53 protein-coding genes and 2 pseudogenes are annotated in these 47,667 nt (G+C 66.7%); 32 read left to right on the top strand and 23 right to left on the bottom strand.

Annotated elements, in window-relative coordinates; translation table 11 throughout:
* From ACFE7D_RS03790 to glmU, 5 genes and pseudogenes are all read right to left on the bottom strand, one after another.
* Positions 1-699: pseudogene (locus ACFE7D_RS03790) on the bottom strand (chemotaxis protein); the annotation flags it as partial.
* A gap of 95 nt (positions 700-794) precedes the next feature.
* Positions 795-2,618 (bottom strand): glutamine--fructose-6-phosphate transaminase (isomerizing), encoded by a 1,824-nt coding sequence (gene glmS, locus ACFE7D_RS03785; RefSeq protein ID WP_375394098.1) that lies wholly within the window; start codon positions 2,616-2,618, stop codon positions 795-797.
* A gap of 15 nt (positions 2,619-2,633) precedes the next feature.
* Positions 2,634-3,014, bottom strand: a complete 381-nt coding sequence (locus ACFE7D_RS03780) for a PIN domain-containing protein (protein WP_375394097.1) — start codon at positions 3,012-3,014, stop codon at positions 2,634-2,636.
* Positions 3,011-3,373 carry a ribbon-helix-helix protein, CopG family gene (locus tag ACFE7D_RS03775; RefSeq protein WP_375394096.1) on the bottom strand — a complete coding sequence of 121 codons (363 nt, stop codon included), beginning with the start codon at positions 3,371-3,373 and terminating at the stop codon, positions 3,011-3,013. Before ACFE7D_RS03775 ends, ACFE7D_RS03780 begins: the two co-directional genes overlap by 4 nt.
* Before the next feature lie 30 nt (positions 3,374-3,403).
* Entirely contained in the window at positions 3,404-4,768 is a 1,365-nt protein-coding gene (gene glmU / locus ACFE7D_RS03770; RefSeq protein ID WP_375394095.1) for a bifunctional UDP-N-acetylglucosamine diphosphorylase/glucosamine-1-phosphate N-acetyltransferase GlmU, read from the bottom strand.
* A gap of 62 nt (positions 4,769-4,830) precedes the next feature.
* Between glmU and ACFE7D_RS03765 the strand changes: the two genes are divergently transcribed.
* Entirely contained in the window at positions 4,831-5,520 is a 690-nt protein-coding gene (locus tag ACFE7D_RS03765) for an HAD-IA family hydrolase (protein ID WP_375394094.1), read from the top strand.
* The gene (locus ACFE7D_RS03760) at positions 5,517-5,870 is read left to right on the top strand and encodes a hypothetical protein (RefSeq protein ID WP_375394093.1); all 354 of its coding nucleotides are present in this window, start codon (positions 5,517-5,519) and stop codon (positions 5,868-5,870) included. The genes ACFE7D_RS03765 and ACFE7D_RS03760 overlap by 4 nt, the downstream gene beginning before the upstream one ends.
* On the opposite strand, the gene ACFE7D_RS03755 is transcribed toward ACFE7D_RS03760, so the two are convergent.
* The 4 genes from ACFE7D_RS03755 to ACFE7D_RS03740 are packed head-to-tail and all read right to left on the bottom strand — an operon-like array spanning position 5,833 to position 8,381.
* Positions 5,833-6,861 (bottom strand): nucleotidyltransferase family protein, encoded by a 1,029-nt coding sequence (locus tag ACFE7D_RS03755; protein ID WP_375394092.1) that lies wholly within the window; start codon positions 6,859-6,861, stop codon positions 5,833-5,835. The genes ACFE7D_RS03760 and ACFE7D_RS03755 overlap by 38 nt on opposite strands.
* Positions 6,843-7,706, bottom strand: a complete 864-nt coding sequence (locus tag ACFE7D_RS03750) for an HprK-related kinase A (RefSeq protein ID WP_375394091.1) — start codon at positions 7,704-7,706, stop codon at positions 6,843-6,845. Before ACFE7D_RS03750 ends, ACFE7D_RS03755 begins: the two co-directional genes overlap by 19 nt.
* A complete protein-coding gene (locus tag ACFE7D_RS03745) occupies positions 7,703-7,972 on the bottom strand; it encodes an HPr-rel-A system PqqD family peptide chaperone (RefSeq protein ID WP_375394090.1) in 270 nt (89 codons plus the stop codon). The genes ACFE7D_RS03750 and ACFE7D_RS03745 overlap by 4 nt, the downstream gene beginning before the upstream one ends.
* A 4-nt stretch (positions 7,973-7,976) precedes the next feature.
* Positions 7,977-8,381, bottom strand: coding sequence for a hypothetical protein (locus ACFE7D_RS03740; protein WP_174287375.1), 405 nt, complete (start codon positions 8,379-8,381; stop codon positions 7,977-7,979).
* Positions 8,382-8,599: 218 nt separating this feature from the next.
* Between ACFE7D_RS03740 and ACFE7D_RS03735 the strand changes: the two genes are divergently transcribed.
* From ACFE7D_RS03735 to ACFE7D_RS03710, 6 genes are all read left to right on the top strand, one after another.
* On the top strand, positions 8,600-9,838 hold the full coding sequence (locus ACFE7D_RS03735; protein ID WP_375394089.1) for an ATP-binding protein: 1,239 nt from the start codon (positions 8,600-8,602) through the stop codon (positions 9,836-9,838).
* Positions 9,839-9,895: 57 nt separating this feature from the next.
* The gene (gene phoU, locus ACFE7D_RS03730) at positions 9,896-10,585 is read left to right on the top strand and encodes a phosphate signaling complex protein PhoU (protein ID WP_375394088.1); all 690 of its coding nucleotides are present in this window, start codon (positions 9,896-9,898) and stop codon (positions 10,583-10,585) included.
* 5 nt (positions 10,586-10,590) lie between these two features.
* Complete coding sequence (gene phoB / locus ACFE7D_RS03725) at positions 10,591-11,283, top strand: phosphate regulon transcriptional regulator PhoB (RefSeq protein WP_375394087.1); 693 nt, start codon at positions 10,591-10,593, stop codon at positions 11,281-11,283.
* Positions 11,284-11,388: 105 nt separating this feature from the next.
* Positions 11,389-11,802, top strand: a complete 414-nt coding sequence (locus ACFE7D_RS03720) for a hypothetical protein (RefSeq protein WP_375394086.1) — start codon at positions 11,389-11,391, stop codon at positions 11,800-11,802.
* A 73-nt stretch (positions 11,803-11,875) separates the two neighbouring features.
* Positions 11,876-12,775, top strand: coding sequence for an SDR family NAD(P)-dependent oxidoreductase (locus ACFE7D_RS03715; protein WP_375394085.1), 900 nt, complete (start codon positions 11,876-11,878; stop codon positions 12,773-12,775).
* 73 nt (positions 12,776-12,848) lie between these two features.
* Positions 12,849-13,979: a hypothetical protein gene (locus ACFE7D_RS03710; protein ID WP_375394084.1), complete on the top strand. Its 1,131-nt coding sequence runs from the start codon at positions 12,849-12,851 to the stop codon at positions 13,977-13,979.
* Here the strand turns inward: ACFE7D_RS03710 and ACFE7D_RS03705 are convergent.
* From ACFE7D_RS03705 to pspF, 4 genes are all read right to left on the bottom strand, one after another.
* Positions 13,957-14,301, bottom strand: a complete 345-nt coding sequence (locus ACFE7D_RS03705; RefSeq protein WP_375394083.1) for a DUF2794 domain-containing protein — start codon at positions 14,299-14,301, stop codon at positions 13,957-13,959. The two genes, ACFE7D_RS03710 and ACFE7D_RS03705, sit on opposite strands and share 23 nt — an antisense overlap.
* Positions 14,301-14,987, bottom strand: a complete 687-nt coding sequence (gene epsC / locus ACFE7D_RS03700; RefSeq protein ID WP_375394082.1) for a serine O-acetyltransferase EpsC — start codon at positions 14,985-14,987, stop codon at positions 14,301-14,303. The genes ACFE7D_RS03705 and epsC overlap by 1 nt, the downstream gene beginning before the upstream one ends.
* Before the next feature lie 74 nt (positions 14,988-15,061).
* Positions 15,062-15,673 (bottom strand): superoxide dismutase, encoded by a 612-nt coding sequence (locus ACFE7D_RS03695; RefSeq protein ID WP_375394081.1) that lies wholly within the window; start codon positions 15,671-15,673, stop codon positions 15,062-15,064.
* A 68-nt stretch (positions 15,674-15,741) separates the two neighbouring features.
* A complete protein-coding gene (pspF, locus tag ACFE7D_RS03690) occupies positions 15,742-16,770 on the bottom strand; it encodes a phage shock protein operon transcriptional activator (RefSeq protein WP_375394080.1) in 1,029 nt (342 codons plus the stop codon).
* Between the two features lie 170 nt (positions 16,771-16,940).
* On the opposite strand from pspF, the gene ACFE7D_RS03685 reads away from it, so the two are divergent.
* From ACFE7D_RS03685 to ACFE7D_RS03645, 9 genes are all read left to right on the top strand, one after another.
* Entirely contained in the window at positions 16,941-17,075 is a 135-nt protein-coding gene (locus tag ACFE7D_RS03685) for a hypothetical protein (RefSeq protein ID WP_375394079.1), read from the top strand.
* Between the two features lie 58 nt (positions 17,076-17,133).
* Positions 17,134-17,811, top strand: coding sequence for a phage shock protein PspA (gene pspA / locus ACFE7D_RS03680; RefSeq protein ID WP_375394078.1), 678 nt, complete (start codon positions 17,134-17,136; stop codon positions 17,809-17,811).
* Between the two features lies 1 nt (position 17,812).
* Positions 17,813-18,085 (top strand): envelope stress response membrane protein PspB, encoded by a 273-nt coding sequence (gene pspB / locus ACFE7D_RS03675; protein WP_375394077.1) that lies wholly within the window; start codon positions 17,813-17,815, stop codon positions 18,083-18,085.
* A 1-nt stretch (position 18,086) separates the two neighbouring features.
* The gene (gene pspC / locus ACFE7D_RS03670) at positions 18,087-18,473 is read left to right on the top strand and encodes an envelope stress response membrane protein PspC (protein ID WP_375394076.1); all 387 of its coding nucleotides are present in this window, start codon (positions 18,087-18,089) and stop codon (positions 18,471-18,473) included.
* 30 nt (positions 18,474-18,503) lie between these two features.
* Positions 18,504-18,809 carry a hypothetical protein gene (locus ACFE7D_RS03665; RefSeq protein ID WP_375394075.1) on the top strand — a complete coding sequence of 102 codons (306 nt, stop codon included), beginning with the start codon at positions 18,504-18,506 and terminating at the stop codon, positions 18,807-18,809.
* An 85-nt stretch (positions 18,810-18,894) separates the two neighbouring features.
* Positions 18,895-19,113, top strand: a complete 219-nt coding sequence (locus tag ACFE7D_RS03660; protein WP_375394100.1) for a hypothetical protein — start codon at positions 18,895-18,897, stop codon at positions 19,111-19,113.
* 3 nt (positions 19,114-19,116) lie between these two features.
* Positions 19,117-19,359 (top strand): hypothetical protein, encoded by a 243-nt coding sequence (locus ACFE7D_RS03655; RefSeq protein ID WP_375394074.1) that lies wholly within the window; start codon positions 19,117-19,119, stop codon positions 19,357-19,359.
* Between the two features lie 13 nt (positions 19,360-19,372).
* A complete protein-coding gene (locus ACFE7D_RS03650) occupies positions 19,373-19,606 on the top strand; it encodes a hypothetical protein (RefSeq protein WP_375394073.1) in 234 nt (77 codons plus the stop codon).
* A gap of 40 nt (positions 19,607-19,646) precedes the next feature.
* Positions 19,647-20,051, top strand: coding sequence for a SufE family protein (locus ACFE7D_RS03645; RefSeq protein ID WP_375394072.1), 405 nt, complete (start codon positions 19,647-19,649; stop codon positions 20,049-20,051).
* An 8-nt stretch (positions 20,052-20,059) separates the two neighbouring features.
* On the opposite strand, the gene ACFE7D_RS03640 is transcribed toward ACFE7D_RS03645, so the two are convergent.
* Positions 20,060-20,596, bottom strand: coding sequence for a J domain-containing protein (locus ACFE7D_RS03640; RefSeq protein ID WP_375394071.1), 537 nt, complete (start codon positions 20,594-20,596; stop codon positions 20,060-20,062).
* Between the two features lie 78 nt (positions 20,597-20,674).
* Here ACFE7D_RS03640 and ACFE7D_RS03635 point away from each other — a divergent pair, with 78 nt between their 5' ends.
* A complete protein-coding gene (locus tag ACFE7D_RS03635; RefSeq protein ID WP_375394070.1) occupies positions 20,675-22,072 on the top strand; it encodes a serine hydrolase domain-containing protein in 1,398 nt (465 codons plus the stop codon).
* Between the two features lie 180 nt (positions 22,073-22,252).
* Complete coding sequence (locus ACFE7D_RS03630) at positions 22,253-23,629, top strand: M17 family metallopeptidase (protein ID WP_375394069.1); 1,377 nt, start codon at positions 22,253-22,255, stop codon at positions 23,627-23,629.
* Positions 23,630-23,858: 229 nt separating this feature from the next.
* On the opposite strand, the gene ACFE7D_RS03625 is transcribed toward ACFE7D_RS03630, so the two are convergent.
* Both ACFE7D_RS03625 and tpiA read right to left on the bottom strand, forming a co-directional pair.
* The gene (locus ACFE7D_RS03625) at positions 23,859-24,605 is read right to left on the bottom strand and encodes a hypothetical protein (RefSeq protein WP_375394068.1); all 747 of its coding nucleotides are present in this window, start codon (positions 24,603-24,605) and stop codon (positions 23,859-23,861) included.
* A gap of 115 nt (positions 24,606-24,720) precedes the next feature.
* Positions 24,721-25,458: a triose-phosphate isomerase gene (gene tpiA / locus ACFE7D_RS03620; RefSeq protein WP_375394067.1), complete on the bottom strand. Its 738-nt coding sequence runs from the start codon at positions 25,456-25,458 to the stop codon at positions 24,721-24,723.
* Positions 25,459-25,563: 105 nt separating this feature from the next.
* On the opposite strand from tpiA, the gene ACFE7D_RS03615 reads away from it, so the two are divergent.
* The gene (locus tag ACFE7D_RS03615; protein WP_375394066.1) at positions 25,564-27,516 is read left to right on the top strand and encodes a peptidyl-prolyl cis-trans isomerase; all 1,953 of its coding nucleotides are present in this window, start codon (positions 25,564-25,566) and stop codon (positions 27,514-27,516) included.
* 10 nt (positions 27,517-27,526) lie between these two features.
* Positions 27,527-29,038 carry an anthranilate synthase component I family protein gene (locus ACFE7D_RS03610; protein WP_375394099.1) on the top strand — a complete coding sequence of 504 codons (1,512 nt, stop codon included), beginning with the start codon at positions 27,527-27,529 and terminating at the stop codon, positions 29,036-29,038.
* A 9-nt stretch (positions 29,039-29,047) separates the two neighbouring features.
* Here ACFE7D_RS03610 and ACFE7D_RS03605 read toward each other — a convergent pair whose 3' ends face one another.
* Positions 29,048-29,491 (bottom strand): hypothetical protein, encoded by a 444-nt coding sequence (locus ACFE7D_RS03605; protein ID WP_375394065.1) that lies wholly within the window; start codon positions 29,489-29,491, stop codon positions 29,048-29,050.
* A 121-nt stretch (positions 29,492-29,612) separates the two neighbouring features.
* Between ACFE7D_RS03605 and ACFE7D_RS03600 the strand changes: the two genes are divergently transcribed.
* From ACFE7D_RS03600 to moaC, 4 genes are read left to right on the top strand one after another with little or no spacing between them, the layout of a single operon-like run.
* Positions 29,613-30,197 carry an anthranilate synthase component II gene (locus ACFE7D_RS03600; RefSeq protein WP_375394064.1) on the top strand — a complete coding sequence of 195 codons (585 nt, stop codon included), beginning with the start codon at positions 29,613-29,615 and terminating at the stop codon, positions 30,195-30,197.
* A complete protein-coding gene (gene trpD, locus ACFE7D_RS03595; RefSeq protein WP_375394063.1) occupies positions 30,194-31,189 on the top strand; it encodes an anthranilate phosphoribosyltransferase in 996 nt (331 codons plus the stop codon). Before ACFE7D_RS03600 ends, trpD begins: the two co-directional genes overlap by 4 nt.
* Positions 31,186-31,962, top strand: a complete 777-nt coding sequence (gene trpC, locus ACFE7D_RS03590; protein WP_375394062.1) for an indole-3-glycerol phosphate synthase TrpC — start codon at positions 31,186-31,188, stop codon at positions 31,960-31,962. The genes trpD and trpC overlap by 4 nt, the downstream gene beginning before the upstream one ends.
* Entirely contained in the window at positions 31,959-32,429 is a 471-nt protein-coding gene (moaC, locus tag ACFE7D_RS03585) for a cyclic pyranopterin monophosphate synthase MoaC (RefSeq protein ID WP_375394061.1), read from the top strand. Before trpC ends, moaC begins: the two co-directional genes overlap by 4 nt.
* Before the next feature lie 20 nt (positions 32,430-32,449).
* Here the strand turns inward: moaC and ACFE7D_RS03580 are convergent, their stop codons facing one another.
* Positions 32,450-32,578 carry a hypothetical protein gene (locus ACFE7D_RS03580; RefSeq protein ID WP_375394060.1) on the bottom strand — a complete coding sequence of 43 codons (129 nt, stop codon included), beginning with the start codon at positions 32,576-32,578 and terminating at the stop codon, positions 32,450-32,452.
* A 151-nt stretch (positions 32,579-32,729) separates the two neighbouring features.
* Here ACFE7D_RS03580 and ACFE7D_RS03575 point away from each other — a divergent pair, with 151 nt between their 5' ends.
* Complete coding sequence (locus tag ACFE7D_RS03575) at positions 32,730-33,923, top strand: molybdopterin molybdotransferase MoeA (protein ID WP_375394059.1); 1,194 nt, start codon at positions 32,730-32,732, stop codon at positions 33,921-33,923.
* Between the two features lie 55 nt (positions 33,924-33,978).
* Complete coding sequence (gene lexA / locus ACFE7D_RS03570; protein ID WP_375394058.1) at positions 33,979-34,641, top strand: transcriptional repressor LexA; 663 nt, start codon at positions 33,979-33,981, stop codon at positions 34,639-34,641.
* Between the two features lie 13 nt (positions 34,642-34,654).
* On the opposite strand, the pseudogene ACFE7D_RS03565 reads toward lexA, so the two are convergent.
* A pseudogene (locus ACFE7D_RS03565) lies at positions 34,655-36,724 on the bottom strand (ComEC/Rec2 family competence protein); the annotation flags it as partial.
* Positions 36,725-36,820: 96 nt separating this feature from the next.
* On the opposite strand from ACFE7D_RS03565, the gene gltX reads away from it, so the two are divergent.
* The 3 genes from gltX to ACFE7D_RS03550 are packed head-to-tail and all read left to right on the top strand — an operon-like array spanning position 36,821 to position 39,810.
* Positions 36,821-38,302, top strand: coding sequence for a glutamate--tRNA ligase (gene gltX, locus ACFE7D_RS03560; protein WP_375394057.1), 1,482 nt, complete (start codon positions 36,821-36,823; stop codon positions 38,300-38,302).
* Positions 38,303-38,317: 15 nt separating this feature from the next.
* Positions 38,318-39,601: a citrate synthase gene (locus ACFE7D_RS03555; protein WP_375394056.1), complete on the top strand. Its 1,284-nt coding sequence runs from the start codon at positions 38,318-38,320 to the stop codon at positions 39,599-39,601.
* Positions 39,601-39,810, top strand: coding sequence for a hypothetical protein (locus ACFE7D_RS03550; RefSeq protein WP_375394055.1), 210 nt, complete (start codon positions 39,601-39,603; stop codon positions 39,808-39,810). The genes ACFE7D_RS03555 and ACFE7D_RS03550 overlap by 1 nt, the downstream gene beginning before the upstream one ends.
* Here ACFE7D_RS03550 and ACFE7D_RS03545 read toward each other — a convergent pair.
* Genes ACFE7D_RS03545 through ACFE7D_RS03530 form a run of 4 tightly spaced genes read right to left on the bottom strand, consistent with a single transcriptional unit; the run spans position 39,766 to position 43,800 of the window.
* Entirely contained in the window at positions 39,766-41,157 is a 1,392-nt protein-coding gene (locus ACFE7D_RS03545; protein WP_375394054.1) for an ATP-binding protein, read from the bottom strand. The two genes, ACFE7D_RS03550 and ACFE7D_RS03545, sit on opposite strands and share 45 nt — an antisense overlap.
* The gene (locus ACFE7D_RS03540) at positions 41,154-42,251 is read right to left on the bottom strand and encodes a DUF2336 domain-containing protein (RefSeq protein ID WP_375394053.1); all 1,098 of its coding nucleotides are present in this window, start codon (positions 42,249-42,251) and stop codon (positions 41,154-41,156) included. The genes ACFE7D_RS03545 and ACFE7D_RS03540 overlap by 4 nt, the downstream gene beginning before the upstream one ends.
* A 30-nt stretch (positions 42,252-42,281) precedes the next feature.
* A complete protein-coding gene (locus ACFE7D_RS03535; protein ID WP_375394052.1) occupies positions 42,282-43,469 on the bottom strand; it encodes a hypothetical protein in 1,188 nt (395 codons plus the stop codon).
* A gap of 37 nt (positions 43,470-43,506) precedes the next feature.
* The gene (locus ACFE7D_RS03530) at positions 43,507-43,800 is read right to left on the bottom strand and encodes an Hpt domain-containing protein (RefSeq protein WP_375394051.1); all 294 of its coding nucleotides are present in this window, start codon (positions 43,798-43,800) and stop codon (positions 43,507-43,509) included.
* A gap of 103 nt (positions 43,801-43,903) precedes the next feature.
* On the opposite strand from ACFE7D_RS03530, the gene ACFE7D_RS03525 reads away from it, so the two are divergent.
* Both ACFE7D_RS03525 and ACFE7D_RS03520 read left to right on the top strand, forming a co-directional pair.
* Complete coding sequence (locus tag ACFE7D_RS03525; protein ID WP_375394050.1) at positions 43,904-46,216, top strand: hypothetical protein; 2,313 nt, start codon at positions 43,904-43,906, stop codon at positions 46,214-46,216.
* A 638-nt stretch (positions 46,217-46,854) separates the two neighbouring features.
* Positions 46,855-47,475, top strand: a complete 621-nt coding sequence (locus ACFE7D_RS03520; RefSeq protein ID WP_375394049.1) for a hypothetical protein — start codon at positions 46,855-46,857, stop codon at positions 47,473-47,475.
* Positions 47,476-47,667: the final 192 nt, after the last annotated feature.

The following is a 47,667-nucleotide window of genomic DNA, read 5'->3' as shown; positions in this document are numbered from 1 at the left end:
CGCGGATTGCTCGGCCGCGGCGGCGACCTCGCTCGCCTTGCCGAGCACACCGCGGACCGACGCCGCGCTGCCCATAGCCTGACGGTGAAGCGCATCGCCCTCGCGAGTCGCGACCGCGATGGTGACGGCGATGCCGTCCTCGAAACTCTTCGCCAGCATGTCGCGCTGAGCCCGCGCGTCGAACGCCATGTAGGCGGCATAAAGCGTCGCGTAGACATCGCATTCGAACGCGCACATCCGCGTGAAGACATCGTGCAGACGTTGCCGCTCTTCCTTCGTGCAATCGTGCAGCCGCCCCATCACGTCCAGCGCAGCGGAGGCGCCGGCCGACGTCATCGACAGGATCGCGGTCAGTGGCACATCGTCCCGAAACGCGCCGGCAACCGTTCGCTCCGCCGACACGACCCAATCGACATCAGCTGGGGCGGTATATCGGAATTGCAGATAGGACACGCCCAGCTGCACCATCTTCTCGCGGTTATCGCCATTGAACACCACTGCGCCGCGACAACGATGCCATTGCATCCACAGCGCTTCGGAAATCTTCGTCGCCTCGGGCGCGATGATCGTCCACATCAACCGTCCGGTCGCGAGGTCGTCCTCGACGAACCCGAACAGACGCAACCGTTCGGCAAGGTCGATCGTCGGTGCAATGCTCCCCGGCGCGGGCAGCGTTCTCGTCTTGTGCAGGTTCGCCACGGCATACTTTCCAGGGGCGATGTCCGCCCGGTCCAGGAGCGTAGCCGAAAGACACGAAAAAATAGGTTAACCACCTGCGCCGAGATGCGGACGGTTCACTCCACCGTCACGCTCTTTGCCAGGTTTCGCGGCTGGTCGACATCGGTGCCCTTCTGCACCGCTACGTGATACGCGAGGAGCTGTACCGGCACCGCGTAGACCAGCGGCGCGATCAGCGGGTGGACCTTGGGCATGGTGATCGTCGCCATGCACCCTTCGCCTGCCGCCTGGACGCCGTCATAATCGCTGATCAGGACGACCTTGCCACCCCGCGCCTGTACCTCCTGCATGTTGCTGACCGTCTTGTCGAAGAGCGGGCCGGAGGGGGCAATCACGATGACCGGTACGTTCTCGTCGATCAGCGCGATCGGTCCGTGCTTCATCTCGCCCGCGGCATAGCCCTCGGCATGGATGTAGCTGATCTCCTTCAGCTTGAGCGCGCCCTCCAGCGCCAGCGGATAGTCGGTGCCGCGGCCCAGATACAGGACATCGCGCGCGCCGGCGATATTATGCGCCATCGCCTCGATCGACTCGTCGTACGCCAGCGCGCCGTTGATGGCCGCGGGAGCCCCCGCGAGATGCCGGACGAGCTGCCGCTCGGCTGCATCGTCCAGCTTGCCCTTCGCCTTGGCGAGGTTCGCCGCCAGCGCAGCGAGCACCGCGAGCTGGCACGTGAACGCCTTGGTCGATGCGACGCCGATCTCCGGCCCGGCATGCGTCGGCAGCAACAGGTCGGCCTCGCGCGCCATCGAACTTGTGGGTACGTTGACCACCGCGGCGATCGTCTGCCCCTCGGTCTTGGCATGGCGCAGCGCGGCGAGCGTGTCGGCGGTCTCGCCCGACTGGCTGATCACGATCATCAGCCCGCCTGGCTCCATCACCGGCGCGCGGTAACGGAATTCGGATGCGACATCGAGATCGACGGGAACGCGCGCGAACTGCTCGAACCAATATTTGGCGACCATACCGGCATAGAAGCTTGTGCCGCACGCGACGATCGTCACCCGCTTGATCCCCGACAGGTCGAATTCGGGGATAGGCAGCGCGACCTTTCCCTCGAGACGCTGGAGATAGGACCGCAAGGTCTGCGCGACGACGATCGGCTGTTCGTAGATTTCCTTCAACATGAAATGTCGGAAATTGCCCTTGTCGATCAACGCGCCGGTGACGCCCGATATCGTGACCGCACGTTCGACGGGATGATTGTCGCGATCATAAACCTGCACACCGTCACGCGTGCAGACGACCCAGTCACCCTCGTCGAGATACGCGATCCGCTGCGTCAGCGGAGCAAGCGCGAGCGCATCGGACCCGAGATAGGTCTCGCCATCGCCATGCCCGACGACCAATGGCGAGCCGAGCCGCGCGCCGATCAGGAGTTCGGGATGCTGGCGGAACAGGATCGCCAGCGCGAACGCACCGCGCAACCGCGGCAGGACCTCGCGCACCGCATCCGCCGGGGCCATCCCGGCCTCGACCTTCTCGCTGACCAGATGCGCGACGGCCTCGGTATCGGTTTCGCTGGTGAAGATGCGGCCCCGGGCGATCAGTTCGTCGCGCAGCGGCTTGAAATTCTCGATGATGCCGTTGTGGACCACCGCGACCTCTCCGGTCGTATGCGGATGCGCGTTGTTGGTGGTCGGACCACCATGCGTCGCCCAACGCGTGTGCGCGATGCCGGTCCTGCCGGGCAGCGGATCGGCGGCAAGTTCCTTCGCCAGGTTGACGAGCTTGCCCGACGCACGACGGCGTTCGATGACGCCGTCATGATCGGTGGCAATCCCCGCGGAGTCATAGCCGCGATATTCCAGGCGCTTCAGCCCGTCGAGCAGGCGATCCGCGACGTCATCGGTACCGACGATTCCAACGATTCCACACATAAGCTTGCTCTCGACCTAGATGGTGTAAGGGACCCGGATGCCCGGCATCGTGGCCGGAAAGTCCTTGGTGTTTCGGGTAACAAGCACGCGTCCACGCGTCTGCGCGGTGGCCAGGATGATCGCATCCGGTGACTTCAGCCCGGGACGCTGCCGCCGCAAAGCCGCGGCACGCCGCGCAATCTCCTCGTCGATTTCGTCTAGACCGAAGCGGTCGAGGAACCGGAGTGCATCTCGAACGAGCGGTTCATCCCCCTTCGACAACACCTCGATCCATGTCATACGACTGACCGATATGCGCGCACCGCTTTCGGCGATCCGCCCGAGCTCGATATGCGCTGGGGCGTGGCCGATCAGGGCATCGATCAGAATATTGGCATCCAGGCTGTAGCCGCTCATCCGTTTTCGGGACGGCGGGCGTCGGCCTTCTTCATCAAAGCGAGGTAATGCGCCCGTTCCTTATCGTCCTCAGGCGTGAAACAGTCCGGCAATTCCGCCCGAACCTCCTCGTAATCGTCGTCCCACGGCCGCGTCCATTCCGCACGCCGACGACGATCATAATCATGCGGATCGACGATGAGACCATGCCGCGCCCACAGACCAAAGCCGATATCGAGCCAGTCCGGCGGTGCCGATTGTGCCTTATAGCTCGCTACAGCGTCACGCAGCACCGACGCCCGCGACTTGCCTTGCTCGGCCGCATGCTGATCGAGCCATTTCAGATCGACATCGGGCAAATCTGCAAGAATGCGTGTCATGATGCACTGATATCACCGTGCGATATCATGTCAAGATTTCTTCGCCATCATCCGCTCGCGAAACCGCTTCGCCCAACCCGGTTTCGCCTCCTGCGGTGGTCGGACGAGGACCAGGGCGTCGACTTCGACGTCGCCGGTCACCACGCTTCCCGCCCCCACGATCGCACCGGCACCGATCGTCACCGGGGCGACCAGCGCGGAATTCGATCCGACGAAAGCGCCCGCGCCGATGACGGTCTTGTATTTGAAAAACCCGTCATAGTTGCACGTGATCGTGCCGGCACCGATATTCGCACCCGCGCCAACCTCCGTATCGCCGAGATAGGTCAGGTGGCTCGCCTTCGCGCCGTCGCCCAGCACCGCCTTCTTCATTTCGACGAAATTGCCGACCTTGGATTTCGAGCCCAGTACGGCACCGGGACGAAGCCGGGCATAGGGACCGACTTCCGCGCGTTCGCCGATCGCCGCACCCTCGATATGGCTGAACGCGTGGATCGTCGCGCCGTCCGCGACGCGGACGCCGGGGCCGAAGACGACGTTCGGCGCAATCGTCACGTCCCGGCCAAGCACGGTGTCGTGTGCAAACCACACCGTATCAGGCGCGACCAGGGTCGCGCCGTCCGCCATCGCCTGTCCGCGCCGCACCGCCTGCCATGACGCCTCGACCCCCGCCAGTTCCCCGCGACCGTTGACGCCCGCGACCTCGTCCGCGCCCGTTTCGATGACCGCGGACCTGCGCCCGTCGCTCGCGGCCAGCATCACGATGTCCGGCAGATAATATTCGCCTGCGGCATTGTCGTTGCCGACGCGCGCCAGCAGAGCGAACAAATCCTCGGATCCCACCGCCATCAACCCCGAATTGCACAGCGTCACGGCGCGCTCGGCGTCCGACGCGTCCTTATATTCGACCATCCGCTCGATCTTGCCGTCGGGTCCGGCGATGACCCGGCCATAGGCACCGGGATCGGCAGGCCGGAAGCCCAGCACGACCGCCGCCGGTGCGTCGCCGCCGTGCAATCGCTCGATCATGCGCCGCATCGTCGCGGTCGTCACCAGCGGCACGTCACCGTACAGGATCAGCACGTCGCCCACGAACCCTGCCAGCGCCGCTTCCGCCTGCGCGACGGCGTGCGCGGTGCCGAGCTGCTCCGCCTGCAACGCGGTCGCTATACCCAACGGCGCGACCGCCGTCTCGACCTGCTCGCGCCCTGCTCCCGTCACGACGACGGTATGTTCGGCCCCCAGCGCGGCGACCGCGGCGGCGAGGTGAAGCAGCATGGGCCGCCCGGCGATCGGGTGAAGGACCTTGTGCAGGTCCGACTTCATCCGGGTGCCCTTGCCGGCCGCCAGGATGATCGCGGCGATCGGGCGCCCGTCCCGCAAATGATCGGTCATGTGGCTTCGCTGCCACGAAAGCCTTGCCAATTCCAGTAGGTGACGGCAGGCGCGCGGACCACATGGCGGATTTTCCCTTCTCGATCGTCGGGTTCGATCTCGACGGAACGCTGCTGGACACCAGCGGCGATCTGGCCGCGGCGGTGAACCATGCGCTTGCGTCGGTCGGGCGCGCGGCGCTGCCGGTCTCGCGTATCCGCACGATGATCGGTGGCGGCGCGCGACACATGCTCGCGCAAGGCATGGCCGCGAGCGGCGGCTGCGACGATGCCGAACTGGACGTCCTGCAGACGCGGCTGCTCGATTTCTACGAGTCCAGCATCGCCGTCCATACGCAGCCCTTCCCCGGCATGATTGACGCGTTGAACCTGCTTGCGGCACGGGGCGTGCGAATGGGAATCATGACCAACAAGATCGAACGGCTCGCGCGGCTCGTCCTGGACCAGTTGGACCTGACGGACCGGTTCGCGGCGATCGTCGGGGGGGATACGATGGGGCCGGGCACCGCCAAGCCTTCGCCCGTCGCAATCGAGGCGATGGTCGAACGCTGCGGCGGCAGCCGAGACGCACAGCGCGCGGCGTTCGTCGGCGATTCGATCTACGATGTGCAGGGCGCACGGGCGGCCGGTCTGCCGGTCATCGCTTGTTCGTTCGGATTTCTTACCGGCCCCGTTGCCGATCTGGGCGCGGATGCGACGATCGATGGTTACGCCGAACTCATCCCGACCCTCGAACGTCTGGCGACCGCATGACTCGTGCCCTCCTGTTCTGGCGCGTCGCGCTGATCGCCGCGATCCTCGTCGCGGTGACCATGGCGCTGTTGCCGAAGCCGCCGCACCTTCCGATCGACCAGTTCGGCGACAAGTTCGAACATATGCTCGCCTTCGCGACGATGGCGATCCTTGCGTCGCTGGCGTATCCGACCGAGCCGCTGTTCCGGATCGGCGAGCGGTTGTCGTTCCTCGGCGCGCTCATCGAGGTATGCCAGTCGATCCCCGCGCTCCATCGTGATTGTGACATCCGCGATTGGGCGGCGGACACGGTCGCAATAATCGTCGTGCTGTTCATCGTCCGCCTAGGCCGCCGTCCCGCCGCCACTTGATCCACAGATGCCGCGCCAGCATTGCGGGCGGCATGCGCAGCCAGTGCGATCGGACGTAGAAAGCGAACCGGGTGACGGGTCGCGTCGCCCGCCCCCATCCGTCACGAGCGAGCAGTCGGCGGCAGAATAGAGGGTCGAGGCTGTCCCGAACCCGCCAGCGTTCGGGGATCGGGGTGCCGAACAGCGCGTTCGTCTGACGCGCGGCACGCATCGTGTGCGTTTGCAGTCCGTGGTGCTTCGCACGCGCGGCCAGGCCGTCGGTGCCGAATTCGAAGATCAGGCAATGGATGTCCCACAAGTTCCGCAATCCACCCGCCAGGTCGCCATCCGCGAACAGATGGGCTGCGGCATGGACGATCATGTCGTTCGGCGCGAGAACCGATAGCCCGTTGCCGAGCGGCACCGCCTCCGCAATCAGCGCCGCCGCATCCGGGGTCGGCCGCGCCGTCGACGGGAGGATGGTGTGGTGAACGTCGATCATCCGGTCGCGCTCGCGGTGGATCAGCGGAGGAAGCTCATGCATCCAGCGGCGATAATAGACGTCGTCATAGACGTCCTCCTTCACCCATTCCCACCCCGCCGCGATCAGCACCGCCTCGACCGGGTCGAGTGCCGCACGCGGCACGAGGATATCGAGATCGCCGATCGAGCGCCCCTGCCCGGCGATCAGGCCGGCGGCAGCAAACGCGGTGCCCTTCAGCAGCACTACCGGGACGCCGAGATCGGCGAGCGCACGCCGCGCCATCTCCGCCTCCCACAACGCGGCGCGGCGCCCCGTTAACGCCGTGGCCCGCGCGTCTGCGAGGATGGCTTCGACGGACGCCGGAACCGACAGGCCATTGATTCGATATGCCAAAGTTCCGATCAGCTGTTCCGCGCGCGCCATCGTGATCAGCGCGGTCCAGTCGGCCGCATCGAGTGCCACGACGCTGCCCGGATCGGCGAGCGCCTTCGCCAGGAACCGTGCGTTCCTCACGCCAGGTCCGCCCATGCCGCTTCCACCGCCGCGACGCCGCTCGCCCCGTCCGGATAATCGATCGCGATCGCCGGTATGTCTGCGACCAACATGGTGAGCGCGCGGAACCCGGGCTCGCCGAGCGTCACATAATTGGTCGAGGCATGCGTCAGCCGGATGAAGACCTCGCTCGGCGATACCGGCCGCGATGCGGGCTCGAACCCGAAGCGCGGGAAGACCAGCAGCGCGGGCCGCGCGGGAACGTCCATCTGCGCGATGGCAGCCGCATCGGGGACGAGGTGGCGGACGTCGCCCTTGGGCGTATCCGCCAGCAACGGACCAAACCGCGCGTCCGGCCGTGCCGCGCATGCCGCAGCAACGCCTTCGTTCTTGAGGCTGACCAGCCGCGGCAGTGCATGCAGCAACCCGGTTGCGGGGTGCAGGAGTGCGAACTCATCCCCCATGAAGCGCCAACCCCGCGCGGCCAGCAACGTCGCCAGCGTCGACTTGCCGGCGCCCGATTGCCCGGTCATCACGATCGCACGCCCATCGCGCTCGACCACCGATGCGTGCAGCAGCACATGCCGCCGCGCGCCCAGCGCGAGCTGGAGATTCATACCCATCTCCGCCGCCAACAGTCCCTGCGCCAGTGGCAGCGGTGCCGCGCCGGGCAGCCGATAATCGCCCTCGATCGCAACCGACGGCCGGATGAAGCGCCGCCACGGCCGCGGCGCCGCCAACCGCATGGTAAAATCGGGGACTCCGTCCGCGAGGGCGGGATAGTCACGGTACAGATCGGCCAGCATCGCGATCGGCGCGCGCCAATCCGACCCGATGCGAAAGCCATAGGGCCCGACCCTGACCGAGAAAACATGCCTCACGCCGCGGTCACCAGCCCCGCCGCGAGCAGTTCGTCGATCCGCGCCATGAGCGCCTGCGTATCGGCATCCGCGAGCGTGTAATCGCTCGCCAACGCCGCGAGCAGGTCTTCGATCGACAGCGGTGCGTGCGCCAGCGCAGCGAGGATCTCGGGCGCGGGCGCGGTCAGCAGATGGGTCGTACCCGAGGGTCGGTGGAAGACTGCCGTGAATTCGTCGAGCGGTACCGCGATCTGCGCGTCCGGCGGCGGCGCGCGAAACCGGCGCATGGCCTCAGCCGCGCGGCATCTGCAGGGAAGCGAAGCAGGTAAAGCCGCTCTGCCCGCGCTGCAGCCGGCGGATATATTTCACATAGGCGCGGCTGCGCGCATCGTCGGTGCCCGGCAGCTGGCCACCGACCATCGCCTGCTTGACCTCCTCGCCCTTGAACGCGCGCGTCGAGGGGGGAAACGCACCCTGGGTCCCGCGTGGCACGATGTTGCCGTCGGCATCGATGAAGCTGCTGGCATGCCCGGGATCGGGAACGGGGATTTCGCAGTTCAGGACCGACCCGGCGGTCTGCGCCAGCGCAGGCCGGATCGATACGACCGCAGTCGCACCGACGGCACCCAGCATAAGCAGCCGCCGCCGCGTCGGTGCGCCGTCATCGGGTGGCGGAAGCTGCTGATCGTCATCCATCGGCCGGTAGCCTTTTCATATTGTCGCGGCGCGGGCAAGCCGGGAGCGGGTGCCGATGTGGGACGCCCCTCGCCAATTCCCCTGCCGCTTGCGGGAGGGGTCAGGAGTGGGCAATCGCTCCCGGCGAAGTACTACGATGAGCGGAGCGCCCATCCCCAAGCCCCTCCCGTAAACAGGAGGGGGAGCAAAGCTGGGGCGGCTACGCTATGGCGACCCGCATGCAAACCGGCATTCCCACCCGTTTCTGGATCGCGGCGGTCGTCCTGCTTCTCATCGCGGCGGTCGTTGCGATCGGGGGCGGCGTCGGCCCGGCCCTGATCGCGCTGGTCGGCGGCGGAGTCGCGCTCGCGATCGGTCGGCTTGCCTCGCCGATCGACGAGCCGACGTCGGCGCCCGCGCCACCGCCGCCGCGCGATCCGGTGTTACCGGAAGCGCTGGACCAGATCGTCGCCCCCATCCTCCTCGTTCGGCACGGCCGCGTGGAGTTTGCCAATCGCGCGGCGATCGCGCTGTTCGGGGGGCATATCTTGGGCGAGGACGTCCGCATCGCGATCCGCCACCCCGCCGCAGCCGATCGGCTGGCATCGGGAACGACCGGCGTCGATGATCGCCCGATTGAGCTCACGGGGCTCGGCACACCGGATCAACGATGGGAAATGCGTACCGGCGACGTGTCCGACGGACGCCGGATCATCCAGCTGATCGACCGCACCGGCAGCTACGCCGCGGAGCGGATGCGCGTCGATTTCGTGGCGAACGCCAGCCACGAACTGCGCACGCCGCTGGCATCAATCCTGGGTTTCATCGAGACGCTGGGCGACGAAGCGGGTGAGGTCCCGGCGGTGCGCGCGCGCTTCCTCAAGGTCATGTTCGACGAGGCGCGGCGGATGCAACGGCTGGTCGAGGATCTGATATCGCTGTCGCGGATCGAGGCGGAGAAATTCCGGCTGCCGAGCGATCCCGTCGATCTGGGCGAACTCATCGAGGAGATATGCGCGGAACTGCACGCGGCGGGGGGGCAGCGCGGCCGCGACCTGGTCTGCAAGCCGGCGGAGGGCGTGCCGGCGGTCTGGGGTGACCGCGCGCAATTGTCGCAGGTGATCCACAACCTGATCGGCAATGCGATGAAATATGGCCGTGCGGGTACGCCCATCGTCATCGCACTCGACCCGACCGCGGACAATATGGTCCGCCTCGCGGTGACCGACGAAGGCGACGGCGTCGCGCCCGAACACGTGCCCCGCCTCACCGAACGCTTCTACCGCGTCGATTCGGGCCGCAGCCGTTCGCTCGGCGGCACCGGTCTCGGGCTGGCGATCGTGAAGCACATCGTCGAGCGCCACCGCGGACGGTTGGATATCGGCAGCAAGCCCGGGGTCGGAACGACCGTCGCCATCATCCTCCCCGCCGCCTTGTCATCAAGGCGTAACGAGGGTGTAACAGGCCCCGGATCGTAGACATAAGCGGAGTCGGCCCGGCGGGGTGGGCGTTCCGGCGAAGGGACAGGACATCATATGGCGACCGACGATCATACGCTGAAGGCCTTCGACACCGATATCGGCGAACTGCGCGGCCTGATCGCGGAGATGGGCGGGCTGGCCGAACAGGCCGTCGGTGCCGCGATGGCGGCGCTGAAGAACCACGATCTCGATGCAGCCGCCACCATCGTCGAAGGCGACAAGCGGATCGATGCGCTGGAGTCGGAGGTCGAGCGTCTGGCCGTTCGGCTGATCGCGCTGCGCGCGCCGATGGCGAACGACTTGCGCGAAGTCGTGGCCGCGCTGAAGATCGCGGGCGTCGTCGAACGGATCGGCGATTATGCGAAGAACATCGCACGCCGCGTGCCGCTGATCGACGATCACAGCGATATCGAACCGCTATCCGTGCTGCCCGCGATGGCGACGATGGCCACACAGATGGTCACCGACGTGCTCGACGCGTTCGCCGCGCGCGATGCCGATGCGGCGGTGCGCGTCTGCATCCAGGACCGGGCGGTCGACGATTTCTACAATTCGCTCTTCCGCGTCCTCGTCACGTACATGATGGAGAACCCGCGAAGCATCGGTCAGGTCGCGCATCTGCTGTTTATCGCAAAGAACCTGGAACGCGTCGGCGATCATGCGACCAATGTCGCGGAGATGGTCTATTACGCCGCGACCGGCAACCACATGGCCGAGCGCGAGCGCGGTCGGCTGGCAGACTGACGCTTATGTCGCGCGCGAACATGTTGCTGGTAGAGGACGACTCGGCACTCGCCGAATTGCTGGTCTGGAATTTCGAGCGCGAGGATTTCCGTGTCCGTCATACCCCTGACGGCGAAGAAGCGCTGCTGCTGGCGCGCGAACAGGTGCCCGACATCGTCCTGCTCGACTGGATGGTCGAGGGGCTGTCGGGGATCGAGGTCTGCCGTCGTCTGCGCCGGTCGACCGAGACCGCGAACGTCCCGATCATCATGCTGACCGCGCGCGGCGAGGAAGAAGACCGCGTGCGCGGGCTGGAGACGGGCGCGGACGATTACGTCACCAAGCCCTTCTCCCCGCGCGAACTGGTCGCGCGCGTCGGTGCGGTGCTCCGACGCGTGCGGCCGGGGCTGGCCGGCGAACAACTAAGTTATGCCGATATCGAAATGGATACCGTCGGTCACAAGGTCCGGCGCGGCGGATCGACCGTCGCCCTGGGGCCGACCGAGTTCCGGCTGCTCAAGCATTTCCTCGAACATCCCGGCTGGGTCTTTTCGCGCGAGCGATTACTCGATGCGGTGTGGGGACACGACGCGGACATCGAGTCGCGGACCGTCGACGTGCATATCCGCCGGCTCCGCAAGGCGATCAACGATGGTGGCCGTGCGGACATCATCCGGACGGTCCGTTCGGCGGGTTATGCGCTGGATGCAAGCGCCTGAGGCGACACGCAAACCGGATCGATTGCGAAACAATGGAGCCATCCTGTTGCCGGGGCGTTGGGCGGGGGCGCTGACGAACCTGCGCCATAGACAGGAGAAGAAAGCATGAAATCCGCATTTTTGATGGCCGCCGCGCTGATCGCCGGCCCGGCTTTTGCCCAGACAACCACGACCGCCGATCCGGCGATGACCCCGCAAACGACGCCGGCCCCCGCCGATCCCGCCGCCGTGCCGCCGGCCGCGCCTGCTTCGGCCGATCCCGCGATGGCACCGGCCGCACCGGCCCCCGCCGGCCAGCCGATGGGCACGACGAGCCCCGGCGGCTACCAGCCCGCAGCACCGGCCCTTCAGGGTACGCCGACGCCGGGTGTGACGCCGACCTTCCAGGCTGCGCCAAGCCCCGCCCAGGCGTTTCCGGCCCCGGCGGCGCAGGCGTCCTATCCGCCCTGCAAGCCCGGCCAGTTCGATGAGTGCAAACAAGGCGCGGGTTCGACCCACGCACGCAAGCACAAGAAGTAGTCGCAATCGGTTGCGCCTCGCGCGGGACGGATTAGGAAAAGGCGCTCCAACGACAAGCAGGAGCGCCTTTTTCATGTCCATCCGTTTCGACGACAAGGTCGCGATCGTCACCGGGGCCGGCGGCGGCCTGGGTCGTGAATATGCGCTGGAACTGGCGCGTCGCGGTGCGAAAGTGGTGGTCAACGATCTGGGCGGCAGCCGCGACGGTACCGGCCATTCGGACGCGGCGCTGAAGGTCGTAGAGGAAATCGAGGCGGCGGGCGGCACCGCGATGTCGAACGGCGGCAACGTCGCCGAATATGATCAGATGGCCGAAATGGTCGCGAAGGCAAAGGAAGCCTGGGGCGGCATCCACATCCTGATCAACAACGCGGGCGTGCTGCGCGACAAGAGCTTTACCAAGATGACGCCCGACGATTTCAAATTCGTCGTAGACGTCCATCTCATCGGATCCGCCTTCGCGACCAAGGCGGTATGGGATATGATGCGCGAACAGAATTACGGTCGCATCCTGATGACGGCGTCTTCCACGGGGCTGTTCGGTAATTTCGGCCAGGCCAATTACGGCGCGGCGAAGCTCGGCCTCGCCGGCCTGACAAAGACGCTTGCGATCGAGGGTGCGAAGAACAACATCAAGGTCAATACGATCGCTCCGACAGCGGGCACGCGCATGACCGAGGGCCTGTTTCCCGACGAGGCGTTCAAGGCGTTCTCCCCCGACAAGGTCGCTCCCGGCGCGGTATTTCTGGTATCGGAGGATGCACCCACCAACGTGATTCTCGGGGCAGGTGCCGGAGTTTTCCAGACCTCCTACGTCACGCTGACCCCGGGCAAGCTGCTGAAGGGCGATGATCTGTCTGCCGACGGCGTGGCGGCAAACTGGGCCGCGATCACCGACCGTACCGGCGAGATCGTCCCGCAAATGGGGGCCGAACAGTCGATGATAATCGGACGGGCGCTGCAGGCGGGGTGACGCGCGCATCCGTTTCTTTCGTGTATTGCGCCGGCAAGACACGGGAGCTAGCATCCGTCCACAGGAGGCGCGGATGTATAGCGAAGCGGAGATCGAATCGGCCGTTGCGGCCGGGAATTTGACGCCGGAAGCGGCGGCGGCGCTCCGCGCTCACGTTTCGGGCATACGCAGCGCGCCGGGCCCGGATGAGGAACAGTTCCGGCTCGTTACCGGGTTCAACGACATCTTCGTGGCGATCGCCGGCATCCTGGTCCTCGTCGGCGCGGGATGGCTGGGCGGGTCGGTCGCGCCTTGGCTGGCGGGGGTAGCGGTCGCCGCCGCGGCCTGGGGCATGGCCGAGTATTTCACGCTTCAGCGGCGCATGGCTCTCCCGAGCATCATCTTCGTGCTGGCGTTCGTCGGCGGCCTCTATCTCGGCGGACTGGCGCTGTATCCCTATCTGGCCGGACCGTACGAGAGAGTCGGGGTCCCGGAATATCCCGGCTTCTGGAGCGCCTTCGCCGGTGCGGGCGGGTCGCGTTCGTTCTTGCTCGTCCAGGCCGCGTCGGCGGCGATCGTGGTCGTCGCCTGCTGGGCGCATTGGCGGCGTTTCGCGGTACCGATCACGATTGCACTCGGGGTCGGCGCGATCGCGCGGCTGGTCTTCACGCTGATCGCGGTCGCCGCCTACCCCGATCTCGGCCAGTGGTTGCTGGGCGTCGTGCTGATCGGCGGGCTTGCGATCTTCACCTACGCGATGTGGTGGGACGTGCAGGATCGCGCGCGCCTGACCCGCCGGTCCGACGTCGCCTTCTGGCTGCACCTAGCCGCGTCGCCGCTGATCGTCCATCCGATCTTCATGCTGATCGGCATCAATCTGGTCGCGATGCACGGCATGGGGACCGATACGGGCGATGCGACGCTGGCCGCGGTGCTGGCGCTGATCGTCTATGCGGCGCTCGCGGTCGTGGCGCTGGCGGTCGATCGGCGGGCGATCCTGGTCTCGGCGCTGGCCTATGTGCTGGTCGCCGCGATCTACCTCATCTCGCGGATCGGCGCATCGGGTGCCGGGTTCGCCGTCGCGATCATCGTGATCGGGTCGAGCCTGCTGATGCTGTCCGCCTTCTGGCAATCGATGCGCCGCGCGCTGCTGCCGCTGCTGCCGGAGTCGATCAGCGCACGCGTGCCGCTGGCGGCGGAGGTCAGCCCTCGACGACCTTCATGAGCCGCCGCTCGACCGGTGCCAGCACCGGGGCAAGTTCGTGCCCGCGTTTCAGCACCACGCCCTGCTCACCGACCAGCGCCCACATGCCTTGCTTGCCACGCAGGTTTGGTCGCTTTTCGATCCTGAACTCCGGGCGTTCCGCGGTACGACGGAACGCGGCGAAGACCGCGACGTCGCGGCCGAGTTCGATCGCATAGTCACGCCAATGCCCCGCGGCGACCATACGTCCGTACAGATCGAGGATTCGCGTCAGTTCCAGCCGTTCGAACCCGACCTGGCTCGGCTTGCCATGCGGCAAGGGAAAAGGTGTGACGATGCCCATCAGGCGCGGTCGCGCTGCTCCTCGGGCATTTCGATCAATGCATCGAGCCGCCGCCGCATCGTCTCCAGTTCGCAGCGCATGAGTTCCAGTTTCTGCGTCGCCGGATCGAACATGTCGCTGCAGGGCGTACCATAGGCAAGGAACGGTGCGGGTGCCGCCGCGGCACCGCCAGCCACCATCGTCGCTCGTGCCGGGATGCCGACCATTACCGCGCCTTCGGGCACATCCTTCGTCACGACCGCATTCGCTCCGATCCGCGCCCCGCGCCCGACCGTGATCGGACCGAGCACCTGCGCGCCGGAGCCGACGATCGACCCGTCCGCCAATGTCGGATGGCGCTTGCCGGCGATGCCGTTGGCGGGATTGGTGCCGCCAAGCGTGACGCATTGATAGATCGTCACGTCGTCGCCGATCAGTGCGGTCTCGCCAATCACCACGAAACCGTGGTCGATGAAGAAATTGCGTCCGATCGTCGCACCCGGGTGGATGTCGATCGCCGTAGTCACGCGCGCGAAATGGTTCACCGCGCGGGCGAGAAAGAACAGCCGGCGTCGGAACAGCCGGTGCGCGACGCGGTGCCACGCCACCGCCCAAACACCCGGGTATAGCAGGATTTCCGCAAGCGACCGCGGCGCGGGATCCCGCGCGCGAATGGACTCCAGATAGGTCTTCAGACCCATAGCCATGCCAAAACCCCTGCTTCCCCGCCCTGCCATCTAGCGAATGGGGCACCCGATTGCCAGAACCGGGTGCCTGTTCGTCAACCTGCGGTCGCGTCCGCGTAACGCTCGCCGACCACGTCCCAATCAACGATGTCCCACCATGCCTTCAAATAGCCGGGCCGATCGTTCATGTATGTCAGGTAATAGGCGTGTTCCCAGACGTCATTGCCGAGCAACGGCGTGCCCGGTTCCTTTGCGTCGTCCATCAGGGGATTATCCTGATTGGGCGTGCTCGTGACTTTCAGCGCACCCGATCCATCGGTGACGACCCAGGCCCAGCCCGAACCGAACTGGCCAACGCCCTTCGCGTTGAAATCCTCTTTCAATTTGTCGAGCCCGCCATAGGTCTCGATCGCCTCGGCCAGTTGGCCCGACGGCGTGCCGCCACCCTTCTTCATGGTCTTCCAGAAGAAATCGTGGTTCCAATAACCGCCACCATTGTTGCGGATCAGCGGCGGCTGCGACGAGATCATGGCGAGGATGTCCTCGATCGTCTTGCCCTCGAGCGTGGGATCCTTCGTAACGCCCTCGTTCAGCTTGTCGGTATAGGCCTTGTGGTGCTTGTCGTGATGGAAATGCATCGTCTCTTGCGAGATGACCGGTTCCAACGCGTCATAGTCGTAAGGCAGCGGGGGTAGCTCGAACGCCATTTGACTCTCCTTGATATCGCTGGCCCAACGCGGGACGCGCCACATCGCTCCCTCAGCCATCGATATCGTTACGCCGACGTCCCGATCAATCCATGGCGGCGCAACGCGTGACGAAATTGATCGTAGCTGAGACCCAGCCCCTCCGCCGCCTGGCGCTGGTTGAAGCGGTGTTCGGCCAGCGTACGCGATAGCAGGTCGCTCTCGAACCGTGCCACGCGTGACTTGAAATCGGAAGGACCTGCATCGCAGGCCGCGATCGGCTCGTCGTCGCGCGGCGTCGTGGGCGGCGGTGCGGCGGCCGCGGCGGAGGGCGTTTGACCGGGGCGATAGGGGGACAGGAACGGATCGATCTCGATGGCATCGACGGGGCCGCCGCCCTCCCAGCGATACACCGCGCGCTCCACCACGTTGCGCAATTCGCGGACATTGCCCGGCCAACTGTGATGCCGCAGCGCGTCGATCGCGCCGGGACCGAAGCCCGGCCATTTCGCCCAATCCAGCTCCGCCGCCATCCGCCGCGCGAAATGGTCCGCAAGCACCATCACGTCCCCGCCGCGCATCCGAAGCGGCGGCAGCGTCACCACTTCGAAGCACAAGCGGTCGAGCAGATCGGCGCGGAATTCGTGGCGCGCGACCTTGTCGGGCAGGTGCTCGTTGGTGGCGGCGACGATACGGACGTCCACACGTGTCGGCCGCGAGGACCCGATCCGGTTGATCTCGCCATATTCCACCGCGCGCAGCAGACGTTCCTGCGCGCCCATGGACAGCGTGCCAAGTTCGTCGAGAAACAATGTACCGCCGTCCGCCTCCTCGAACCGTCCCGTCCGAGCCTTGGTCGCGCCGGTAAACGCCCCCGCCTCGTGCCCGAACAACTCCGCCTCGATCAGCGTCTCCGGCAATGCCGCGCAATTCATGATGACCAGCGGCTGATCCCATCGATGGCTGAGCCGGTGGAGGCGTTCAGCGACCAATTCCTTGCCGGTCCCGCGCTCCCCGATCACAAGCACCGGGCGGTCCAGCGCGGCGGCGCGGCTGGCACGTTCCAGCGCCGCCATGAACGCGCCCGACTCTCCGATGACCTGGCTCGCGCGTTCCATCGCCAAGGTGTGGCGGATTTCGCCATCTATTTGCAAGCGCTGGACGATACCGAACGCACGAAAATCGCGTAAGCTGCTCTTATCGCGTCACTGTTCAAATTGGCACGCAGGATGCAAAGCACTGGGCAACCCGCCGCTCGGCGGTCCCAATCGCTCCAAAGGATGTTCCCATGACCAAGTTCGACTTCGGCCGCACCATCGCCGCCATCGCCCTAACTATCGTTTGCAGCTCGGTCGCCGTGCTTGGCGCGGCCGGGCCGGCGAACGCGGTCGCGGCCCCCGCCGCCATCTACGCGACGGCGTGACCTTCACGACCGGAGAGCGTATTCTCCGGCAAAGCGCGTAGCCTGACAGGAGCAATCGATGGGTATCTTCTCCCGCACCCGCGACATCGTCGCCGCCAATTTCGCCGATCTCCTCGAGAAGGCGGAAGATCCGGCGAAGATGATCCGCATGATCATCCTCGAAATGGAGGAAACCCTGGTCGAGGTCCGCGCCTCCGCCGCGCGCACCATCGCCGACCAGAAGGAGATGCGCCGCCATATCGGCAAACTCGACGCGCTCCAGGCGAACTGGACCGAAAAGGCCGAGCTGGCGCTGTCGAAGGACCGCGAGGATCTGGCCAAGGCGGCGCTCGTCGAACGCCAGAAGGCGACCGACATGGCGGACCAGCTGAAGGCCGAGGTCGGCGTGCTCGACGATGCGTTGCGCGCGTCGGAGGAGGACATCGCCAAGCTGCAGACGAAACTGCGCGAGGCGCGGGCCAAGCAGACCAACGTGCAGACGCGGCTGGAAAGCGCGAACAACCGCTACAAGCTGCGCGAGATGTATGCGGGGCCGAAGACGCAGGACGCCTTCAGCCGCTTCGACACGCTCGAACGCCGCGTCGACGATGCGGAAGGCCGCGCCGAGGCGATGGGTCTCGGCAGCGTGAAGACGCTGGACGAGGAAATCGCCGAACTGCGCCAGAGCGACCGCGTCGATGCCGAACTGGCCGCGCTGAAGGCGCGCCTGAACAATAACGCGAACAAGGAGGGTTGAGATGGAAGATGCCATCGTCCCGCTGATCGGAATCACATCGGTCTTTATCGGCCTGCCCTGGTTGATCCTGCATTACGTCACCCGGTGGAAAACCGCGTCGAAGATCACGCCCGAGGACGAGAATCTGCTCGACGAGATGTTCAACCTCGCGCGCCGTCTCGAGGACCGGGTGAACACGGTCGAACGGATCGTCGCCGCCGACAATCCCGAATGGAAGCCGAACCTGAACCCGCCCCAGCCGACCACGCCCTATCAGATCGATCGGAGGAACTGAGATGTCCGCCAGCCGTACCCAATTCTACCTCGATAAACAGAACGCCAAATGGAAGGGCGTCTGCGCCGGGATCGCCGATTATGTCGGTGTCGACGTCCTGTGGATCCGCCTCGCCTTCGTCATGCTGACGGTGACGGGCGTCGGCTTTCCCTGGACCTTCATCGCCTATTGGCTGATCGCCTGGATGGGCACGCCCAAGCCGATCGGGCTGTACCAGAACGCCGCGGACGAGAAGTTCTGGCAGGGCGTGCGCTCCAACCCGAAGCGCTCGACCGCCGAAGTCCGGTCGAAGCTGCGCGACGTCGATCGCCGCCTGGCGGATATCGAAACGCACTACACCACCCGCCACAGCAGCACCCTGGCCGCCGAAATCGACAGTCTGCGCTGACCCCAACCATATTCAACGGGAACCACTGCCATGCATGACGGACAACTCTTCGTCCTCGCCATCATCGCGCTCTCGATCTTCGGCGGCACCGCGAAAATGTGGGTTCGCGCCAAGGCCGGCCTGCCGCCTGAGGAGCGCAGCGACCGCCGCAGCCGCCGCTCGATCGGGGCGACCGACCTGGCCGCCGAACGCCAGGTGCATCTCCTCTCGACCGAGAACGAGAAGCTGACCAGCAAGATCGGCCGCCTGGAGGAACGCCTCGCCGTCCTCGAACGCATCGCCACCGATCCCGCCGAACGCACCGCTCGCGAGATCGAGGCGCTGCGCGACCGCTGAGGGGAAGGGACGGACAATGAACGATATCGCTAGCTGGATTTGGGTGCTGATACCGCTCGCGGGTATCGCGATCGGGCCGTTTTCGATGTGGATCAAGCTTAAGCAGCGCCAATTGGAGCAGCAGAGCGCGATGACCGCAGAGAAGGCCGCGCAATACGCGGCACATACAGAGCGGCTAGAACAGCGGGTGCGCGTCTTGGAACGGATCGCCACCGATCGCGGTGCCGACCTGGCGCTGGAGATTGACCGGCTGCGCGACGGCGATCGACTGCCAACTAGAGCTTTTGGGCATCAGGGAGCATAGGACATGAACCCCTTCGAAATGGTCGTCGCCATCATATTTCTGGTGACCGCAGGACGTGTGCTGCAATCCTATCTCCGCACCCGCTCCGACCGCCCCGCCCCGGTCGCGGACAATCCCGATACGCTGCGGATGCGCGACGAGATGCGCATCATGAAGGAGCGCATCCAGGTGCTGGAACGCGTCATCACCGACAATCACGGCAGCCTCGACCTCGATCGCCAGATCGAGCGGCTGCGCGACAAATAGGGAGCAGGCGGACATGCAAGATCCCAATACGACATTGCTCCTCGCCGCGGCCGGGCTGGCCGGGTTGGCGATGCTGATCGCAGGCACGCTGGCCGGATGGCGCGGGTGGCTGGCGCTGAAGATGCAGGAACTCCGCCGCAGCGACGGCCCCGCCCCCTCCCCCCAGGCCGGCGCGCGGATCGAGATCGCGGATTTGAAGGAACGTATCCGCAAGCTGGAGGCGATCGCGGCGGGGGTGGAGCTTTAACGACATTGCCCCGCCCTGCCCCCGCCTGTACCGGGCACGCATGGCCAGCCTGACCGATATCCACGACGAATACGACTTCCTCGAACCCGACGATCGCTACCGTCTGCTGATCGATCTCGGCCGCACGCTGGAACCGATGCCGGGTGCGCTGAAAACCGACGCCACGCTGGTTCGCGGCTGCTCCGCATCGGTCTGGGTCTACCCGCAGCGGCAGGGCGATGGGGCGTTGCATTTCCTGGCCGATTCCAATGCCGCGATCACCAAGGGGATCATCGCGCTGGTATTGCTGGCGGTGCAGGATCAGGCACCGGCCACGATCCTGGCAACCGACATTCCAACCGCCCTCGCCCCGTTCGATCTCGGCAACCAGCTCAGCTCGAACCGCACGCAGGGTATCCCAAACATGATCGCGCTGATCCGGGAAACCGCCACGCGTTACGCATAGCGCAGCCCTCAGGGCTTCCAGGTCCGCGCTTCCTCCCCGGCGCGCAGCACCTCATAGGCTGCCTGCACCGCCTGGAACCGCACCGCCGCATCGGGATCGCCGGGACGGACGTCCGGATGGTTCGCCTTGGCCAGCCGCCGCCACGCCGCGCGGATCGCCTCGAAATCGGCGTCGGGTTCGAGGTCCAGCATCTCAAGCGCGCGCATCTCGTCGCGCGAACGGCTGCCGTCGCCCGCGCCGGCCCAGCTATTGTGCCGCGACTGGGTATAGCCCTCCGCGGTGCGCGTCTCGTCGGCCTCTCGCTCGGCGGCTTCCTCGGCGCTGAGGCCCTCGAAATAATTATAGCCGCGATTATACTCGCCAGCGTGCGTGACGCAGAAGTACCAGCGATCCGGGCTGTTGGGGGATTTGGGCGCGGGACAATCGCCGCGTTCCGTGCACCCGTGCCGATCGCACAGCCGTACCGTCGTCGCCTCGCTCGACGCGCCATAGCCACGCCAGCGGGGAAAGCCCCAGTCGCTCGATCGTGTCGGTCGGTACGCCATGGCAAGGCGACATAAGGTTCCGTGCGGCGCGCGCAACAGGCTTGCGTGCAAGGGCCTGCGATGCTTGTTAACCGCCATATGATCCGTTCCTTCACCGCACTCCTGTGCACCCTCGCCCCGCTCCCCCTCGCCGCGCAGGCGCTGTCTCCCGCGGAGACCGCTCAGATCGACGCCGTCGTCGCCGACGCGCTGAAGGACACCGGCGTTCCTTCTGCCTCGATCGCGATCGTCCGCGGCGGCCGGATCGTATTCGCGCGCGCCTATGGCAAACAGTCCGAGACGATCGCAAAGGCCGATCCGGCCGCGCTCTACCAGATCGCGTCGATCTCCAAGCAGTTCACGGCCGCCGCGATCCTGCTGTTGCAGGATCAGGGCAAGCTGACGCTCGACGATCACGTTTCCAGGTACGTGCCCGGCATTACCGGCGGCGACACGATCACGATCCGCCAGTTGCTGAGCCATACCGCCGGGCTGCAGGATTACTGGCCGCAGGATTACAGCTTCGCCGCGATGGCGACCCCGGTGACACCGCGACAGATCGTTGATCGCTGGGCCAGGAAACCGCTCGATTTCGCGCCGGGGACTCAGTGGCAATATTCGAACACCGGCTATGTCGTGGCGGGAATGATCGTCGAGAAGGCGTCCGGCCAACCGCTGCTCGCCTTCCTGCAGTCGCATATCCTGCGACCGCTCGGCATCCGTGCGATCGACCAGGATCTGGCGATCGGTGCGGGGTTTCCGCAAGGCTACAAGCGTTACGGCCTTGGTCCGGTTCGGGTCGAGACGCCGGCGGCACATGGCTGGCTGTATGCCGCGGGCGAGCTGGCGATGAGCGCCGGCGATTTGGCGAAATGGGACGTCGCCCGACTCACCCGAAGCATATTGCCTGCCGCGGATTGGGCGCTTCAGGAAACGCCGGCGAAACTGGCGGACGGCAGCCCGACCGGATACGGCCTCGGTGTCGATATCGGCATATCGGACGGACGGCGCTTCGTCGAACATAGCGGCGAGGCGGTCGGGTTCCTGTCCGAAAACATCGTCTATCCCGACGATCATGTCGCGGTCGTCGTCCTGGTCAATGCGTGGTTCGGCAACGCGGAAAGCCGGATCGCCGCCGGCATTTCGAAGATCGTCCTGCCCGCCGCCGCCGCCGCCGGCGCGGACGACACCGCGGCGCTTGCCCAGGCCAAGTCGGCCTATGCGCAGTTGCAGAGCGGCACGCTGGACCGGGCGATCCTCACCGACGATGCCAGCTTCTACTTCACCCCCGCTGCGCGGGCCGACTATGCCACAAGCCTGGCCCCGCTCGGTAAACCCGGCTTTTTCGTGCAGACCGGCAGGGCGCGGCTGCGGGGCGGGTTCGTCAACCGCAATTACCGGCTGTCCTATCCCGGACGGACGCTGACGATCACCACCTATGCCGAAGAGCGTGCGGGCGGGCGGTACGAGCAATTTCTGGTGACGCCGGCGGAGTGAGCGATCGAGGCCGCCATCGGATATAGCCCCACCCCGGCGAAGGCCGGGGGCCAGTTGCGAAACGATCGTTACGACGCGATCCATTCTGCCTGCCGGACCATTGCAACTGGGCCCCGGCCTGCGCCGGGGTGGGGTTAATTCACGTTCCGTTGCACGGCGAACCTGGGTAACATCCCGAAAATGACCGACTTCACCCCACTGCTCCAGCCCGATCGCGGTCAGCCAGCGCGTGCGATCCATCTCCTCGCCCCCGATGCGTTCGATGCATGGCGTCTGACGCAGCCTGCGTCCACCCGCGCGCTGCTCGCCGCACAGCGCTTTACCGGCAAGCCCGGGGCGCACGCCATCGTACCCACCGACCGCGACGAGACGCGTGTCGTCGCGACTATCGCGGAAATTGCCTCCCCCTGGGCACTGGCCAAACTCGCCGAGAGGCTGCCCGAAGGCACCTACCGGATCGCGGGTAGCGATACCGGGATCGGCCTGCTCGGCTGGCTGCTGGGCCAGTACCGCTTCGACCGCTACCGCAAGCCCGATGGCGAAGGTCCGCGCATCCTGCTGACCGCCGAACCCGCGCGCATCGCCGAGACGGTGCGCCTGGCCGAGGCGACCGGACACGTCCGCGATCTCGTCAACACCGGTGCGGGCGATTTGGGCCCGCAGCAGCTGGAAGACGCCGCAGCCGCGCTGGCGAAGGCGACCGGCGCGACGCTGACGGTCACGTGCGGCAATGCGCTCGTCACTGGCTATCCGATGATCCACGCAGTTGGTCGGGCGGCGGCAAGGGATCGCGCACCGCGGCTGATCGAACTGGAATGGGGCGACCCCGCGCATCCCCGGATCGCGATCGTCGGCAAGGGCGTGACGTTCGATACCGGCGGTCTCGATATCAAGCCATCCGCCGGCATGCGACTGATGAAGAAGGACATGGGCGGCGCAGCGCATGCGCTGGCGCTGGCGCGGCTGGTGATTGAGGCGAAGCTCAAGGTCCGGCTGCACCTGCTGATCCCCGCAGTCGAAAACGCCATTGCCAGCAATGCCTTCCGCCCCGGCGACGTGCTGATGTCTCGCAAAGGCTTGAGCGTCGAGAACACCAATACGGATGCGGAGGGTCGCCTGATCCTGGGCGATGCGCTTACCCGCGCGGGCGAGGCGGCACCCGAATTGATCCTTGATTTCGCGACGCTGACCGGTGCGGCGCGCGTGGCGCTCGGCCCCGACCTGCCGCCGCTGTTCACCGACGATGATACGCTCGCGGCGGATCTGCTGGCGGCGGGGGTCGCGGTGGAGGACCAGATGTGGCGATTGCCGCTGTGGGACGGCTATGACGACATGCTCAAATCCGACGTGGCGGACATGGTGAACGCGCCGGAGGGCGGCTTCGCCGGCGCGATCACCGCCGCCTTGTTCCTGCGCCGCTTCGTTCCGGCGGGTGTTGCCTGGGCGCATCTCGATGTCTTCGCCTGGCGTCCGACCGCGCGGCCCGGGCGTCCGAAGGGCGGCGACGCCTATGCGTTGCGCGCCAGCTATGCGGTGCTGAAGGCGCGTTACGGATAGCGACGGGACCACGCCAATCCCCGAGCCGCGCCTTCATGATTGCAGAAAATGCAATCGGAAGTGACGAACCACACGCTACGTCACGCCGGAAACGCCCCCCGAAATGAAATCCGCTGCAGTTGTAAGAGCGAAGCCGGGAGGAGGTCGATGCCATGCGAGGAGCGGATCACAGGATGCGGGATGTAGGACAGCGAATTATTGTCCTCGCAGAAGCACACGACGCCGTACCTCAAGCCGATGCCGCTGTTTCCAATACGGCATATTCCGATACCAGCGATTTGACGATAAACTCGTCGAAAGCGTCTTCGAAGCGAATACCGCCCATTTGTCCCCTGGATGAATAGTCGATGAGCCTATGCTGTCCGACTTCCAACGTCGAGCGAAGTGAAACGGAAATCTCACGCGTCGGGGACGGCGCGCTAACCCGGATCGCTAGAACTTCTGCGTTATGCGACTTAGCATCAACTGTAGAACAAACGGAAATGAAGTCTTCATCAGAAATCAAATCGAGTTCTCCAATCATGAGAAGAAGTTTGCGATCTGGGTACTGCAAATCTTTTTTAAACCGTTCTACCGATCTCGCATAATACTCATACCCTTCTAGGGTGGTAGGGTCTCTGTGATTGAAAATAAACCATAGGTTATACCGTTCCTTGTAAAGGGTATGGTGGGCGTGATTGGCGTCGGCAAGGAGTCGCTCGCTGATTGGAACGTGCTGATGATAGTTTCGATCGAGAAATGCTCCGAAATCATCTGTCAGGCAGTCAATCACCATTCGGGGTAAGCTGAAAATCCAGTCAAAGGGTCCCGACCGCTCCTTTCGCCCAAGCTCCTTCAGCAGCTGCGACGTGACGCAACGCACCCCGATGGACTGGAAAATCGCTACGGGTTGAAGCTCGCGTTTACTGAGAGAAAAGCTGGAACCTTCCGATTGTCGGTCGAAAAATGCCGAAAGCTCCTCGCCGCTGATTTCCATACGCTCCTCCCTGTTTCGTATCCGGCCTTTGCACCGATATGCATCGTGGACAAGGATGTAGCGCCGGTACTGGCGCTCCCGGAAAGCTTGCAATTGCCTATCCGCGGGCGACTACCTACCCCGCCGCCCCGACAATCGGCACGAACTTCGCCGCTGTCAGACTGGCACCGCCGACCAGCGCGCCGTCAACATCGGCCAGATGCAGCAGCACGCCCGCATTCTCACCCGTCACCGACCCACCGTATAGGATTCGGATCGCAACCCCGCCATCGCTAAGCAAACCGCGGAGCGCAGCACGGATCGCGCCGTGCATCTGGACGACATCCGCCTCGCTCGGCGTGCGGCCGGTGCCGATCGCCCAGATCGGCTCATAGGCGATGGCCAGCCAGTCCGCCGCGGCACCGGCCGGCAGCGACGCTGCGAGTTGATCGGTCACCACGCGTTCGGCCTGGCCGGCATCGCGCTGCGTCAGTGTCTCCCCGACGCACAGGATGACCGACAGTCCTGCGCCGCGCGCGGTCTCCGCCTTGGCCTTCACGTCCGCGTCGGTCTCGTGCTGGTCGGTGCGCCGCTCGCTGTGGCCGACGATCGTGAAGGCTGCGCCCGCCTCGCGCACCATGTCCGCGGAGACGCAGCCGGTATGCGCGCCGCTCTTGTCCCGGTGCACGTCCTGCGCACCGATCGCGAAGCCCGGCATCCGCGCCACGGCGGGCGCGATCAGCGTCGCCGGCATCGCCACCGCGACATCGATGCCGGGCGCGCGACCTGCCGCCGCCGCGATCGCGTCCAGCTCGACAAGCGCCGCCAGCGAACCGTTCATCTTCCAATTGCCGACCACCAGCTTGCGCCGCATCTCGCTCTCCCTTGCCGCACCCGGTAGCGCAGCATCGCCGCGGGTTGAAGCCCGAACGCCCCGCCCCTAAAGCGATCGACGTACGAGAACCACGAACGGACCTTCATGCTCGGTTTCTTCCGCCGCATCATCAAATCGAGACTGGGCCTGGTGGTGACCTTCGTGTTGCTGGGGGCCGCCGCGCTGGCGTTCGCGGCCAGCGACGTGACGGGCTTGCGCACCACCGGCATGGGCGGCCTGACGGGCAACGACGCGGCCAGGGTCGGCAAGGGCGAGGTGACCATCGCCCAGCTGCGCAGCCGCGCACAGAGCGATATGGAGGGCTTCCGCCAGCAACAGCCGACGCTCGACATGGCGACGTACATCAACGGGGGCGGGCTCGACGGGTCGCTCGCGCGGCTCATCACCAGCCTGGCGTTCACCGAATTCGGGACCAGCCAGGGAATGGCGGTCAGCAAGCGCACCGTGGACGGCCAGATCGCGAGCATCCCCGGGCTGCAAAGCGCGACCGGACAATTCTCGCCGCAAATCTATCAGCAATTGCTGGCCCAGCGTCATTTGACCGATCAGGGTATCCGTGAGGACATTGCGCGCGACACGATGGCACAGCAGCTCGTCCTGCCGACCTCGGGCGCGACGCAGATGCCGATGCAGCTCGCGCTTCCCTATGCGTCGCTGCTGCTGGAGCAGCGCAGCGGGTCGATCGGCTTCGTGCCCGCAAAGGCGATGCCCGCCGGTCCCGCGCCGACGGACGCGGAGGTCGCGACTTTCTATCAGCGTAACGTCGGCCGCTACGGCCTGCCCCAGCGCCGCGTGATCCGGTACGCGATCGTCACGCCCGACCAGGTGAAGGCGGGATCGACGCCGACCGATGCCGACATCGCCGCGGCGTACAAGGCGCAAGCGTCGCGCTTCGCCGCGACCGAGCGCCGGACGATCCGGCAGGTCGTCGTGCTCGATCAGGCCGGTGCCGCCGCGATCGCCGCGAAGGTCAGGGGCGGGCAGTCGATCACCGACGCCGCAAAAGCCGCCGGGCTCGAAGCCTCGATGCGGTCCGATGTCGACAAGGCGGCCTATGCGGCCACGAGTTCGCCCGCGGTCGCCGATGCGGTGTTCGCCGCGGCGAAAGGCGCGGTCGTCGGGCCGGTCCAGGGTCCGCTCGGCTTCACCGTCGCCGCGGTGCAGTCGATCGATCAGGTCGCGGCCAAATCGCTCGAGCAGGCGAAGCCGTTGCTGCTGCCCGAGTTGACGAAACAGAAGACGCAGGTCGCGCTCGCGGCGATCCACGATGCGATCGACGATGCGCTGGCGAAGAACGCGACGTTCGACGAAGTGGTCGCGGACCGCAAGCTGACCCCGGTCACCACCCCCGCGCTCGCCGCGAACGGCGTCGATCCGACGATACCCGGCGCTAAACCCGATTCCACGCTCGCGCAGGTCGTGGCCGCAGGTTATGCCGCACAGGACGGCGACGCGCCGCAGATGGTGCCGATGGGAACCGACGGCGGCTTCGCGGTCGTCGCGCTCGGCAAGCGGGTCCCCGCCGCGCCGCGCCCGCTTGGCGACGTGCGCCCGGCGGTGGTCGCCGATCTGCTCGCCAATCGTGCGCGCCAGGCGGCGCGGGTTATGGCGACCGCGGTCGTCACCGCGACGAACAAGGGCACCCCGCTTGCGAAGGCCGTTGCCGACAGCGGTGCGAAACTGCCCGCCCCGCGCCCGATCACCGCCACGCGCGCGCAGATCGCCGCGAACCCGCGAGCCGTCCCCGCGCCGCTTGCGCTGATGTTCTCGATGCCCGCGAACAGTACGAAAATGCTGGAGTCACCCGGCGGTGCCGGCTATTTTCTGGTCCGGGTGGATCGGGTCGTACCTGGCAGCGCGGCCGGCAACGCTGCCATCATCGCCGCGACCCAGCGCGACATGGGGCACGGCGTCGGCGGCGAATATGTCGAGCAGTTCATCAAGGCGGTCCGTGCGCAGGTCGGCGTGAAGACCGACCCGGGTGCCGTCGCGAAAGTGCGCGCCGACCTGCTGGGGCAGACCAATTCAGGGGATTGACGGGGCGGCGATCGGCGGCGGCAGTCGTACCGCGGATGCCGTCGCGGCGGTCGCCGGTGGAAAGCCCGCGCTCGTATGGCGGCGGACGATCGCGGACACCGAAACCCCCGTCGCCGCCGCGCTGAAGCTGATCGAGCCGGGGCGCGGCGATTTCCTGCTCGAATCGGTCGAAGGCGGCACGACGCGCGGGCGGCACAGCCTGATCGGGCTCGCGCCGGACATGGTGTTCCGTGCGGTCGGGCAGCAGGCGACGATCAACCGACACTGGGCGACCGATCGCGCAGCGTTCGAGCCCTGCCCGCAGCCGACGCTCGCCGCGCTTCGGGCGTTGGTCGCGGAGATCGCCGCCGACGTCCCACCCGAACTGCCACGTGCGCTGGCGTGTCTGGTCGGCTATTTCGGGTACGAGACGATCGGACTCGTGGAGACGTTGGCACAGCCGGATGCCGATCCGCTGGGCCTGCCCGACATGATGTTCGTGCGACCGTCGGTCATATTGGTGTTCGACCGGTTGACCGATGCGCTGTTCATGGTCGCGCCGGCCTGGCCCGATCCGGAGTGCGACCCTGCCGCCATCGTCGTCGCGGCGGAAGATCGTCTCGACGCCGTCGCCGCCCGGTTGGCGAGCGCAACGCTGCCCCCGCCTGCCCGGACCGATGCGCCATTGCCCGAATATACGCCCGCGATGACACCCGATCGCTACGCAGCGATGGTGTCGCGTGCGCAGGACTATATCCTGGCGGGCGATATCTTCCAGGTCGTGCTGGCGCAGCGGTTTTCCACGCCCTTTCCGCTTCCTGCGTTCGAACTCTATCGTTCGCTTCGGCGGATCAATCCGTCGCCGTTCCTCTACCATCTCGACCTGCCGGGCTTCGCGCTGGTCGGCTCCAGCCCCGAAATCCTGGTTCGGGTGCGCGACGGGGAGGTCACGATCCGGCCGATCGCCGGTACCCGCCCGCGCGGCAGGACCGAAGCCGAGGACGAGGCCAACCGCGCGAGCCTGCTGACCGACGCGAAGGAATGCGCCGAACATCTGATGCTGCTCGATCTGGGACGCAACGATGTCGGGCGGTCGGCGTCACCCGGAAGCGTCCGGGTGACGGACAGCTACACGGTCGAACGCTATAGTCATGTCATGCACATCGTCTCGAACGTCGTCGGGCGGTTGGCGCACGGCAAGGACGCGCTCGACGCGCTGTTCGCCGGGTTCCCGGCGGGCACGGTCAGCGGCGCGCCGAAGCTGCGGGCGTGCCAGATCATCGCCGAACTCGAACCCGAATGCCGGGGTGCGTATGCCGGCGGCGTCGGCTATTTCTCGCCGGACGGATCGATGGATTCCTGCATCGTCCTTCGCACCGCGGTGGTGAAGGACGGGATGATCCATGCACAGGCGGGCGCAGGGATCGTTGCCGACAGCGTACCCGAAAGCGAGCAGCGGGAATGCGAGGCGAAGGCCGGCGCCATCCTGGCGGCTGCACACGAGGCGCTCACACGTGCGGGCGGTGCCGGGTTCGGTCAATAGATCGTCGGATCAGGGGACCTGGCTGGCCTCGGCCGCTCGGGCGCGACGATCCGCCGCCCATTGCTGATTGGCCTGGAGCGCACAGCCGCTCTGCCCGCCCGTCCCGACCGGCGAACAGGTATCGGGCAAACCACCCGCCTCGCGCCCGATATGATCCAGCTCGGCGGCGGTATTCGCCCAGCTTTGACGCGAAGCCGGAATTGGGCCGGAGTCGCGAAGCGTCTTGGGAATACGATAGGGTTCCGGGATCGTCGAGCAGACGACGATGTCCGTCGCCGTCGATTCCGGACATTTCTGCCCATTGGCCAGCGTGACGCTGCGAATTCGTTCCGGCGGCTTGCCGGTCTCCGCCTGTTTGTCCGGCGTCGCCGTCGTCGTGGCGGCGGGAACGGTCTGGGCCGATGCCATGGCTGGCAGTGCCGTCAGCGCAATGGCGAATGATATACGGAACATCTGCAATCTCCTGACAGTCCCAACGTCTCTCACGTCGCATTGCTCCCTCCTGAACACGTCTGCATCAATTTCGCGAAACGGCGACATTGCGCCTGCGTCGCCTTCGTCTATGGCGGCGCGCATGATCCTGGTGATCGACAATTACGACAGCTTCACCTGGAACCTGGTCCATTACCTGATGGAGCTGGGCGCGCCGGTCGAGGTCGTGCGCAACGATGCGATGTCGGCTGGCCAGGCGCTGTCCGGCGGGGCGGATGCGTTCCTGATCTCGCCGGGGCCGGGCACGCCGACCGAGGCCGGTATCTCGCTCGATCTGGTCGCCGCCTGCGCCGATGCCGGACGGCCGTTGCTCGGCGTGTGCCTGGGCCATCAGGCGATCGGCCAGTATTTCGGCGGGCAGGTGGTGCGCGGCGGTCTGATGCACGGCAAGACATCGCCGATCGTCCATGACGGCACGGGCATGTTCGCCGGGCTGCCCTCACCCTTCACCGCGACGCGCTATCATTCGCTGATCGTCGAGGACGTGCCCGCGGACCTGATCGTCAATGCGCGAACGGAGGACGGCATCGTCATGGGTTTCCGGCACCGCACGCTGCCGATCCACGGCGTCCAGTTCCATCCCGAAAGCATCGCGACGGAACACGGCCACGCGATGCTGGCCAATTTCCTCGCGATCGCGGGCGTGCCCGTGAAGGCGATGGCATGACGACGATCGCGCTGCTGCCCGACCCGTCGTCGCCGCTGTCGCACGAAACCGCGCGATCGGCCTTCGCCGACATGCTGGACGGGCACGCGACCGAGGATGCGATCGCGACGTTCCTGATCGGACTGACCGAGCGCGGCGAGACCGCAATCGAAATCGCCGAGGCCGCGCGCGCGCTGCGCCGACGGATGATCCCGATCGAAGCGCCGGCCGGTGCGATCGATGTCTGCGGAACGGGCGGCGACGGCCATCACACCCTCAACGTTTCGACCGCCGTCGCGCTGGTCGTCGCGGCTTGCGGCGTACCGGTCGCCAAGCACGGCAACCGCGCCGCTTCGTCCAAGGCGGGTGCAGCGGACACGCTGGAGGCACTGGGGCTCGACCTGGAGATTGCGGGCGCGACCGCCGAGGCGAGTTTGCGCGACATCGGCATCGCCTTTCTCTTCGCCGCCAATCATCACCCGGTCATGCGGCGGATCACCCCGATCCGGCAGCGGATCGGCCGGCGGACGATCTTCAATCTGATGGGACCACTGGCGAACCCCGCCGGCGTGACGCGCCAGTTGATCGGCATCGCCCGCCCCGATTATGCGCCGCTCTATGCCGAGGCTCTGGCGCAATTGGGTACCGAAGCCGCTTTGGTCGTGTCGGGCGAGGAGGGGCTGGACGAACTGTCGGGCGCGGGGCCGAGCGTCGCGGTGTCGGTCGGCACGGTCGATCTGTCGACGCTCGTCACGCCGGAGGATGCCGGATTGCCTCGCCACCCCGTGACCGCGATCCGGGGCGGGGACCCGGCGCACAACGCGGCGGCGCTCCGGCAACTGCTGGGCGGCGAAGGCGGCGCGTATCGCGATTCGGTCCTGCTGAACGCCGCCGCCGCCCTCGTGGTCGCGGGTCTTACCGACGCATTGGTCGATGGTGCCGCCACGGCGGCAGAGGCGATCGACGACGGCCGCGCCGCCGCGCTGCTTGACCGGTGGATCGCCTACCGATGAACATGCTCGACCGCATCATCGAGACCAAACGCGCGGAAGTCGCCGCGCGCAAAGCCACGACCTCGCTCGCCGGTCTGGAGGCGGGCATAGCCGCGATGTCCGCGCCGCGTGGGTTTCGTGCCGCGCTCGATGCCGCAGCGGGCCATGCGCTGATCGCCGAGATCAAGAAGGCGAGCCCCTCGAAGGGTCTGATCCGCGCCGATTTCGATCCGCCCGCGCATGCGCGGGCCTATCAGGCCGGCGGGGCGGCGTGCCTGTCGGTGCTGACCGACGAGGCGTGGTTCCAGGGCGCCGACAGCTATCTGGTCGCGGCGCGCGAGGCGGTCGCGATCCCGGTGCTGCGCAAGGATTTCATGATCGATCCCTGGCAGGTGACCGAAGCGCGTGCGATCGGCGCGGATGCGATCCTGATCATCGTCGCCGCGCTGGACGACGCGCGGATGGCGGAGATCGAGGCGTGCGCGATCGATTGCGGCATGGACGTGCTGGTCGAGGTGCATGACGAGCATGAACTGGGCCGGGCGCTGAAGCTGAAATCGCGATTGATCGGGGTGAACAATCGCGATCTCCGCGACTTCTCGATCGACTTTCAGCGTACCTACGAACTGGTCGGCAAGGCACCCGCCGGCTGTACCTTCGTCGCCGAAAGCGGACTGGCGATTCGCGCCGATCTCGATTCGATGGCTGCGCATGGCGTGCGCTGTTTCCTGATCGGCGAGGCGCTGATGCGTGCGGAGGATATCGAAGCGGCGACCCGGGCATTGTCGGGATGAACGGCCTTACGCATCTGGACGCCGACGGTGCCGCGCGCATGGTCGATGTCGGCGGGAAGCCGACGACGCGGCGCGAGGCGGTTGCGACCGGCCGTATCACGATGTCCCCCGACGCGCTGCACGCCATCGCGGACGGCGCGACGAAGAAGGGCGACGTGCTGGCCGTCGCGCGCGTCGGCGGGATCATGGCGGCGAAGCGGACCAGCGATCTGATCCCGCTATGTCATCCGCTGCCATTGTCCCGCGTGGAAATCGCGCTGGCGATCGGTGAGGACGCGATCACCGTGACCGCGACCGCAGCGACCGAGGGACCCACCGGGGTCGAGATGGAAGCGCTGACCGCCGCAACCGTCGCGTTGCTCACGATCTACGATATGGCGAAGGCGATCGACCGGGCCATGACGATCGAGGGCATCCGGCTCTTGCGCAAGAGCGGCGGACGATCGGGGGACTGGACGACGCCTTAGCGTCCGAACCTGTCCGCCGGTCAAATGAAACCCAGCGCGGTCGCCAGAAACAGGGACGCGCAGATGGCGACACCCGATCCGAACATCGTCGCGCCGTCGCTCATTCCGCGGTTGAGACAGGTACATACGATCTGACTGAAATGTTCCATCATCCGCACTCCTGACCGACGGCGCTCTATTGGCACCTCCGCTCTATTCGTGACGGTGCGACTCATCCCGGGCCGCGTCAAGACAGCGACGCTGCCCCATCACAGAGAGAAACCTTGCGCCACGCCCCGCCAGCCGCCTAGGCGGCCCGGAATGACCACCGCTTCTCCACTTCGCCCCGTGGCCGATGCCCAGGCGCGTCTGTTCGCAATGGCGTCGCTTGTTTCGCGCGAGGATCTGCCGATCGCGCAGGCTGCGGGACGCTGGACCCATGCGCCGGTCCTGGCCCGGCGGACTCAGCCCGCCGCCGATCTGTCGGCGATGGACGGCTATGCGATTCGCTTCGCCGATCGACCCGGGCCCTGGCATGTCGTGGGGGAAAGCGCGGCGGGTCGACCGTTCGAGGGCGCGATGCTGCCCGGTCAGGCGGTGCGCATCTTCACCGGCGCCGCGATGCCCGATGGCGGCGACAGCGTCCTGATCCAGGAAGAGGCGGACCGCGACGGCACCCTGCTCCATCTGGCAGGCGAAGGGCCGGTTCGGCAGGGCGGCAATGTCCGCCCGCGCGGGCTGGATTTCCACGAGGGCACCGTCCTGATCGAAACGGGCAAGCGGATGACCCCGGCGCGGATCGCGGTAGCGGCCACCGGCGGCGCATCGATCATCGTCGTCGGCCGACGGATTCGAGTAGCCATTGCCGCGACGGGCGACGAACTCGTGCCGGCGGGACATGCGACGGACGGCATGGCGCTCCCCGAATCGAACGGCATCATGCTGGCCGCGATGCTGGCGAACGACCCCGTCGATATCGTCGATCTCGGCATCCTGCCCGATCGGCTGGACGTGATGACCGACGCCTTTGCCGCGGTCGATGCGGATATGCTGGTGACGACGGGCGGAGCGTCGGTCGGGGATCACGATCTCGTCCGTCCCGCGTTGCTGGCGGCGGGTGGCACGATCGATTTCTGGCGGATCGCGCTGCGGCCCGGCAAGCCGATGATCGCCGGGCGGCTGAAGGGTGCAATCGTGCTGGGACTGCCGGGCAATCCGGTTTCCGCCTTCGTCACCGCGACGTTGTTCGTCCGTCCGCTCGTCGCCCATATGGCGGGTGCGCGCGATCCGTTGCCGCGAACCATATGCGTGACGCTGGGGGAGGCCCTGCCCCCGAATGGCCCCCGCACCGATTATCTGCGCGGCGAAATCCGCGACGGGCTCGCTTACGCCTCCGCCATCCAGGACAGTTCGATGCTGCTGACGCTCGCACGGTCGAATTGCCTGATCGTACGGCCGGCGGGTGCTCGGGCTGCGATACGCGGCGACTCGGCGGAAATCCTGGTCGTCGCTTGACGACGCCGTTTATGTTCCATATAGGTTCCGCGTCTGTTCTGGACGGAGGAACGCCATGCTCACGCGCAAACAGCACGAACTCGTCTGCTTCATCAACGATCGTCTCAACGATACCGGCGTTTCGCCCTCGTTCGAGGAGATGAAGGACGCGCTGGACCTGAAATCGAAATCGGGCGTCCACCGCCTCATCTCGGCGTTGGAAGAACGCCACTTTATCCGCCGCCTGCCCAACCGGGCGCGCGCGCTGGAGATCTTGCGGATGCCCGAGCGGCCGGAACGCAAGGCCGCGCCGTCCCGCCCGACGAATATCCGCCCCGCCCCCGAGCCCGCCAATGACGTGGTCGAGATTCCGCTGCACGGGCGGATCGCGGCGGGTGTGCCGATCGAGGCGTTCGAGGGCAGTGCGATGCTCGCTGTGCCCGCGGCGCTCCTCGGATCGGGCGAGCATTACGCGCTCGAAGTCGCGGGCGACTCGATGGTGGAGGCCGGCATACTCGACGGGGACTATGCGCTGATCCGCCGGACGGAGACGGCGCGCGACGGCGAGATCGTGGTCGCGCTCATCGACGACAGCGAGGCGACGCTCAAATATTTCCGGCGCGAGGGGGCGATGGTCCGGCTCGATCCGGCGAACCGCGCCTATGATCCGCAGCGTTATGCCCCCGCGCAGATCCGCGTACAGGGTAAGCTTTCCGGGCTGTTGCGCCGGTACGATTGAGCCGGATGGGGTCGCGCCACGGGTGACGGTCGCCGGGCTGTTCCACCGTCGTGACCGTAGCGCGCGATAGTACGATCGCGACCCCGCCGGTCTTGGCAAGCATCGACTTGTCCAGCTTGAGCCAGCGCGGGGTGCAGGTCCGCGGCAGGCGACGATCGCTGATCACGATATCGGCGTCGCGGCATGCGGCGACGAAGGGCGCGATCGGCATCGGATAAGCGCTGCGCGTGGCGGCGATCCGCCAGCGACGGCCAGCGACGATCCGGTCCGCGACGCATATGTCGCGACTGCACCGCGTGCCGGGATCGTCGGACATCAGTCCCGCTTCGGCCAGCACGCCGCTATTCTCGCCAAGCGTCGCGCGGGCGTAATCGCCGGTCCGGTCCCGTAGCAGCGCCAGCCCGTTGTCAGCGGTACGCAGCGCCACATGGCGGCCGTCCCCCGTCACCAGAAGATCCGGTGCCCGCGTCGTCAACGACCAGCACGCACCCACGACGATCGCCGCCGACCCCCACCACCGCACCCGCGTCCGCCACAGCGCGAGCCACGTCATGCCCGCCATCATCAGCGCGAAGGTGCCGGTCGACATGGCGGGCAATGCGGTCACCGATCCCGGTGCCGCGGCGGTGATGTGCGCGATCCACAACAACAGCGCGAGCGACCTGGCGGTCAGCCACCAGAAGGGCGCGCCGAGCCCGACCGTGTTGAACAATAGCGCCAGCGCCTCCAGCGGCATGACGACGAAGGTCGTCAGCGGGATCGCGACGATGTTGGCGACCGCGCCGTAGACGCCGGCCTTGTGGAAATGGAACACCGCGATCGGTATCAGCGCCAGTTCGACGACAATCCCCGTCAGCAGCAGCGATCCGCCTTCGCGCAGGATGCGCCGTGCCCTCCTCTCCTCATGCGCGCCGAACAGCGCCGCGATCCGCGGATGTTCGTGAAGCGCCATGATCGACGTGACCGCGGCGAAGGACAGCTGAAAACTGGGTCCCGCGATCGATTCGGGCCAGAACAGCATGACCACGACCGCCCCCGCCGCCACAAGTCGCAGCGTCATCGCCTGCCGCCCCAAAGCCAGCGCGACCAGCACGCCAAGCGCCGCCACGCATGATCGGATCGTCGGCACCTCCGCGCCCGTCAGCAACGTATAGCCGATCGCCGCCACCGCCCCGGCCAGCGCGGCGATCAATGGCAGTCGCGTGTTGAGCGCGAGCCACGGCCAGAGCGCCAGCAACCGCAACACGACCAGCATCGTCGCCGCGACCGCCGCGGTGATGTGCAGCCCGCTGACCGACAATAGATGCGCAAGCCCCGCCTTGCGCAGCGCATCCGAGTCCGCCTGCGTGATCGACCCCACATCGCCGGTGGCGAGCGACGCCGCGATGCCGCCTGCGCTGCCCGCGATATGATCGGTAATGATCCGCGTCAGCCCGGCGCGAAGCCCGGAACTCGCACCGCCCGGCGTCACGATTGTCACCGGCGCGAAGCCGCGTCCGGTCGCGCCGATCTGCGCGAACCACGCGGTCTGCGCAAAATCATATGCGCCGGGCACTGCGGGTTCGGGCGGGGGCAGCAACCGCGCGCGCAGTTTCAAAACCGCCCCGGGGGTCAACCCGATCGGGGTATCGGCCGTCGCAAGGTTGACCCGTATCCGCGGCGGCAATCCGGTCGGTTTGCCGCCAGCGTTGGCAGCATCGGGCAGCGGCAGCAACGTGAGGCGCACGAGATCGCGCGCCGTCAGCGGCTCGATCCGCTCCACCCGCGCGGTCATCGATGCCACCACGGGTCCGCCCAGCACCGGTGCCGCGACGCGTTCCGAACGCGACCAGACCAGCCCGAGTCCAAGTGACGCCGACAGTGCGGCAATCGCCACCGCCCGGGACGCCCGGCCGCCCCGCCCCGCCGCAGCCGCACCGGCCGCGATCGCCGCGAAGCACAGCGCCGCGATCGTCCAGTCATGCGCATCCGGCAGCAGGAACCAGGCGGCGATCCCCGCCCCCATCGCCACCGGCACCCACAAGGCAAGCTGGTCACGCTCGGCCTCGAGCCAGGTTTCGAGGACGGCATACGCGCGCGACATTCTCCCCCGCGCGCCGAATTGTCGGCGCTGGGGACGCATGCTAGGGGCTGCCACGGCTGAACTGGCCATCGATCCTCAGTCTGGGAGCACGCGCGTTTGGGCGCAACCATCGATACCGGCACGGGGGCACCCGCCGCCGAACCTGCCGGCAATCCAGACATCACCGGCCGCAAGGTCGTCACGCGTTTCGCGCCGTCGCCGACGGGATATCTGCACCTGGGCGGCGCGCGTACCGCGTTGTTCAACTGGCTCCATGCGCGCCATCATGGCGGCACTTTCCTGTTGCGTATCGAGGACACGGATCGCGCGCGGTCGACGCAACAGGCGATCGACGCGATCCTCGAGGGGATGCACTGGCTCGGGCTCGATCCCGACGAGGCACCCACCTATCAGTTCGCGCGGGCCGAACGCCATGCAGCGGTCGCGCATGCGATGGTCGCGCACGGTCACGCCTATCGCTGCTATCTGACTCCCGACGAACTCGCTGCGATGAGGGCAGACGCACAGGCGGCGAAGAAACCGCTTCGCGTCCGCAGCCCCTGGCGCGACGCCGGCACCCAGGCCGCAGACGGCCCCTTCGTCGTCCGCCTGAAAGCCCCGCAGGACGGCGAGACGACGATCGACGACCAGGTGCAGGGCACGGTTACCGTCCAGAATGCCGAACTGGACGATCTCGTCCTGCTACGGTCGGACGGTACGCCGACCTATATGCTCGCGGTCGTGGTCGACGATCACGACATGGGCGTGACCCACGTCATCCGCGGCGACGATCACCTGAACAACGCGTTCCGCCAGTTGCCGATCATCCGCGCAATGGACGCGATCGAGACGCAAGAGGGCTCAGGCGGCTGGCCCGATCCGGTCTACGCGCACATTCCGCTGATCCATGGATCGGACGGGGCGAAACTGTCCAAACGGCACGGCGCGGTCGGGATCGAGGCGTACCGCGACGAGATGGGTATCTTGCCGGAAGCGCTCGACAATTACCTGTTGAGGCTCGGCTGGGGACACGGCGACGACGAGATCATTTCGCGCGATGATGCAGTCCGCTGGTTCGATCTGGCGGGCGTCGGCAAATCGCCGTCGCGTTTCGACCTGAAGAAGCTCGAGAATCTGAACGGCCACTATATTCGCGAGGCCGGCGACGCGCGGCTGGCGGCGTTGGTGGTGGGGATCGGCGGGTATCCCGATGCGGCGCTGCTCGAACGCGCGATGCCGTCGTTGAAACCCCGCGCCGCCAATCTGAACGAGCTGTCGGATAGCGCGATCTTCCTGTTCGCGACCCGCCCGCTCGTTCCCGACGAAGGGGCAGCAGCACTGCTGACGGCCGATGCGCGTATCATTCTTGTCGCCGCCCACGCCGCGCTTGACGCAGTGCACAACTGGGATACGGAAGCGCTCGAAGCCGCAGTGCGGCGGGTGGCGGAAGACCGGGCAGTGAAGCTCGGTCAGGTCGCGCAACCGCTTCGTGCTGCGCTCACCGGACGCAAGACGTCGCCCGGTATCTTCGATGTCCTTGCGCTGCTCGGGCGCGAGGAAAGCCTGGGTCGGATCGCCGACGCCATGCGCGCCATTTAGGGAAGGACGAACGCCATGACCGACGCTGCGAAGATTGCCCTGGGCGAGGCCAGTTTCGAATATCCCGTGCTGTCGGGCACCGTCGGTCCGGATGTCGTGGATATCCGCAAATTCTACAGCCAGACCGACGCCTTCACCTATGATCCCGGCTTCACCTCGACCGCGAGCTGCCAGTCGAAGATCACGTACATCGATGGTGACAAGGGCGTGCTGCTCCACCGCGGCTATGCGATCGGCGAATTGGCGGAGCAATCCAGCTTCATGGAAGTCTGCTACCTGTTGCTCAACGGCGAGCTGCCGTCGGCGGACGAGCTAAAGGATTTCAGCCGGACGATCACGCGCCACACCATGGTGCACGAACAGCTTGCGACTTTCTTCCGCGGATTCCGCCGCGATGCGCATCCGATGGCGATTATGTGCGGTGTGGTCGGTGCGCTCAGCGCCTTCTACCATGACTCGACCGACGTCCATGATCCCGAACAACGCGTGATCGCCAGCCACCGGCTGATCGCGAAGATGCCGACGCTCGCCGCGATGGCGTATAAATACAGCCTGGGGCAGCCCTTTCTCTACCCCGACAATTCGCTGAGCTACACCGGCAATTTCCTGCGCATGACGTTCGGCGTTCCGGCCGAGCCTTATGTGGTCAATCCGGTAATCGAGCAGGCGATGGACCGCATCTTCATCCTCCACGCCGATCACGAACAGAACGCTTCGACGTCCACCGTGCGCCTCGCTGGTTCTTCGGGGGCTAATCCGTTCGCATGCATCGCGGCGGGGATCGCCTGCCTGTGGGGCCCGGCGCATGGCGGTGCGAACGAGGCGGCGCTCAATATGCTGCACGAGATCGGCACGCCGGACCGCATCCCCGAATTCATCGCGCGGGCAAAGGACAAGAACGATCCTTTCCGGCTGATGGGTTTCGGCCACCGCGTGTACAAGAATTACGATCCACGCGCGACCGTGATGCAGCAGACGGTGCGCGAAGTGTTCAAGGAGCTGAACGTCAGCAACCCCGTGTTCGACGTTGCGCTGCAGCTCGAGGAAATGGCGCTCAACGATCCCTATTTCGTCGAGAAGAAGCTGTTTCCCAACGTCGATTTCTATTCGGGCGTCATCCTGTCGGCGATCGGTTTCCCGACATCGATGTTTACCGTGCTGTTTGCGTTGGCCCGCACCGTGGGCTGGGTGGCGCAGTGGAACGAAATGATCACCGATCCCGACCAGAAGATCGGCCGTCCCCGCCAGCTCTACACCGGCGCGACGCAGCGCACATACGCTCCTGTCGGTCAGCGTTGATGGGCGTTCTGCGTGGCGTCCTGATCCTGGTCGGGGCGCTTGCGACCTTGATGGGGTTGTTGTGGATCGGCCAAGGGTCCGGCCTGATCCACTGGCCGGCGTCAAGCTTCATGCTGGACCAGCGGCCCTGGGCTTATCGCGGGTTGGTGCTGGCTGGTCTCGGTTTAATGACGGTGCTGATCGCGCGCCGGATCGGTCTCCGCCGGTAGCGTCAGCGTGAAGGACGCACCGGCGTCCGGCGCGCTTTCTACCGTCAGATCGCCCGACATCGCGCGTGCCAGCCGCCGCGCGATGTAGAGCCCAAGGCCGCTGCCGCCCGGTTCGCCGGTATCGACACGTTCGAACTTGTCGAAGATTCGCGCCTGGTCTTCGGACGCGATCCCCTTGCCGGCATCGATCACGGTGACGGTCGCCAGCGCGCCATCGCCCGCCGCTTGCACGACCACCCGCGATCCACGCGGCGAATAACGGACCGCATTGCTGATCAAATTGACCAGGATTTGCAGCGTACGCCGGAAGTCTCCGGTCGCGGGAACCGCCAGATCGATCGGCGGCCGATCGATCGCGACCCCAGCGTTCGCCGCGCGGACGCCAAGCAAACCAGCCGCTCGCCGCGCGACATCGGCAAGGTCGACCGAATCGCGAGGTAGCGTGAAATCCGCCCGCTCGACCGCCTGCAGATCGACCAGATCGTCCACCAGCCCGAGCAGATGACGGCCCGCCCCCGCGATATCCGCGGCATAGTCCGCGTAATCCTGGCGAAGGGGGCCGTCCGCTTGCGCGTTGATGCTGTCGGCGTTCGCGATGATCCGCGCGAGCGGCGTGCGCAACGCCTTGTCGAGCCCCGATGCGAACGCAGCGGACAAGGGCGGCGGGGCCGGCGGCGGCGGGGCGACCTCATCCTCCGCCATCCGCGCGATACCGACATAGCCGGCAAAACCGCCTGCATCGTCGAGCCGGACCGACGCGGAGAGCAGAACGGATCGCCCATTGGCTTTCAGCGTCGCCGCGACCGAATCGATCGCTCGCCGTCGGGCGAAGGTGCCGAGTAGCGGCGTCGCCCCTTCGGCGATATGCAGCGAAAACAACGCGGTCAGCGGCTTGCCCAGGACCGCCAGTGCGTCGAACCCATAGGCCGGCCCGGCGCTCAGCGTCACGAACGTCAGTCTTTGTGCGGCATCGGTCTCCCAACGCCAATCGCCGCCGGCGCGAACGAAGTCGAACGCCGCGCGTCCGCTCGCGTGCGATTCCCCGCGCCATGGCTGCACCTCTCGCCAGCCGCTCGCGGACAATCGGACCCGATCGCCCTCCGGCTGCGCGCGTACCCACAGATCGATATCCGCCTCGTCGTCCGCGACCACGACACCGCGCGATACGACGATACCGAGCCGCCGGGCGAGCCGCGCGATCGTCGCAAGTTGAGGCACCGCGAGCACCGCGCCGATCGTCCCGCCGGCGCGGACGTTGAGGCTTGCGATCGCAGGATCGGCCTCGACCAGCCGCCCGTCGCGATCGATCGTCGCATGTGCGACCGCCTGTCCGGGGATCGCGTTCATGCCGGATGCCTCGCCAGCGCCGCAAGCGCAGCGCGGAAATCACGGTCGAGCGACAGCGGGGCCAGCGCCGCCGCCGCTTCCCCGGAATCGACCGCGGCGATATCGTCGAGCGCATCGGCAAAGGCTTCGAGATCGCGTGCCGGGTCGGCATCCGCCAGCGCGAGCCCGATCCGCGCGATCGTCGGTCGGTCGAGCGCGAGCGCGCGCAGCGCCAGCCACAAGCGATCGCCGTCGGGTTCGACGGCGATCGCCCGCGCCGCGTCATGGCCGATGCCCAGCGCACAGGCGATGATCGCTACGAAGAACGCCAATTGCCGGTCGCCGATGGCCTCGATCAGCAACCCGGCCAGTTCGTCCGCGCGCGCATCGACCGCCACCGCCAGCCGCATCGCGACCGCATCGACTCGTTCGCCCTCGTCATGCCCCGCGAGACTCCGCTGCGCCGCGTCGGCGATCGCGCGATCGGTTTCGCGGTCGCTGGTCCCAAGCGCCTCGCGGATACCGGCGGCGATCCACCACACGATCCGGTGATGGAGTTCGGCGGGAAGCTCGCTGTTCCCCGCGATCCCGCTGGCGTTCGCGCTGCGTCGCCGGCTCTCCGCGGCCAGGAGCGCAGTCGCGGCCGCAGCGACGATGGTGTCGGGTACGCCTGCGAGCCGGACGATCAGGCTCGCTTCGTCCGGTCCGGCGACCGCGGTGGGCAGCGCGTCGGCGATCAGGTCGTGACGGACGCGTGCGAGCAATTCGTCGATCAGCGCGCGGTCGCGCAACAGCCCGGCCTGCGCGAGCCGGCTGGCAATATCGCCGCCGCTGGCCAGCACCGTCTCCGCACGACCGGTCGCACCGCGGCCGACGAGCAGCCGCGCGGCATGTCGCCGGATATCCGCCTCGATCGCGGCGACGATCCCGTTCAGCACGCGCGCCAGCATCAGGCGCGTGCGTTCGTCCAGCCTGTCGCCTTCGGGAAGGAAGAAATCCGCGATCGCGCCCGACAGCCGGGCATCGGCACGGGCACGGGCACGCTCGGCACGCACCGCCGCGCTGCTGGTGCGATTGGCCGGGACGGCGCTCGCAGGATCCGGTTCGACCGACATGACGTGCATGCTAACGCTCCGTCGTTAAAGTCAAGCTAAGGCTTTCGAACGACAATCCTCGATCGCCGCCGCCAGCGTCGCCGTCGCGTACAGCGCGCTCGCCGCCAGCGCCACTAGATGCAGCCCGGCCGCGGTGAGGATCGTCGCGACCAGCAGATAGCCGCCAGGCTTGCCCCACCACATCCGGCGATGCGGCTCGTCGATGGCCCGTTCGCCGAGCATCGCGAATGCGACCAGCGACAGCGCGCAGATCCGCGCGGCACCATCGGCCGACCGCACGCTTTCGATCTGACCGAGCAGCAGCAGCGCGGCCGCCGGGAGAACGATGGCCGCGAACGTCGCCGTCCGCGCGACCGCATCGTCGTCGCGCAATCGCGCCAGCGCGGCGGCGAACGACAGTCCGACCGTACCGAGCATGGCGAGCATCAGTCCCGTCACCACCAACCCGAAAGCCTCACCCGCCAGCCCGAACGCGCCGATCATCCCGGCCCCCGCCGCGACCGCGGTGCCGGCGACGTCGCGATCGACCAGCCGCGGCAGAAGCAGGCGGGCGATCGGTGCCACCACGAACCGGTCGAACCAGCCGCGCCGATCGGACACGATCGCCGCAAGCACCAGCCGGCCCCGCCCCGCCAGCGCCTGCGCGCTCCGTTCGATCCCATGTCCGTCGTGCAGCGCCGTTGCCGGCAGCAGGATATTTGCGGCCTGGGCCTGCGCGGCAATCCGGATCAGCGTCGATTGCACGTCGTAATCGCGGGGCAGCAGCGCGAGTTCGACGATCCGCCGCGGATCGAGCCGCGCGATCCCGGCCCAGGCCAGTTGTCCGCCGACTCGTTCGAAACCCGGCGACGCATCCTCCTGCGGCACTACCAGCAGCGCATCTCCGCCCTCGCCCGCCAGCATCCTGACGGTCGACGCCGTCGTGATCAGCCCGTCGCCGAGCATGAGAATCCGCGACAGCGGGTGCAGCTTCTCGACCGCCTCCGCCGCGGACCGTACCGCGTCGACCGCCACGCCCCGCCGCCCGATCCGGGTCATGGCACCGATCAACTGTGGGGTGAGCCGCGCCACCACGACGACGATCTGCGCCGCGCCGGCTTCGATCAGCAGCCGTGCCTGATATTCGACCAGCGTGACGCCACCGAACGGCAGCGTCGCCGCGAGCTGGCCGGGACGATCGTCCGCATCGTGGGTGGCGAGGAGCAGGCCGGCGAGCATCGTCGGCTGTTAGGGGAAGCGATCCGCGAGCGATAGATCAGAGCCGCGCGATCGTCCGCTTGAGTTTCGCGAGCAATGCCCGGTCGCCCGGTGTGCCCGACGCGGCGTCGGCGGCGAGCGCCATCAGCCGCACCGCGCCGAAACTCGCCGCCAACCCCTTCAGCCGCCACGCCGCGATCCGCCATGCCTCGGCGTCCTGCGCCACCTCCATCGACGCCAGCGCCTTCACCGCCCCCTCGGCGAAGGCCAGCCGCAATTCGGCGATCAGCAGGGGTTCGTCGCCGACCGCGGCAGCGAGCGCCGCATCGATTGCTCCGGGATCATATGCCATCGTCCGACGCTACGATCACAGGTCTTAAGGCATGGTTTCGGCGGCGTTTCACGTTGGCGACAAAACATGGTAAACCTGCCCTGCGGATACGAATGGGGGTTCGATGATCGTGGACATACGCGCCGAACGCAGCCGTGCTGCGGCCGCGGGGGACGAGCCGGCGTTGCCGCCCGAATCCGCCGGCGACGGCGGGTTCGGGCGGGGTTTCGCCGAGATGCCGCTCGACCTCGGCAGCTTCGCCGACCCCGCCGACGACGCCCCCCCCGCAGGTCGCGCGGTCGCCGCGATCGTCGCCGCATTGGCCGTTATCGGCTGGCTGGGCGGGATGATGTGGCTGGCTGCATCCGCCATCCCCATGTTGCACGCCGTCGCGCTGGTCGAATTCGTCGCCGCGCTCTGCGTCGTCCCGGCGCTCATCGGCGTGATCTGGCTGCTCGCGCTTCGCACCAGCCGAACCGAGGCGCGCCGCTTCGCCCGCACCGGCAGCGCGATGCGCGCCGAGGCGGCCAGTCTCGAACGCACGCTCGCGGTGATGTCCGCGTCGATCGCGGCGAACCGGGAGGCGCTCGGCGAACAGATCACGCAATTGATGAACACCGGCGATGTCGCGACCGAGCGGCTGGCGACGATCGGCCGGCGGATGGCGGACGAGATCGCCGAAGCCGACCTGCACGCACGCGGACTGGCCGACGCCGCCGCCGGGGCGAAGGGCAGCATCGACATCGTCCTGGCCTCGCTGCCCCATGCGCAGTCCGAAACGCGCGCCGTCGCCGCCTTGCTCGACCAGGCGGGGCTGAGCGCGGGCGAACAGGCCGCGGCGCTCGACGCACAGATCGACGCGCTGGCCACCCGCGCCCGCGAAGCGGAGACGCTTGCCGACGGCACGGCACAGCGGCTCGCGGCGCATATCGCCCGCATGGAGGCGACCAGCGAGACCGCAGGCACGCGGCTGGAGGCGATCACTGCGGACATGTCGTCCGCGGTCGACGGCCTGCTCGGCCGCACCGCCGACGCGATCGACGAAGCGCGCAAGGGCATCGCGGCGCAGGGCGACGCGATGCTGGCGATGGCCGGCGCGAACCAGGCGATGATCGACAGCGGCGCGCGGGCGAGCGCGGATGCGCTCGCCGAACGGATCGCCGACATCGAACGCGCGGTCGACGGCATCACCGACCGGCTGGACGCGCAGCGCCGCACCGGCGACTCGATCGTCGCCGGGCTCGACGACAGCATCGCCGCCACCGCGGACCGGCTCGATGCGCTCCACGCGCAGGGCATCGACCGGTCGCAGATCCTCGCCGCCTCGATCAGCGCGCTTGGCGGATCGGCGAATGCGATGACCGAGGCGCTGCGCACCGGCGATGCGATGGCGACCCGGACGATCGGCACCACCGAGTCGCTGCTGATCGCGCTCGACGCCGCCACGCGCGAGATCGACGAGACGCTGCCCGATGCGCTCGACCGGCTCGACACCCGCATCGCCGCCAGCAAGGCGATCGTCGTGCAGGCGAAACCCGAATTGCTGGCGCTCGTGACCGCCGCGGAAAGCACGCACGACGCGATCGAGGCGATCGCGGGGGTCATCGCGGATCAGCGTCGTACGCTCGACCAACTGTCCAGCGCGCTGATCGATACGCTGACGCAAGGACGCAGCAAGGCGGACGCGCTCGGCCAGATGGTCGACGAGACGATCGGCCGCACCCACCGCTTCGCCGAAGACGCCGCGCCACGTCTGATCGAGGCGCTGCTGCGTGTGCGCGATACCGCCGCGGTCGCCGCGGACAAGGCGCGCGAAACGCTGGCGACGGTCATCCCGGACGCCGCCAACGCGCTGGAGGCGGCGAGCGTCGAGGCGATGCGCCGCGCGACGGGCGACACGGTGGAACGGCAGATCCGCGCGATCGGCGATGCGACCGATGCCGCGGTGGACGCCGCGACCCGCGCCACCGCGCGCCTGTCGACCCAGGTCCAGGCGATCGTCGATCAGACCGCGATCGTAGAGACGCGCATCGAGGACGCCCGCGCCGAGCGCGAGGAGTCGGGCCGCGATACCTTCGCGCGCCGGGTGTCGCTGCTGATCGAATCGCTGAACTCCGCATCGATCGACGTCGCGCGCATCCTGGCTCCCGACATCTCGGACAGCGCCTGGGCGGCGTATCTGAAGGGCGACCGCGGCGTCTTCACCCGGCGCGCGGTGCGCGTGCTGGAGGCGGGCGAGGCGCGCGAGATCGTTCGGCTGTACGACGACGACACGGGTTTCCGCGATCACGTCAACCGCTACATCCATGATTTCGAGGCGATGCTTCGCGCGGTGCTGGCACAACGCGACGGATCGCCGCTGGGGGTGACGTTGCTGTCGTCCGACATGGGCAAGCTGTACGTTGCCCTGGCGCAGGCGATCGAGCGGTTGCGCTAAGGCGGATCGGGCCGCGGCGGATGCTGTCCGGCCCCGAGTCGCGGTACTGCGATTGCAACAAACGCAATCGGAAGTGGACGAACCACACGCTACGTCAGCGCGGAAACACCCCCGCGCCAAGGTTTTGCGATCGAGCGAGGACAAGCGGCGGACGAGGGTGGCGACCATGCCGGCGATCGATCACGAAACGCGGTATGTAGGACAGCGGTTTCGCGTTCGACGGTGCGTTCGCGGCTATGTCCATAAGGGGGTGGTAAAAGCGACGGGCGGCTTTGGGGACGCCTCATAGGGAAGCAGACATTCCGCAACAGCCTTTTACAGCATTCAAGCCGTTGATCTCCTGGCCGGTCGGCAGTCGTTGCAAAAGGCAACCCTTTCGCAACATACACCATCAGAAACGCAAATCTGCGTGACGCAGAGGTAGGACCGCTGGCACAAGCACCAAAAGGGGTTTTGAGCTGATGACGAGAGGAACCTACGCGCTTCGTGCGTGCGACTATTGCGATGTGCAGCTTCCTGGAAACGAACTCTCCGCGGTCACGGATCGAGTGGTCTCGGGAACGCGGCAGGGGTCACGAAGCTATTTTAGTAGCCGTGGCACTGTTGGGAGTGGATCAAGCCATTCAACCTACTACCGGATGAACCACCTCAAAATTTGCCGGGATTGCTACGAGCAGCGTGCGGCCCGTATTCGTCGGCAGCAATTTAGGAATACCGTCCGGGGCATCGCCTACGCCATCTGCATCGTTATCGGCGGTGCTATCATCGTCAGCTTCTTTCGCCATAGTGGGACGGCACCCGTCAACACGATCGATAACGCTGCCACGAACATGGTAGCCGATGACGGCAACACGGCTGTACCAGATAATCAATCAGCCCCGATGGCCGCAGCATCGGACGACGTAGCCGTTGAGGACAATGCCACGGGCGTCAGCCAGCCCACAACACAGACGCAGGTCACCGACCAAACTGCGCAAACTTATCAGCGCCCGGTGCCGGTGATGCGCGCACCCGACCTACGCGATGAATTTGCACGTGCGATTAACGATGCGACCCCGCGAGCTCTCGAGTCCGGTCAACCTGAACCGTGGCGCGCGGCCGGTAGCAACGGCTACGTAGTGCCGAGTGCGCCTCAGGCATATGGCGACCGCACCTGTCGCAACATCTTCTCGACGATCTTCTACGGCGATCGTCAGAGGCAATCATCATCCGTGCAGTGGTGCCGAGAGGGTGACGGCGAATGGCTTTTGGCCAACTGATAATGGCCCGATCGCGTGGTGCTTTGAGCAGTGTTCGCGCATGATCTTTGGATGGTTCTCCAGGGGCCGTGAGCATGACCAGAAATCGACGCTGCCGACTGTTCGGTTTGATGCGTCCCAAGTGACTGAACACGTCAAATGAGGTGGCCCCCTAAATGACCTGACAGGTCCCCGCTCTTGGATAAGAGTGAG

The sequence above is a fragment of the uncultured Sphingomonas sp. genome, from assembly GCF_964244235.1.
Classification (GTDB): Bacteria; Pseudomonadota; Alphaproteobacteria; order Sphingomonadales; family Sphingomonadaceae; genus Sphingomonas.
The sequence above is the reverse complement of the archived record's forward strand: the minus strand, read 5'-3'. Positions and strand labels throughout refer to the sequence as shown.

Coding starts and splice junctions, on each gene's coding strand:
- ACFE7D_RS03650 (WP_375394073.1), top strand. CDS start 19,373: ATGCAAGATCCCAATACGACATTGCTCCTCGCCGCGGCCGGGCTGGCC.
- pspF (WP_375394080.1), bottom strand. CDS start 16,770: ATGGAACGCGCGAGCCAGGTCATCGGAGAGTCGGGCGCGTTCATGGCG.
- ACFE7D_RS03625 (WP_375394068.1), bottom strand. CDS start 24,605: ATGGAAATCAGCGGCGAGGAGCTTTCGGCATTTTTCGACCGACAATCG.
- ACFE7D_RS03695 (WP_375394081.1), bottom strand. CDS start 15,673: ATGGCGTTCGAGCTACCCCCGCTGCCTTACGACTATGACGCGTTGGAA.
- ACFE7D_RS03605 (WP_375394065.1), bottom strand. CDS start 29,491: ATGTTCCGTATATCATTCGCCATTGCGCTGACGGCACTGCCAGCCATG.
- ACFE7D_RS03580 (WP_375394060.1), bottom strand. CDS start 32,578: ATGGAACATTTCAGTCAGATCGTATGTACCTGTCTCAACCGCGGAATG.
- tpiA (WP_375394067.1), bottom strand. CDS start 25,458: ATGCGGCGCAAGCTGGTGGTCGGCAATTGGAAGATGAACGGTTCGCTG.
- ACFE7D_RS03755 (WP_375394092.1), bottom strand. CDS start 6,861: ATGGGCGGACCTGGCGTGAGGAACGCACGGTTCCTGGCGAAGGCGCTC.
- epsC (WP_375394082.1), bottom strand. CDS start 14,987: ATGGCTATGGGTCTGAAGACCTATCTGGAGTCCATTCGCGCGCGGGAT.
- pspC (WP_375394076.1), top strand. CDS start 18,087: ATGTCCGCCAGCCGTACCCAATTCTACCTCGATAAACAGAACGCCAAA.
- ACFE7D_RS03555 (WP_375394056.1), top strand. CDS start 38,318: ATGACCGACGCTGCGAAGATTGCCCTGGGCGAGGCCAGTTTCGAATAT.
- ACFE7D_RS03710 (WP_375394084.1), top strand. CDS start 12,849: ATGTATAGCGAAGCGGAGATCGAATCGGCCGTTGCGGCCGGGAATTTG.
- lexA (WP_375394058.1), top strand. CDS start 33,979: ATGCTCACGCGCAAACAGCACGAACTCGTCTGCTTCATCAACGATCGT.
- trpC (WP_375394062.1), top strand. CDS start 31,186: ATGAACATGCTCGACCGCATCATCGAGACCAAACGCGCGGAAGTCGCC.
- ACFE7D_RS03635 (WP_375394070.1), top strand. CDS start 20,675: ATGATCCGTTCCTTCACCGCACTCCTGTGCACCCTCGCCCCGCTCCCC.
- ACFE7D_RS03660 (WP_375394100.1), top strand. CDS start 18,895: ATGTGGATCAAGCTTAAGCAGCGCCAATTGGAGCAGCAGAGCGCGATG.
- ACFE7D_RS03520 (WP_375394049.1), top strand. CDS start 46,855: ATGAACCACCTCAAAATTTGCCGGGATTGCTACGAGCAGCGTGCGGCC.
- ACFE7D_RS03780 (WP_375394097.1), bottom strand. CDS start 3,014: ATGAGCGGCTACAGCCTGGATGCCAATATTCTGATCGATGCCCTGATC.
- ACFE7D_RS03645 (WP_375394072.1), top strand. CDS start 19,647: ATGGCCAGCCTGACCGATATCCACGACGAATACGACTTCCTCGAACCC.
- ACFE7D_RS03740 (WP_174287375.1), bottom strand. CDS start 8,381: ATGGATGACGATCAGCAGCTTCCGCCACCCGATGACGGCGCACCGACG.
- ACFE7D_RS03575 (WP_375394059.1), top strand. CDS start 32,730: ATGACCACCGCTTCTCCACTTCGCCCCGTGGCCGATGCCCAGGCGCGT.
- ACFE7D_RS03530 (WP_375394051.1), bottom strand. CDS start 43,800: ATGGCATATGATCCCGGAGCAATCGATGCGGCGCTCGCTGCCGCGGTC.
- ACFE7D_RS03705 (WP_375394083.1), bottom strand. CDS start 14,301: ATGGGCATCGTCACACCTTTTCCCTTGCCGCATGGCAAGCCGAGCCAG.
- ACFE7D_RS03525 (WP_375394050.1), top strand. CDS start 43,904: ATGATCGTGGACATACGCGCCGAACGCAGCCGTGCTGCGGCCGCGGGG.
- phoU (WP_375394088.1), top strand. CDS start 9,896: ATGGCGACCGACGATCATACGCTGAAGGCCTTCGACACCGATATCGGC.
- glmU (WP_375394095.1), bottom strand. CDS start 4,768: ATGACCGATCATTTGCGGGACGGGCGCCCGATCGCCGCGATCATCCTG.
- ACFE7D_RS03630 (WP_375394069.1), top strand. CDS start 22,253: ATGACCGACTTCACCCCACTGCTCCAGCCCGATCGCGGTCAGCCAGCG.
- ACFE7D_RS03535 (WP_375394052.1), bottom strand. CDS start 43,469: ATGCTCGCCGGCCTGCTCCTCGCCACCCACGATGCGGACGATCGTCCC.
- ACFE7D_RS03760 (WP_375394093.1), top strand. CDS start 5,517: ATGACTCGTGCCCTCCTGTTCTGGCGCGTCGCGCTGATCGCCGCGATC.
- moaC (WP_375394061.1), top strand. CDS start 31,959: ATGAACGGCCTTACGCATCTGGACGCCGACGGTGCCGCGCGCATGGTC.
- glmS (WP_375394098.1), bottom strand. CDS start 2,618: ATGTGTGGAATCGTTGGAATCGTCGGTACCGATGACGTCGCGGATCGC.
- trpD (WP_375394063.1), top strand. CDS start 30,194: ATGACGACGATCGCGCTGCTGCCCGACCCGTCGTCGCCGCTGTCGCAC.
- ACFE7D_RS03745 (WP_375394090.1), bottom strand. CDS start 7,972: ATGCGCCGGTTTCGCGCGCCGCCGCCGGACGCGCAGATCGCGGTACCG.
- ACFE7D_RS03540 (WP_375394053.1), bottom strand. CDS start 42,251: ATGTCGGTCGAACCGGATCCTGCGAGCGCCGTCCCGGCCAATCGCACC.
- ACFE7D_RS03775 (WP_375394096.1), bottom strand. CDS start 3,373: ATGACACGCATTCTTGCAGATTTGCCCGATGTCGATCTGAAATGGCTC.
- ACFE7D_RS03655 (WP_375394074.1), top strand. CDS start 19,117: ATGAACCCCTTCGAAATGGTCGTCGCCATCATATTTCTGGTGACCGCA.
- ACFE7D_RS03715 (WP_375394085.1), top strand. CDS start 11,876: ATGTCCATCCGTTTCGACGACAAGGTCGCGATCGTCACCGGGGCCGGC.
- ACFE7D_RS03600 (WP_375394064.1), top strand. CDS start 29,613: ATGATCCTGGTGATCGACAATTACGACAGCTTCACCTGGAACCTGGTC.
- ACFE7D_RS03720 (WP_375394086.1), top strand. CDS start 11,389: ATGAAATCCGCATTTTTGATGGCCGCCGCGCTGATCGCCGGCCCGGCT.
- phoB (WP_375394087.1), top strand. CDS start 10,591: ATGTCGCGCGCGAACATGTTGCTGGTAGAGGACGACTCGGCACTCGCC.
- ACFE7D_RS03615 (WP_375394066.1), top strand. CDS start 25,564: ATGCTCGGTTTCTTCCGCCGCATCATCAAATCGAGACTGGGCCTGGTG.
- ACFE7D_RS03545 (WP_375394054.1), bottom strand. CDS start 41,157: ATGAACGCGATCCCCGGACAGGCGGTCGCACATGCGACGATCGATCGC.
- ACFE7D_RS03550 (WP_375394055.1), top strand. CDS start 39,601: ATGGGCGTTCTGCGTGGCGTCCTGATCCTGGTCGGGGCGCTTGCGACC.
- pspB (WP_375394077.1), top strand. CDS start 17,813: ATGGAAGATGCCATCGTCCCGCTGATCGGAATCACATCGGTCTTTATC.
- ACFE7D_RS03685 (WP_375394079.1), top strand. CDS start 16,941: ATGACCAAGTTCGACTTCGGCCGCACCATCGCCGCCATCGCCCTAACT.
- ACFE7D_RS03735 (WP_375394089.1), top strand. CDS start 8,600: ATGCAAACCGGCATTCCCACCCGTTTCTGGATCGCGGCGGTCGTCCTG.
- ACFE7D_RS03665 (WP_375394075.1), top strand. CDS start 18,504: ATGCATGACGGACAACTCTTCGTCCTCGCCATCATCGCGCTCTCGATC.
- ACFE7D_RS03765 (WP_375394094.1), top strand. CDS start 4,831: ATGGCGGATTTTCCCTTCTCGATCGTCGGGTTCGATCTCGACGGAACG.
- pspA (WP_375394078.1), top strand. CDS start 17,134: ATGGGTATCTTCTCCCGCACCCGCGACATCGTCGCCGCCAATTTCGCC.
- ACFE7D_RS03640 (WP_375394071.1), bottom strand. CDS start 20,596: ATGGCGTACCGACCGACACGATCGAGCGACTGGGGCTTTCCCCGCTGG.